The 44,550-nt window shown below is 45.6% G+C and carries 25 protein-coding genes and 1 tRNA gene (1 of these 26 running past the window's edge); 13 read left to right on the forward strand and 13 right to left on the reverse strand.

Going from position 1 to position 44,550, the window contains the following annotated elements; translation table 11 throughout:
* The 7 genes from LU351_RS06100 to LU351_RS06130 all read right to left on the reverse strand — a co-directional run.
* On the reverse strand, positions 1-781 hold the 5' end (the start) of the coding sequence (locus tag LU351_RS06100; protein WP_232593174.1) for a TonB-dependent receptor. The gene continues 1,994 nt to the left of window position 1, outside the view; 781 of the gene's 2,775 nt are visible here — the first part of the coding sequence; the start codon lies at positions 779-781; its stop codon lies off the left edge, out of view.
* 912 nt (positions 782-1,693) lie between these two features.
* The gene (locus LU351_RS06105; protein WP_232593175.1) at positions 1,694-3,457 is read right to left on the reverse strand and encodes a BatD family protein; all 1,764 of its coding nucleotides are present in this window, start codon (positions 3,455-3,457) and stop codon (positions 1,694-1,696) included.
* A 107-nt stretch (positions 3,458-3,564) separates the two neighbouring features.
* Positions 3,565-5,730, reverse strand: a complete 2,166-nt coding sequence (locus LU351_RS06110) for a VWA domain-containing protein (RefSeq protein WP_232593176.1) — start codon at positions 5,728-5,730, stop codon at positions 3,565-3,567.
* Positions 5,658-6,686 carry a vWA domain-containing protein gene (locus LU351_RS06115; RefSeq protein WP_232593177.1) on the reverse strand — a complete coding sequence of 343 codons (1,029 nt, stop codon included), beginning with the start codon at positions 6,684-6,686 and terminating at the stop codon, positions 5,658-5,660. The genes LU351_RS06110 and LU351_RS06115 overlap by 73 nt, the downstream gene beginning before the upstream one ends.
* A complete protein-coding gene (locus tag LU351_RS06120; protein ID WP_232593178.1) occupies positions 6,673-7,476 on the reverse strand; it encodes a DUF4381 domain-containing protein in 804 nt (267 codons plus the stop codon). The genes LU351_RS06115 and LU351_RS06120 overlap by 14 nt, the downstream gene beginning before the upstream one ends.
* On the reverse strand, positions 7,473-8,462 hold the full coding sequence (locus tag LU351_RS06125; RefSeq protein ID WP_232593179.1) for a DUF58 domain-containing protein: 990 nt from the start codon (positions 8,460-8,462) through the stop codon (positions 7,473-7,475). Before LU351_RS06125 ends, LU351_RS06120 begins: the two co-directional genes overlap by 4 nt.
* 90 nt (positions 8,463-8,552) lie before the next feature.
* The gene (locus tag LU351_RS06130; protein WP_232593180.1) at positions 8,553-9,512 is read right to left on the reverse strand and encodes an AAA family ATPase; all 960 of its coding nucleotides are present in this window, start codon (positions 9,510-9,512) and stop codon (positions 8,553-8,555) included.
* Between the two features lie 775 nt (positions 9,513-10,287).
* On the opposite strand from LU351_RS06130, the gene LU351_RS06135 reads away from it, so the two are divergent.
* On the forward strand, positions 10,288-15,234 hold the full coding sequence (locus LU351_RS06135) for an NAD-glutamate dehydrogenase (protein ID WP_232593181.1): 4,947 nt from the start codon (positions 10,288-10,290) through the stop codon (positions 15,232-15,234).
* Between the two features lie 108 nt (positions 15,235-15,342).
* A complete protein-coding gene (locus tag LU351_RS06140) occupies positions 15,343-15,582 on the forward strand; it encodes a DUF2835 domain-containing protein (RefSeq protein WP_232593182.1) in 240 nt (79 codons plus the stop codon).
* A 151-nt stretch (positions 15,583-15,733) separates the two neighbouring features.
* On the opposite strand, the gene LU351_RS06145 is transcribed toward LU351_RS06140, so the two are convergent.
* The gene (locus tag LU351_RS06145) at positions 15,734-17,395 is read right to left on the reverse strand and encodes a methyl-accepting chemotaxis protein (protein ID WP_232593183.1); all 1,662 of its coding nucleotides are present in this window, start codon (positions 17,393-17,395) and stop codon (positions 15,734-15,736) included.
* 274 nt (positions 17,396-17,669) lie between these two features.
* Between LU351_RS06145 and LU351_RS06150 the strand changes: the two genes are divergently transcribed.
* From LU351_RS06150 to LU351_RS06175, 5 genes are all read left to right on the forward strand, one after another.
* Entirely contained in the window at positions 17,670-19,325 is a 1,656-nt protein-coding gene (locus LU351_RS06150; protein ID WP_232593184.1) for a pyridoxal phosphate-dependent decarboxylase family protein, read from the forward strand.
* A gap of 239 nt (positions 19,326-19,564) precedes the next feature.
* Complete coding sequence (locus LU351_RS06155; protein ID WP_232593185.1) at positions 19,565-20,980, forward strand: lysine N(6)-hydroxylase/L-ornithine N(5)-oxygenase family protein; 1,416 nt, start codon at positions 19,565-19,567, stop codon at positions 20,978-20,980.
* A 76-nt stretch (positions 20,981-21,056) separates the two neighbouring features.
* Positions 21,057-23,468 carry a GNAT family N-acetyltransferase gene (locus LU351_RS06165; RefSeq protein ID WP_269783317.1) on the forward strand — a complete coding sequence of 804 codons (2,412 nt, stop codon included), beginning with the start codon at positions 21,057-21,059 and terminating at the stop codon, positions 23,466-23,468.
* Positions 23,465-24,253: a (2Fe-2S)-binding protein gene (locus LU351_RS06170; RefSeq protein ID WP_232593186.1), complete on the forward strand. Its 789-nt coding sequence runs from the start codon at positions 23,465-23,467 to the stop codon at positions 24,251-24,253. Before LU351_RS06165 ends, LU351_RS06170 begins: the two co-directional genes overlap by 4 nt.
* 65 nt (positions 24,254-24,318) lie before the next feature.
* The gene (locus LU351_RS06175) at positions 24,319-25,425 is read left to right on the forward strand and encodes a heparan-alpha-glucosaminide N-acetyltransferase domain-containing protein (RefSeq protein WP_232593187.1); all 1,107 of its coding nucleotides are present in this window, start codon (positions 24,319-24,321) and stop codon (positions 25,423-25,425) included.
* Positions 25,426-25,508: 83 nt separating this feature from the next.
* On the opposite strand, the gene LU351_RS06180 is transcribed toward LU351_RS06175, so the two are convergent.
* Complete coding sequence (locus LU351_RS06180) at positions 25,509-26,399, reverse strand: DMT family transporter (RefSeq protein ID WP_232593188.1); 891 nt, start codon at positions 26,397-26,399, stop codon at positions 25,509-25,511.
* Between the two features lie 266 nt (positions 26,400-26,665).
* Between LU351_RS06180 and LU351_RS06185 the strand changes: the two genes are divergently transcribed.
* The 3 genes from LU351_RS06185 (at position 26,666) to LU351_RS06195 (ending at position 39,798) form a co-directional block, all read left to right on the forward strand.
* Positions 26,666-27,328, forward strand: a complete 663-nt coding sequence (locus LU351_RS06185) for a hypothetical protein (RefSeq protein WP_232593189.1) — start codon at positions 26,666-26,668, stop codon at positions 27,326-27,328.
* A 372-nt stretch (positions 27,329-27,700) separates the two neighbouring features.
* Positions 27,701-28,813 carry a PQQ-binding-like beta-propeller repeat protein gene (locus tag LU351_RS06190; protein ID WP_232593190.1) on the forward strand — a complete coding sequence of 371 codons (1,113 nt, stop codon included), beginning with the start codon at positions 27,701-27,703 and terminating at the stop codon, positions 28,811-28,813.
* On the forward strand, positions 28,813-39,798 hold the full coding sequence (locus LU351_RS06195; RefSeq protein WP_232593191.1) for an RHS repeat-associated core domain-containing protein: 10,986 nt from the start codon (positions 28,813-28,815) through the stop codon (positions 39,796-39,798). Before LU351_RS06190 ends, LU351_RS06195 begins: the two co-directional genes overlap by 1 nt.
* Before the next feature lie 330 nt (positions 39,799-40,128).
* On the opposite strand, the gene LU351_RS06200 is transcribed toward LU351_RS06195, so the two are convergent.
* The 3 genes from LU351_RS06200 to LU351_RS06210 form a co-directional block, all read right to left on the reverse strand.
* Positions 40,129-41,043, reverse strand: coding sequence for an ADP-ribosylglycohydrolase family protein (locus tag LU351_RS06200; protein ID WP_232593192.1), 915 nt, complete (start codon positions 41,041-41,043; stop codon positions 40,129-40,131).
* Between the two features lie 71 nt (positions 41,044-41,114).
* Complete coding sequence (locus tag LU351_RS06205; RefSeq protein WP_232593193.1) at positions 41,115-41,354, reverse strand: SymE family type I addiction module toxin; 240 nt, start codon at positions 41,352-41,354, stop codon at positions 41,115-41,117.
* Positions 41,355-41,432: 78 nt separating this feature from the next.
* Positions 41,433-41,810 carry a helix-turn-helix domain-containing protein gene (locus LU351_RS06210; RefSeq protein ID WP_232593194.1) on the reverse strand — a complete coding sequence of 126 codons (378 nt, stop codon included), beginning with the start codon at positions 41,808-41,810 and terminating at the stop codon, positions 41,433-41,435.
* A 215-nt stretch (positions 41,811-42,025) separates the two neighbouring features.
* Here LU351_RS06210 and LU351_RS06215 point away from each other — a divergent pair, with 215 nt between their 5' ends.
* From LU351_RS06215 to LU351_RS06225, 3 genes are read left to right on the forward strand one after another with little or no spacing between them, the layout of a single operon-like run.
* Positions 42,026-43,021: a transposase gene (locus LU351_RS06215; protein ID WP_232593195.1), complete on the forward strand. Its 996-nt coding sequence runs from the start codon at positions 42,026-42,028 to the stop codon at positions 43,019-43,021.
* A gap of 59 nt (positions 43,022-43,080) precedes the next feature.
* Entirely contained in the window at positions 43,081-43,461 is a 381-nt protein-coding gene (locus tag LU351_RS06220) for a hypothetical protein (protein WP_232593196.1), read from the forward strand.
* Positions 43,436-44,122 carry a hypothetical protein gene (locus LU351_RS06225; RefSeq protein ID WP_232593197.1) on the forward strand — a complete coding sequence of 229 codons (687 nt, stop codon included), beginning with the start codon at positions 43,436-43,438 and terminating at the stop codon, positions 44,120-44,122. Before LU351_RS06220 ends, LU351_RS06225 begins: the two co-directional genes overlap by 26 nt.
* A gap of 156 nt (positions 44,123-44,278) precedes the next feature.
* Here the strand turns inward: LU351_RS06225 and LU351_RS06230 are convergent.
* Positions 44,279-44,354: transfer RNA gene (locus LU351_RS06230), tRNA-Arg, on the reverse strand.
* Between the last annotated feature and the right edge of the window lie 196 nt (positions 44,355-44,550).

Genomic DNA, 44,550 nt, shown 5'->3' on the forward strand with positions numbered 1-44,550 from the left:
GTGCTTGTAAATCGCTATCACTCACATTTTCGCCAATGATGGTGTCACCCAATCCACGGCGAGCGGTGGTTCTCCAGCGATAAGTATTTGGTCCTTGCTCAATAGTGTCACGCTCACTGTAAGCGATAGAACCTAGTGCGCCCCAATTGCCCCAAGTGTTGGAGATTAAAAACGCGGTACGTGGTGCAATGTCATCGGTGTATTCGTTGTCGCCGGCTTGCACAGACAATGCAGAATTAAAGCCTTCTTTATCGAATGGCTTAGCAGTGCGTAAGCTGACGTTACCGGCCATGCCACCTTCGTCATCGCTGGCAGAGTAAGATTTGGCAACATCAATACGATTAAATAATTCAGAGGCGAAGAGGTTAAAATCGAAAGCTCTGTCGCGGCTGCCTTGGTCACGACTGTCCATGGCGGTATCGGTATTGCCCAATACGTCCATGCCATTAAGTTGCACCAAAGAGAAGTTGGAATCCAAACCACGAATGGCAATACGACGACCTTCACCGCCATCACGGGTAATGGTAACACCGGGTACACGTTGTAGTGCTTCAGCCAAGTTTAAATCTGGAAAGTCTGCAATGTCTTCCGCCACAATACTGTCGCGTGTACCAATGGCATCGCGTTTTAAATCTTTACTTTTCAATAATGATGAACGAAAGCCTTCAACCACGATTTCTTCAATGGGCTTTTCTTGTGCGCTGGCTTGGCCCGAGATAATAGTAGCAATACAAGCACCCAAAATACTGTGCTTTGCTAACTGAAAAGAGGTCTTTTGCATGTAAATTCCCTAAGTGTTAAATAAAAAAGTACTGTTAATTTAAAAGATTTGACTAAGTAGAAAGTTTTTAATTATTTTGTAATAAATTAAGTGGATATCAATTTGGCGCAGGTGGTTTTTAAAAAAATCAAGTCTTCGTTATTAAAGTTTTTTTAAAAAATTCCCTGCTGGTTAAATTCGGCGCCATTATAGATTTTTCGATGTTTCGAAAATATTACAGATAATGATTTGTTGGGTGACTGAATAGTTTTGCTTGTGCGGGATGGCTGAAAATATCCTTGTAGCCTATTTTATTTTGCGGTGAAGTCTTGGGTCTTCGTTAATAAAGAGGTTTACCTCTTTATTAAGCGCAAAGAGCGTGAAAAGTGGATGTGTTTAAAATTTAGGTTGTGATGGGTGACTAAAATTTCCGACAGGTGAGCCCATGTCGGAATAGAAAACAGAATAAATACGTGGGATTAATTTTTATTGATCCTATCGCCCACGCATGTTGAAAAGTCATTGTATAAAATTCCCTCCGCCTTTAAGAGCTCTTGTAGGGAGCATTGCGTGTAATTGATACCCGCCGTATCCAAGTCATTTTGAGATGATTTCTCGCTTAAGGGAGCGAGTGTTGTAAGGCAAGCCTTTGAGCTTCGAATCACGTAACCTGAACAGGCGCCAGTGTTGACAATATCCGGCCTGATACAGTTTAAAAATTGTGGGTTGTCTTCGCAAAAATAATTGGCTGAAATCTCTGCTATTTCGGTGGGTTCCATCGCCATGGCGACGGTTGAAAGTAAAAAAGCCAGTGGTGTAAATAGGCGGTGGTTTTTGTGATTGTGAGTTGCAAGGTTAATGATGTGGCCTCCTCAGTGAACAAGATTATTGGTTCAGTTTAGTCCACTGAGGGGAAGGGCAGGTTTATTTCCGTTAGGCAGCATTCAAAGCTTGTAATGAATGTGTGTTTGTATTCTGAGCTTTATGATTGCGAGCCTGCTTGATGGCATCGAGCAGTGCTGAATAATCCACCGCAGGTGTTGAGGAGGGCTCGGATTGGTACAACGTTGCATCGAGTAATTTCAGTATTTCCCAGGCGGAAGCGTTTAACTTGCCTGCCACATCTTCCAATATCCGGTGAGATTCACTCGGCCATTTGGCATTAGCCCAAGTGATTAGTGCCTCGCGTACTGCCTTAGCGTCCCCGGCTTTGCAGTGTTGTTCGAGTGCTTTAAAACATTTCCGTTCGTTGGTTGTGTCTGGGTGTTGAGAAAGGGTTTCTTGATTGACCACTAGGCGTGGTTGTTTAAACCACAAATAGGCAAAAAACAGAGCGATAAGAATCGTGATGACATTACTGGCAATTAACAATAAGACAATGCCAGTAGAAGTAGATGAGCTTCCGACCGACTCAACCGCCTCTGGTGGTGTGATCTCCGATGGTAAGCTGGCGTTGTTCGAGTCGTTATCTGTTGCTGCTTGGGGGAGGTTAGCGGCGTTCGTACCCGACGTATTCGGGGCGGCTAAAACGGTGATCTTTTTGGCCGGTAGAGTGGTGGTTTCCAGTTGGTCAGTTTGGGTATTCCACCACGTAACCGTGAGCGGGGGCAGGGTGTAGTCGCCCGGTTGGGTGGCTACCAGTGCGTGGTTTTGGCTGACGGTGGTCACCATACCCAAGCGACTTTTTTGTTCGTCGGCTTTTTCGGGCTCTGGGTAATGATTAATGGTATTGGGGTATTGAATGGGAAGTTCCGGTAATTGAGATCCAGACAAGCCGTCAGCGGTAAAGACAATCGTACGTGTAATAGGCTCGCCTTGCACAAAATTGGCGCCACCGGGCCATTGCTCTTCCAAGGTAATGGATTTTGCGGGCAACCAATTGGTGTTAGCTGGGTAGGAAGCTGGTTTGGGCAATACGGTAAGCGATTTACGCTCGGTGCGTAGGCGTCTTATGGCATTGCGGCGATTGTTAAACGGGTCGAATAACGAGGTAGAGCGTCGGCCTAGCATGATTTCCCAGGTTAAAGGCGGGATTTCCAATTGGCCAGATTGTTGAGGGTAAATGCCATAGACCCACTCGACAATGGCGTATTCTCGGCCATCGATGGTGTTGCGATAGCGTTGCTCAGACAGTTGCTCTACTTTGGCGTTGGGGATGTTGAGGTCGTCGCTGGAAATCGAGCCGACAGCAACGGACGTATGAAAACGCACGTTAACCAAAATTTGTTCTTGTACGTAGGCCTCTTGGGTATCCAGCAACACCTCGATAAACACATCTTTTGCAGTATTACCGGCATTGGCTTGCCCTTTATTGACCGTAATTTCGATGGCATCACTGAAATGTTGGCCTAACTGAAAAGAAGGAATTAATAACTTCCCGGTTTCTTTAGGGGCGATAATTAAATTCCACTCCGTCCACGACTCGCCTCTGCCATTAAAGCTGCGAAATTGATTGCTGCGACTTTGATTCAACACATCAAAGGCGATATCCAAATCAGAAAAATCCGGGTCGCCATAGTTGGCATTGCCTTTAAAGCGTACGGTCAAATTGAGCGTTTCTTCAATAGACAGTGTGCGGCGATCAACCTCTGCGCTTAACTCATCAGCATAAGCGGGGTTCACCAAAAGAAAGCAGAGCAGGGCAGTGATGTTAATAAACCGAATTGAGGTGATTAACGGGAAAGAAAAACGTTTCATGTTCGTTTGCCTGGTGGTTCCGTGTTGTGCTTGTGTTTTTAGTACTTGTATTTTTAGTACTTGTATTTTCAGTGCTTGCGTTCAATGTGCTGGGTTTATTAGCGAGATTAAAGACGCTCAATCGCATTATTACTGGGGGGTTCCCATTCGCCCGATTGGTACTCCAAGCGTCGTTGACGGTATTGGTGTTTGAATTTCTCACGTAATAATCCGCCGGGATTATCCGGAATTTGTTTCAGCCATTGATTGAGCGCTTGTTCCTGTTCGGCGGTTAGGCCATTGGGATTAGGCGCGGCGGCGGGTATACCATCACTATTGGGTTCACCGTCTTGTGGTTGTTCCTGAGCTCCGGTGACTTGGCCGTCTTCCCCTTGTTCTTGTTCCGTGTCTTGCTCGTTACCTTGGGCGTAGGGGTTTTGCTCATCCTCCAGTGAAGGTGTGTCTTGTTGGGCGCCAGCGTTTTGTTCTTCACCCTCTTCAGTGGAATCGCTATTGCCTTGCTGAGATTGAGCTGGGTCGTTTTGAGACGGCTGATTCTGGGCATTTTCCTGTTGCGATGGGTTTTGTTGATCGCTGCTGTTTTGTTGGCCCTTTTCAGTGTTGGAGTCGTTACTCTGGGAGCCATCCTGGGAGGGTTGGTTCTCAGATTGGCCATTTTGCGATTGCTGGTTTTCGTTGTTTTGTTGAGAGTCTTGTTGCTGATTCTGTTGTTGGTTTTGTTGTTGATTCTGTTGCTGATTTTCTTGTTGATCTAAGGCTGCTTGTACTAAATCGCGGTTATATTGCGCGTCTTCAAAATCGCTTTCTTGAGAAAGGGCTTGGTCGTACGCTTCAATGGCTTCCTTTAAACGGCCACTTTGGGCCAGCGCATTGCCGCGATTGTAGAAATCGCTTGCGGTGTTGCCGGTAAACCCCTTCAGAGCAGAGTCATAATCGCCATTGTGGTAATCGGCAGCGGCTTTCCATTGAGGGTGGTTGAAGGTATTGGCGGCGGCATCGTATTCCCCTTGTTCGTAAAGACGCTGGCCTTGCTGATCTTTGGTTTTCCAGAGATTGGTCCAGGTGCTGGAAGACGATGACGATGAAGCCGGGCTTGGGTCAGGCTCTTGCGCTTTGGTCACGGGAGATTGTGCGGCCATTAACGGCAATAAAAAAAAGAGGCTCAAAATCCAGCCCCGACGAAAGGCGAAGGCGGCAAAGGGCAGTAGTGCCAAGACTAAATAAGGCCCACGTTCTTCCCAGGCATCAAATTCGCGTTCTACTTCACGGCTGTTTTCGTTTTGACTCAGGGCTTTGTCGTTGTGGGCTTTGTCGTTGTGGGCGGGGTCAGCTAAGGCGCTAGGAGGTTCGATAAAGCGTTCAATATCGCGATTGTCTCGGCGCAATGGCGAGAAACGACCGCCATTCTTTAAGGCTAAGGACTTAAGGGTTCGATAATCCACTTTATCGATAATGATATTGCCTCCGCTGTCTTTGGCGAAACTGTCGCCCATGGGCACGGGTGCACCGTCTTCGGTGCCGACGGCCAGTACTGATAAAGTATGGCCGGTATTGTCGAGCTTTTTATGGATAGTCGTGATGGCATCGCTGACGACGCCGTCGGTTACCAACAGGATTTCGCCTCGGTTGATGTTACTTGCCGACAATAAATCGATGGCTTTTTGAATCCCCATTTCTGTGTTGCTGCCGCGAATGGGCATTAACCCTGGTTCTAGGGCCGGGAGTTGGCTGATCAGGGTTTGGGTGTCGTCAGAAAGGGGGGTGACCACGTAGGCTTCGCCGGCGTAAACCACTAGGCCGGTTAGCCCTTCTTTTCGTGCTTGCAGTAAATCGTTGAGTTTGAAACGAGAGCGCACCAAGCGACTAGGGCTGACGTCGGTGGCGAGCATCGAGGGGGACATGTCCCACACGATAACAATGGCCGCTTCGGATTTGATCACCGGTTGTGGCAGTTTTTCCCAGGTGGGGCCAGCCAGTGCCATGGCGCTGATAAGCCATGCAAGGGCGAGGGCACCCAGTGGCCAGCGCTGAGCTTTCACGGTTTTGCCATCCATCAAGTGTGGGAGCAGGTTGGCATCAATGTATTTCTGCCAACTGCCGCCGTCGCCTTGACGTTTAAGCAGCCCCCATATCATGAGCGCTAGCGGCAGAATACTCAGTAGCCACAGTGGGCGAATAAAATGAAAGTCGATCAATTCATTCATAAGTTTGCGTGTGCTTTGTTCGTTCCAAGGCGTCGAAATAGAGGGATAAAGAGGCTCGTCAATGCCCATAAGCCACTCAGTAACAGTGCCACTGCAAGTGGATAGTAATACAGGGCTTTGGTGGGCCGGAACACTTCCGCTTCTTGTTTGATGGGTTCCAGTGCGTCCAGTTCGGCGTAGATGTTCATCAGCTCTTGTGGATTTCGGGCGCGAAAGTATTGCCCACCGGTGGTTTCGGCAATGTTGTAGAGGGTTTCTTCATCCAAATCACTGACTGCACTGCGTCGGGCAAAGGGGTTACTTAACAGCGAGCGGGCCGACACATCCGCCCCAACCCCAATGGTATAAATTTTGACACCGGCTTGCTTGGCAAGGTCCGCCGCTTTCATGGGGGTGACGGCACCGGCGGTATTGGCGCCGTCGGTCAGTAAAATCAGCACCCGGTTGCTCTCTGGGCGATCTTTCAAGCGTTTCACCGCCAAGCCCACTGCTTCCCCAATGGCGGTTTTCTCTCCGGCAAAACGGGTTTGGGCTTCTTGCAACAGAGTGCCAACGGTATCGCGGTCGAAGGTTAACGGCGACTGCAAATAGGCATTGGTGCCGAATAAGATTAATCCTAATCGGTCTTGTGCGCGGCGCTTGACGAATTCACCCACTACATATTTCACCACCGACAGTCGGTCGAGCGCTTGCCCGCTGATGATCATGTCTTGGGTATCCATGCTGCCGGAGATGTCCACAGCGATGAGCAAGTCACGGCCAGAGACGGGTAGTTCGATGGGTTCGCCCACCCAAGTTGGTCGGCTGGCGGACGCTAGCAGGGCTAGCCAAATCAAGGTGAGCAGTAAACCGCCAAGCCAGTGTCGACGGTGTTCACTGCTGCTGCCTTGTGAGAGCGGTTTTATCCCTTGGAAAAACGGCACTTTTAATGCGGATTGTTGGCGTTTTGCGGCGGGCAAGATCAGCCAAAACACCATCGGTAGGGGCAGTAACCACCATACCCAGAGCCATTCAAACGTTAACATGCTGGCTCCTCCTGTTTTCTAGGGCAGAGTGTGGTTTGGCAGACAGCAAACAATCCTGCTGATGTTGCTGAATCCAGCGTTTCACCTGTGTCACGGCTTTTTCCGTGTTGAGAATGTGGTCTGGCTTATCGTTATGCCGATAATGGTGAACAATCGCGTCCAATACCTCTGGTGTGAAAATAGGCTTTTTAGTGGATTGGGTCAGCAGGGTTTTCCAGGGCTCACCACTGGCTTGGGCGGCGGTTTGTCGACCAAAACTGGTGAGAGCAACCCGCTTTAACAGTTGGTTCAGCCGTGCCATTTCAATCTCATTATGAGCGTGCCAAGTGGAAAGCTGGGATATCGCCTCACGACGGTACGCATTTTGTCGACGGTGCCGGCGAATCCAAAGGAACCCAGCTAGGGTGACGGCCACGCTCACGATGATAAGAACCCACCACCCAGCGGCCAGTTGAAACCCTGGCGGCTCGGGCTCCACAATACCGCGTAAAGGCAGGGCTGAGTTGGGCGTGCCCATGGCGGGTATCCCGCCTGATGGTGACTGCCCCATTTGTCCCATCGGCTTTTGTCCTATCGGTAAGGGCAGGGCTTGATGGGGCGGTATGGGTGACGGCTGTGCGGTCATTGCCGGTGCAGTCATCTTTGGTGCAGTCATCGTTGGTGCAGTCATATCTGATGCAGAAGAAGGAAGCTCTTGTGCGACAGGCAAGTGTGAGAGCACAGATAAGCCAGCATACAGACACAAACGAATGAGCACAGAGATGCGCTTCGTGAACAACGTTAATCTCACCGGCGACCTCCCATGCGTCGATCTTGTCGACCATACACGGCACGCAGCAAATCGCTGGGGGATTCATGAGCAGGAGCGTCTACCAACGCAATGGCTAAGCCATCGGCGCACTTTTGCAGTTGCTGGCGACGGTGAGAGAACTGTGCGTCAAAGGCCTGCTGGACGGCTTTGGAGCGGGTATTGAGCACCAATCGCTCAAGGCCGTTGCTGACGGTGAGTTGGTCGTGTGTGGGTAAGTGAGCTTCCATGGCATCGTAGACATGGAAGAGCGTTAGGTCGCAATGGCGCGATAATAAGTGCAACTGTTTTGCGCAATTGTCGGAGAAATCGTGAAAATCACTGATCACCAAAAGCGCGTTTCCTGGGCGCACAATGCGCTGTGCTTCTTTTAAAATCTCTTCGAGAGGTTGGCTTTGCTCGGCAAACGGGGCAGTTAAACCATGGTTGGCCGCGACCAAGCCGTGAAGCAACTCCAGTTGTGCGTGTTTGCTGCGGCGGGGGCGAACGTCGTGGTGTTGCGTATCACTGGCGATGAGTGCGCCGATGCGGTCGTTTTGCCCAATGGCCATCCAGCCGAGCATGGCGGCCAAGTGGGCGGCATACACGGATTTAAAGCACACGCGGCTGCCGAAAAACATACTGGAGCGTTGATCCACCAACACGAAGATGGGGCGTTCGCGTTCTTCTTTGTAAATTTTGGTGTGTGGCACTTGCGTTCGTGCGGTCACACGCCAGTCAATGGTGCGAATATCGTCGCCGGGCTGATACAAACGCACTTCTTCAAATTCCATCCCCCGGCCTTTAAAACGGGTTTTCACCGGCCCGCTGAGCAGGGCTTTGCTGGGTTTAATGGTATTGATGTTCAATTGGCTGCATAAAAATCGGCAGCCAATTAAACGATCTAGCTCCACATAGGCGCCGGCAGGGGCAAAGTGGGAAGCCAAATCTTGAACAGAGTGTCGCGATGATAAATCAGAGGTTGGCATGGTTACGCAAGTGCTCTTTAACAAGTACTCTTTAACAAGTGCTCTTTAACAAGTGCTCTTTAAATCGACAAATTGATTCAGTCTGCCGGGTTAGCCCACAGCTACCCATTCTTGAAGCTTGTCGATGACCGCATCGGCATGGATACCATTGGCCTCTGCTTCAAAGCTTAAGACCAGTCGATGACGGAATACGTCGTGAATGACCGCTTGGACATCATCGGGGCTGACGTAATCGCGCTCTTTGAGCCAAGCGTGAGCACGGGCGCAGCGGTCGAGGGCAATGGTGCCTCGGGGGCTGACGCCAAATTCAATCCACTGGGCCAGTTCTGGACTCACTTGCTCTGGGCGACGAGTGGCGTTAGTGAGGGCGACAATGTAATCCTCCACAGCGTCGGCCATGTGTAAACCCAGAATCTCTTGGCGTGCATTCAGTAAAGAGGCTTCCGAAATGGGGTTGGGTTGAGGCACTTCATCTTTGCGGGCCTCTTTTCGAGCAAGACGCAAAATTTGTCGCTCAGCTTCAGCATCCGGGTAGTCTACGTTCACATGCATAAGGAAACGATCTAACTGTGCTTCGGGCAGTGGGTAGGTGCCTTCTTGTTCGACGGGGTTTTGAGTGGCCATCACGAGGAATAATTCCGGCAGGGCGTAGGTGGTTTTCCCCACGCTCACTTGGCGTTCCGCCATGGCTTCAAGCAGTGATGACTGTACCTTTGCCGGGGCACGGTTGATTTCATCGGCCAACACGAGGTTGTGAAAAATCGGCCCACTTTGGAATTCGAACTCACCGGTTTCTGGGCGATAGATATCCGTTCCGGTCACATCCGAGGGCAATAGGTCTGGCGTAAATTGCACACGGTGGAACGTGGCTTCAATACCATCGGACAGGGTCTTAATGGCCTTGGTTTTTGCCAACCCGGGGGCGCCTTCAACCAACAGGTGACCATCGGCAAGTAAGGCGATGAGAAGGCGATCAATTAAATGGGGTTGGCCAATAATCGTGTGGGCCAACCAATCACGTAAGTGAAGTATCTCAGTTTGTTGCGACATACGGTTTGGTGTGTCCTTGCGTTGAGTCATTGTACAGGCGCTGTACGGTTTCTTTCATGTTCAGTTGGTACGTTGTTGCTTTCCGTTGATACGGTGTAGCTTATTTTGCATTGGGGGGAGTTTTTCCTCACCATGACTTTTCAAGCTTATTGGGGCAAGTGATTGAGTTTCAAGGGGTTTTCTTACCCAAAGAATACGCATTCACTTAGCGCGCTAGTAGACTGGCAGTGTGAGCCAAAGTTCCGCTCATGAGGCGGGCCAATGATTAATAACGTAGATTCTTAATGACTCTATACATTGCATTGATGAGTTTTGCGTAATTTTTGCCCTTATTGTGTGTAAGTTGCTCTAATTACGGTGGCTTAGCAAAAAAGTCTCTTCTTGGTGATGTTTAACGCAAGAAAGCCGGGCAAAATTCACGGAGTTTCGTTATATTCACCCCTCAAGGATGAACGTTCAGTCAGCACTTTAATTTTGCCTATTTATCGACACGTTTTACTACGCTTACCTAAGTTCGTCTTTTTTAATTACTAGCACTAACTTTAACTAGCATTAACGTTACTAGCATTAACTTTACGAGCTCTACCGATGCTGAATCAGCATCACTGACTTTATCGTCGTACTTTTTATGAAGTCGTACTAATTTTATAAAGTCGTACTAATTTTATGAAGTCGTACTAATTTTATAAAAATGCTTCTCGCCAAAAGTGAGAGGTATTTGTCACCCGTTTAACCAACTTGACACCGAATAATAATGAACGAAGAGGCATCAGCAGTGGAAATCAATTGCGTCATGACAGACAACACCGACGCTTTTTTAGAGCGCATGGTCGAGGTGATCGACGAGTATCACCCCAAGGCCGACCGTGAAGCATTAAAGCACTTTGCAGAAATCTATTTTCAACGATTCCCATTGGCTGAGTTTGACGGTCGACAATACAAAGACGTCTATGGCTGCTTAGCGGAACTGTGGCGAAAGTTTCAACTGTTAGAGCCTGGGCACATTGCCGCCCGTGTGTTTAACCCTAACTTGGAAGAAAACGGTTGGTTGTCTAACCACACCATTGTGGATGTGTTAGTGGAAGACATGCCGTTTTTAACCGATTCCATTCGTATTGAATTTAACCGTCGTCATATTCCGGTGCATTTTTTAAAAAGTACCGTGTTGCAAGTTACTCGTGATGCGCAAGGCAAATTGGTTGAAGTCCACGGTCGCAATGAGGCCCCGGCCAAAGCCAAGAAAGGTCAGGTCGTACAAAAAGAGGCGTTGATTTATTTTGAAATTAACCGTCATGCGTCCATGGGTGATTTGCTGTCTATGCGTGATGCGATTGTCTCCGTGCTCGAAGAAATTCGTCAGGTCGTAAAAGACTATGGCCCCATGGTTGACTGCGCGAAACACGTATCGGATAACTTAGAGTTGAGTTTGCAAAAAGAAGGCCGTGAAGCCGCTGGCGATTTGGTGAATGAGTCCAAAGCGTTTTTGCATTGGCTAACTCAGGGGAATTTCACTTTTTTAGGCTATGCTGAGTTTGATCTGATTCGTGACGGTGATGAAGCCACTCTGAAAGAAAGAGAAGAAAAGCGACTGGGTATTTTTAAACCTCGGCAAGGGGTTGTCGCACCGGAATTGTCCTCAGAATTCAGTGAGGGCATGGAGCGTTTTTATCTGTCCTACAACAACATTGCCTTTACCAAATCGGCGGTGCGTTCACGTATTCATCGCAGTGCCTATTCCGATTACGTTGTTGTTAAACGATATAATAAAAGCGGTGACATTATTGGTGAAAGCCGTTTTGTTGGTTTGTATACCTCCATGGTGTACGACAATAAAATTTACGACATTCCGGTTGTGCGTAAAAAAGTGGAAGAGGTAGTCAGTCGTTCAGGCCATGACATGTCCACGTTTGAAGGTAAGTCCTTTGGTCGTATATTAGAAACCTTCCCCCGAGATGAATTATTCCAAGTCAGCACCAGTGAATTGCTGTCGATTACGACGGGTGTGGCGCAAATTAATGAACGCTCCCAGGTGCGTTTATTTATGCGCAAAGACGCTTACGGAAAATTCATCAATTTTTTGGTGTATGTCCCTCGTGATTTGTTCAGCACAAAAATTCGGTTAAAAATTCAAGATCTCATCACCAGCGAAATAAACGCGTTGGAATCCGAGTTTAATACCCACTTCTCTGAATCCATTTTAGCCCGTGCTCACCTTGTTTTTCGGGTAGACCCAGAGTCTGTGATCAATGTGGATGTCGAGGCATTAGAACGCAAAATTATCGATTTAACCCGTGGCTGGGACGATCATTTTTACACGGCATTGCTAGAGGCGTTTGGCGAAGAACGTGCCACAAAATACCGCAGCGAGTACGGTTTGGCGTTCACGGAAGGCTACCGTGAAGCCTACGATGCCCGCACGGCGGTATCGGATATTCAATCTATTGAAACGCTCACCCCAGAACGCCCGGTGGCGATGAGTTTTTATCAGGCTCTGAACTCCGCACCCAATGAAATTCGTTTTAAAGTTTTCCAACGAGATAGCTCGATAGAGTTATCCAGTGTTGTGCCTATTTTGGAGAACCTTGGTCTACGTGTGTTGGGTGAATACCCTTATGCCATCGAAAATGAGCAGGGTCAGAGCGTGTATTTGCACGATTTCTATTTGCTTTATAGCCACAAAAGCAAAGTGGATGTCAGTGCGTCTCGTAAAATTTTCCAAGAAGCGTTTGAAGCTATTTGGTTGGAGCAAGTAGAGAGTGACGCCTTTAATCGTTTGGTGATTGCCTCGCGCATTAGTTGGCGGGAAGTCTCGATGTTACGGGCTTATGCTCGATACATGAAACAAACGGTCATTAATTACAGCCAATCGTACATTGCCGATACCTTATGCAATCACGTTGAAGTGACCCGCAATTTAGTGGCCTTGTTTAAAGGCCGATTTGACCCCCGCGTGAATCAATTCACGAAATTAGATAACGATCGGGTTGAGCGGCTGAATAAAAAAATTCTCGACAGTTTAGAAGAGGTGGATAACCTCAACGAAGACCGTATTTTGCGTCGCTATTTGGAATTGATGAACGGCACCTTACGGACGAATTATTTCCAGAAAGACTATTCCCAAGACGGCAGCGTCGGTCAGACGAAAGATTACATCTCCTTTAAGTTATCGCCACGGGATATTCCGGATATTCCAGAACCTCGACCCATGTTCGAGATTTTTGTGTATTCCCCACGCATTGAAGGAGTGCATTTACGCGGGGGCAAAGTGGCCCGAGGTGGTTTGCGCTGGTCGGATCGTTTACAAGATTACCGTACTGAAGTATTGGGCTTGGTGAAAGCGCAGCAGGTGAAAAATGCGGTGATTGTGCCTAACGGAGCAAAAGGTGGGTTTGTGGTGAAAAAGCCGCCCACCACCGGCGGGCGAAAAGCGTTTATGGAAGAGGGCGTTGCTTGCTATCAGACCTTTATTCAAGGTTTATTGGATGTGACGGATAACATCATTAATGGTGAAGTGGTGCATCCCACTGAGGTTGTCCATCACGATGAAGATGATCCGTATTTGGTGGTGGCCGCCGATAAAGGCACGGCGACTTTTTCCGATATTGCCAATGAGATTTCCATTCGCTACGGCCATTGGTTGGGGGACGCATTTGCGTCTGGCGGCAGCCAGGGGTACGACCATAAAGGCATGGGCATTACGGCTCGAGGCGCTTGGGTATCGGTTCAGCGTCATTTTAAAGAGCAGGGCGTGGATATCCAGAAAGAAGACTTCACGGTGATTGGCGTGGGCGATATGGCCGGGGATGTGTTTGGCAACGGGATGTTGTTGTCAGAGCATATTCGCTTATGCGCCGCGTTTAACCATATGCACATTTTTATTGACCCGGAGCCCAATGCCGCTAAAACTTTTGTTGAGCGCCAGCGCCTGTTCGATAACCCGCAATTAAATTGGGGCGATTACGATAAATCACTCATTTCTAAGGGGGGGGGTATTTTCTCGCGCAGTGCCAAAAGCATCGTGATTACGCCGCAAATGAAAGCCCGTTTTTCCATTATTGAAGATCGGTTAGCCCCAACGGATTTAATTCATCGTTTATTAAAAGCCCCAGTGGATTTAATTTGGAATGGAGGCATTGGTACTTATGTTAAAGGCTCCAACGAAAGCCACAGTGACGTGGGCGATAAAGCCAACGATGCCTTGCGTATTAATGGAAGCCAATTGCGTTGTAAAGTCTTTGGCGAAGGCGGCAATTTGGGCATGACTCAGTTGGGGCGTGTCGAATTTTGTTTAAATGGTGGTGCCTGTAATACCGACTTTATTGACAATGCAGCCGGAGTGGATTGCTCTGACCACGAAGTGAATATCAAGATTTTAATTGATGGTTTGCTCGCGCAAGGGGACATGACCACCAAACAGCGCAATGCGTTATTGGCGGACATGACCGACCAAGTTGCAGAGTTGGTGTTATCCAATAATTATCAGCAAACACAGGCCATCAGTGTTGCATTGTCTGAGTCTGGTGGACGCTTTGCAGAATACCGGCGTTTAATCAGTCGCTTGGAAAGTGAAGGGCGATTAAATCGCCGTCTTGAATATTTGCCGGACGACGACGTGTTACTGGAGCGTCACAGTCAGGGGAAGAATTTAAGTCGTCCAGAATTGTCGGTGCTGATTTCTTACGTCAAAGTCGTGTTAAAAGAAGTCTTGGCGGAGGATCAGATTGCACAGGACGATTACATTGCCAATATTATTGAGGAGGCGTTTCCACCTTTACTGCGGGAAAAATTCCCCAATGAAATTCGTCAACACATTCTGCGTCGTGAAATTATAGCCACCCAGCTGGCCAATGATTTGGTGAATAATGCGGGTATTACCTATTTTCATCGGTTAATGGAATCCACCGGCGCGGCACCGGTAGCGCTTGCGCGTGCTTATGTCACCGCCCGAGATACCTTTCGATATCCTGAATTTCGCCAAGAGGTGGAGGGGTTGGATTTCGCTCAGCCGACGGATATTCAATTTACGTTGTTAAAAGACATGATTCGCCGAGTGCGTCGAGGGACCCGTTGGTTCTTGCGCAATCGTCGTCAAGAATTAAATATTGCTTTCGAGGTTAACCACTTTAAGACGGTGTTAAACGAACTGGCGACGATTTTGCCGCTCGTATTAACCGGTGCAGAATTAGAGCGTTGGCAAAAGAAATACGACAGTTTAAAAGCCTTAGGGCTCAGTGATGACTTTGCCAAAGCCGGCGCGGTGCCGTCCAGTTTGTACTCTGGGTTGGGCCTAGTGGAAGCGGCAAAATCCAGTGGCGCGACAGTGAAGGAAGTGGCGCACATGTTTTTCCATGTGAGCGAACAACTGGGTTTAAATTGGTTTGCTCGACAAATCTCTGAGGTCACCGTAGAGACTTATTGGCAAGCCATGGCGCGAGAGGCCTTTTTGGATGATATGGAAGCTCAAATGCGGTCTATCACCATAGCGTTATTGCGCGTAAAGCCCAGCAATATGGATTTTGTGGCGGTCTTTGAAGCGTGGCGTACTCAGCATAAAGAATTATACGGACGCTGGACGTCGATGATGCTAGAGCTACAAGCCAGTACGACTACCGACTTCGCCATGTTCTCGGTGGCAATGCGTGAGCTTTATGACTTGGCCCATGCTTCTAGCCAATGCGAATCCTTGGACGACAGCAGTGAAGCATGCCGACTTAATGTTTAATGTGTCGGAAGCTTGATTGTATCTGAGAGAGTCGTTTAGAGAGTTGCGTTTTCAATAAAGTTAAGGCTCTGCCGCAGTGTTGCGGCGGAGTTTTCATGTAAAAAAGCCATGTCAAATCCAGGCCCTGCCGTATCCAGCATTGATGTTCGTTTATCTATTCCTGCCCAAGAGTATTTGCGCTTGTATCAATCCGGTGTCGCGAATGTATCGGCGGTGGCGGTGGATGGCCGTCGGGTGCAGTTTCCCAGCCGCGCTTTACGGCCGTTTGTGACCCATCAGGGGGTGGTGGGTATGTTTCGGCTTTATCTCGATGAAGATAATCGATTGGTGAATCTTGTTAGAGTCTAATTTTTTAGATTCAAGGTTTTTAGAGGCTAGGTTTTTAGAGGCTAAGTTTTTAGAGGTTAAGTTTTATGGTGCCACATGATTATTAGTTCACATTACTTTTGTCGTTGAACAAAGGTGTCCACAGCTTTATGCCATGGACATTCAGTGTTGATTAAACAAGTGAGCGGTACCCAATTCGAAACCCACCCCAATGCCGACCCTTGACCATAATGGGTACGGATAAATCGTGCATAACCTCGCCGGTATCTCGTTTATAGGTTTGGAGCAAAAACGTTTGTGTATGACTGCCACAGCGTGACCCGGTTCGATCAGTAAAAATACGTTTGGTACGGTTATTGACTAAATCTTTTTCATAATTCCCTGTGAGAGGTTGACTGTATTTTTTATTATGGGTTGGGAAATACCCATTGATGTCGACGGCACCGGCAAAGGCAAATGATTTATTGGAGGTTAAAATCGGCTCTTGAATGGCGGGCAGAACTTGATCTGTAAAGTCATCGAAGCGAGTAGTGTGTTTAGCGGGGTTGGTATTTGGAATGGGGACGTAGTGTGTATCAAATAAAGCTTCATTGCTGATACGACCGGATTGCAAAGCTTCTTCAAATACTCGGCCAATATCGCTGGCCGCTTTCGTTGCGGCGGCTCTCGCGCTGTCATGGGGTTCTCCTAGGCCTCCTTCAGAAAAAAGCTCATAAATTTTTTCGGCGGTTTCGGATAAATGTTGGCTTCGCTCAGAAATGGATGCAATTTCCTGTTCGTTGGTTTCCAGTCGTTGGCCGGCTTGGGCCACAATGCCTGAAATAGTTTGAATATTCGCGCTACTGCCTTCAACATTTTGGGCAATGGCATTAATACTGCCTTGAACTTCTTCAGAGCGAGCGTAAATGGATGTGAGGTGGTGGCCGATTTGTTGGGTCATGCCCACACCTTTATCAATGGTGTCAATCAATGCTTGGCTGTTATTAACGGCGCCTTGAATTTCATTGTTGATCTCGGTGACAGTGTTGCCTATTTGATTTGTAGCGGAAGAAGTTTTTGCAGCTAGGGCGCGAACTTCATCTGCCACCACGGCAAACCCTCGCCCTTGTTCACCCGCACGAGCCGCTTCAATCGCTGCGTTAAGGGCGAGAAGGTTAGTTTGTTCGGCAATATCGCTAATGACAGATGTAACCGATTGAATGGCACCAGATTTTGCTTCCAGTTGCCCGATAATACTGGCGTTGATATTTACCTCTTCTCGGGTTCCTTCCATTTGAGGGATCGTTTTTTCGACCACCTGCTTACCGGTAAGGTTAATTTTTTTAGTTTCGTCGGCAGACCTCGCAGCGTCTTTTACTTGATTGACAATATCCTCAACACTACGGTGAATGTGTTCCGCTGTTTCGACAATTTCTGCATTGTCAGCAACTTCTTCATGCATTTTTTTCTGTAATTGATCTGCAGCAAAAGACATTTCCGCTGCCGCAATAGCAATCTTGCTGCCCTGCTGGGTAAGGGAGTGTTGCCATATTTTCTGTTGTTCCAGAGTTTCTTCTATGTGTCGTAATTCAGGAATGCTTTCCATTTCTTTTTGTAAGTCCGGTAAAAAGCTATCACGGGTCCCTTGAATGCGCTCTCCGATGGCGGATAACACGCGTTGTTCTCGTTGAATATGACGTAAATAAATAATCAGTAAAGCAGCCGTGCTACTCACAAGCCCAATAAGGTAAGGCTGTAAGGGGTTGGGTGTGGTGAAGAAGCTGATTAGAAAAATAAGTGGTGCGACGATAAGAAAAGAGATCAAACAAGAGATCATGAAGCGGTGGTGTGGCATAACAATTACCGGGTCTTTATTACATAAACATAAACATAAACATAAAGATTAAACCTGATTGAGAGAAAAGACACCAAAAATGCCATGTAATAAATAAAGGTCATAAAGCGATCACTTTGATCGGGTTTTAAGTGGGGCGAGGTTATAAAAGATTCGATCTGTTCATAAAATGTAAAGTTCATGTCGAATTTCGCAAAATGCTCAAATAGTAGTTGAAAAGATAATGATAGTGATTATCATTAGCGAATAATATTTTCTCTATAGGTATTTGGGTATGAATATGGCAGCACGTCATACAATTAATAAAAAAAGTGTAACGATTGATCATTCAGATTTATTGGCTTATGAATCAGATAAGTCTGTTGTTCAATTGGGAGAGCGCTTTCAAGACGTACTGTTCAGTGACAAAAGCCTCTCTATTTTTAATCGCATGGTGATGCGTGGCGCTTCTATTGTGACAAAACACGTTGCAAATGCTCAAGCGCCGTTCAGTGGTATTCGACCTGTTGAGCTGGCAAAGGCTTTCTCTGATATTGATTTAAATGTACCGCAAGACTCCCTTGAACATGCCATGGCAGAGTTGGAGCAATTGTATTTGAAGGATGCGGTGTATTTTCATCATCCGAATTACTTGGCGCACTTAAATCCGCCAATTACCAACGTTTCCATTATGGCGGAATTAATTCAAGCAGCGATGAATACGTCAGTGGATACTTGGGATCAAAGTGGTGGTGGAACGTTAATTGAGCAAAAGATTATTGATTGGACGGCGGAGCGAATTGGGTTTGACCTTGCTCATGCAGATGGCATTTTTACCAGTGGGGGCACACAATCTAATTTAATGGCCATGTTATTGGCGCGTGATCAATTTTGCTTGAACCATCTTAATGGTCATAGTATTCGTGACCAAGGATTACCGAAAGAGTTTTCTCGGTTCCGATTTTTTGTGTCGGAAATGAGCCATTTTAGTTTGCAAAAAGCGTCTGCTATTTTAGGCATGGGTTACGATGCGGTTGTCTCGATAAAAACGGATGCCCATTATCGAATGGATGTAGAGGCGTTAGACGCCGCAGTTCAGGCGTGCCTTAATGAGGGCAATATTCCTATTGCAGTGGTTGCCACCATGGGTACAACGGATTTTGGGAGTATTGATCCTATTGAATCGATGTCTCGTCTTTGTCGTCAGCATGGTCTTTGGTTACATGCGGATGCGGCTTACGGCTGTGGATTATTAGTATCAGAAAAGCATCAGTCATTGATTGCTGCAATTCATCATGCAGACTCAGTTACACTAGATTATCATAAATCGTTTTTACAGCCCGTCGCTTGCGGCGCTTTTTTGGTAAAAGATAAAGCCCATTTGGGGTGTTTAACCTATCATGCGGATTATTTAAACCCGTTAAGTCAGCAAGTTGAGGGAACACCGAATTTGGTGTCAAAAAGCATTCAAACTACACGTCGCTTTGATGCATTAAAATTATGGTTAAGTTTGCGTACTCTGGGTGCTCATACGATTGGCACCGCGTTTGATAAAGCCATACAGTTGGCAAGAAGGGTATATCAGCAGTATCACCGTAATCCAAACATACAGTGTATTCACTCGCCAGAATTGAGTACGTTAGTCTTTCGGTACACGCCAAGGTCGTTATCGCCTCTAAACGAAGCGGATTTAGCTCTGTTGGATGAAATCAATATTACTATTCGTAAACGGTTAGCCAGAAACGCAGAGGCAATGATTGCGTCAACCAAAGTCAAGGGCGCTTTGTATTTGAAATTTACCTTTTTAAATCCAGAAACAACATTGGAAAGTGTGAGTGACGTTGTAGAGCGCATTATTTTTATTGGTGATGAGTTATGGCGTAATTACTTGAAAGTGGCGCAAGCGACACTGAACTCCTTGTCGATACCGCAAGAGAGCGAAGCGGATTAGTAAGCTGCTCTCGAAGGTGTATTCTCAAAATTTAGGTTAAAAATAGACTTCTTTTAAAATTATTTAAAAATAAAAGATTCTGTTTAAATAATATTATTTGAAAGGCGCTCATTTTTTATTGGGTGTTTTTTGGATTTTTATTTTTTCATTTTTAATTTTCAGGAAAGTATTCTTTCAGTGGTGTTGTTGAAACGCCTTTGAGGTGCTTTGTTATTACTATTGGTTGAAGGTCTGGGGATATGATTTACGACGTGATTGGTATTGGTGTTGGGCCATTTAATTTAAGTTTGGCGGCGTTAACCTCTAATCTTTCCGAAGTGAAAACGTTATTTTTGGATCAACGTTCGGGGTTTGATTGGCACCCTGGTTTAATGATTGAAGGCGTGCATTTACAAACCCCATTTATGTCGGATTTGGTGACGTTGGCAGACCCAACGCACCCATTAAGCTTTTTGAATTACAGTAAGCAAAAGGGTCGATTGTATTCTTTTTATATTCGGGAGGATTTTTTCCTATTAAGGCAAGAATATAATGCCTATTGTCAGTGGGCGGTGAAACAAATCCCCAGCATCCAATGGGGCAAACGAGTGGAGGTTTTGCGGTATGTCTCTCAAGAGGCGGGTTTAGATTCTCAAAGTGGACATTATGAAGTCACTATGGTGGATGTGAGCACTGGAAAAACCGAAACCGTTTGTGCTAAAAAAGTCGTATTGGGCACAGGCCCTAAGCCTTTCATCCCAGAGTCTTGTCGACCTTTGTTGGAAAAAAATGAGCCAATCTTGCATTCATCAGATTACTTATATCAAAAGGCTCAATTACAATCTCAGCGCAAAATCACGGTGGTAGGCAGTGGTCAAAGTGCGGCTGAAATTTTCTATGATTTGTTGTCAGAGATTGATCAGTATAATTACGAACTCAATTGGATTACCAGTGCACCTCGTTTTTACCCCTTAGAGTACACCAAACTCACGTTAGAGATGACATCACCGGAGTATGTGGATTATTTTCACGCACTGCCCCGTGAGAAACGGGATCAGTTGGTGGCTTCTCAAAAAAACCTCTATAAAGGTATAAATGGTAGCTTAATTGATGAAATATTCGAAATACTCTATCGCAAGCGATTGAATGCGGATCGAGTGGGTCAAGATTTGCCGGTAACTATTTTGACGAACAGTAAGGTTGTCTCTGTTCAAGAAAATAAACAAAAACACGATAACCATCAACGGAATCCAGAAGTTGTGCTCGACTGTTATCACTCTGAGCAAGAAAAAGATTTTTCTATCACTACCGAAGGATTGGTGTTGGCCACGGGCTTCCATTACCAAGAGCCAGCATTTTTGTCACCCATTAAAGATCGCATTCGTTATGATGGTAAGCAGCGTTTTGATGTGAATCGCAACTACAGCATTGATAAAAGCGGGCAAACATTGTTTGTGCAAAACGCCGAATTGCATACCCATGGTTTTGTATCGCCGGACTTGGGTATGGCGTGTTACCGCAACTCTATTTTAATTAAAGAAATAACCGGTGTAGAACATTACCCCATTGAAGAGCGCATTGCATTTCAACACTTTGGTGTACCCGAGCAGACTTGCGGTGAAAAAAACGAGAATGTATTAAACGCTTCCCACGTTGTGTGTGAATCCATTGAGTAGCCTGTAAGGCAGCGATTGTACGCTGCTTTTTTGAAAAAGAATCCATTTATTAGAACAGGATAGGAATGCGTAAGGTATGAATACCGCCCCTGTATTTGAGCATCATGATGACATTGGCCCGCTTTTTATTCGTGAGCTGAACCCCAAGAAAGACGCGATTTTAATCCATTCTTGGGTCTCGCAACCCTATGCGAAATTTTGGAAAATGACAGACTACACACCACATCAGGTGTGTGACTTTTATGACACCTTAAATGCGAATGCTCATAGCCAATCTTATCTTGGCTATTGGAAAGACTCGCCATGCTTTCTTATTGAGATTTATGACCCTAAGCATGATCCTGTCGGTGAGCACTATTCGGTACAACCGGGTGATAGGGGAGTGCATATATTAGTGGCCCCAAGCGATACGCCTGTGTCAGGTTTTACGAAACGTATTTTCAACAGTGTATTAGCGTTCATGTTTTCTGAGTTGGGCGCCAAGCGTATTGTGGTGGAGCCGGATGTAAATAATCAAAATATTCACGCCATTAACAAAGCGTTTGGTTTTATTCATGAGCGCCGTATTCAATTAGGGGAGAAAGAGGCTTATCTCGGCTTTTGTGATCGAGATCAATATGAGCATTCGTGGGGACGACGTTGGTTGATGCATCAGTGGCCTCAGTATCCTGATATGCAAGATCCTGCTATGCAAAAATCACCGGATCATTTAGATCCTGAAATATGGACTCAGGTAAATCGGCAGCATATTCGTAAATGTCTTGCAGAGCTCAGCCATGAGCGTATTTTACAGCCTCAATGGGTCGCCGATTGTGGAGAAGCCAAGCGTTATCGTTTAACCAGCGATTTGCCTTCAGTGGAATACGAATTTGAGGCTGTGTTGTTGCCCTTAGATCACTGGGTTGTTAATACGGAGACCATCAATAAAAAAGTGGATGGGGAAAATGCCCCATTGGATGCGTTGGCTTTTATCATCGAATTTGCAAATACTCTCGGTATGAGTCAAGCGCAATTGCCGATTTATCTTGAAGAAATTTCGGCCACGCTCAACAGTGCGGCATTTAAAATAAAGAAACCCTATTTAACGGCAGGTCAGCTTATCAATGCGGATTTTCAAGCGGTTGAAACCGGTATGAATGAAGGTCACCCGTCGTTTATTGCGAATAATGGTCGAATTGGTTTTGATGCAGAAGATTTTGCCCGTTATGCCCCTGAGGCAGCCATGCCATTTCGCATTTTATGGTTGGCCGCGCATCATGCCAAAGCGGAGTTTTCCTCTTCCACGATTACCGATTATGAATCGCTGGTTCGACAAGAATTAGATTGCACCACACGCGAACGTTTCGAACGCCTATTATTGGGCCAGCAAGTTAACCCTGCCGATTATATTTTAATACCTGTCCACCCATGGCAATGGCGAAATAAATTGGCTCATGCTTATTCAACGGATTTGGCTCTGAAAAACTTGGTGTTTTTAGGAGAGGGGGATGATTATTATCAACCGCAACAATCCATTCGCACCATGTTCAATGTCACACAACCTCAGAAATATTATGTGAAAACGGCATTGTCTATTTTGAATATGGGGTTTGTACGGGGGTTGTCTGCGGCCTACATGAGTGTGACACCGGCCATTAACGATTGGGTGTTTAGTGTTGTTGATAATGATGACATCTTGAAGGAGTACGGTTTTAAAGTGCTGAGAGAATTGGCCGCCGTTGGGTATCGTAATGATCATTATTGTCATGAGAGCGTAAAAGATAACCCGTATAAAAAAATGCTTGCGGCATTATGGCGAGAGAGTCCGGTGAATTTTATTGAGCCTGGTCAGCAACTGATGACCATGGCTTCATTGCTGCACGTTGACCCACAAGGGGGAGCGGTACTGCCTGAATTAATTAAAGCTTCCAGGCTTTCGCCCACGCAATGGATTGCTCGTTATTTGCAGGCGTATCTTACCCCGTTGCTTCATTGTTTATGCCAGCACAAAATGGTGTTTATGCCCCATGGTGAGAACATCATTATGGTGATGGAAAACCACGTCCCGGTCAGTGTGTTTATGAAAGACATTGGGGAAGAGGTGTGCTTGCTTAATCGTGAGATTGTGTTACCTGAAAAAGTACAACGTATAGCGGTGAATGTGCCGGAAGATCATGAGGTCTTGTCTATTTTTACGGACGTCTTTGATTGTTTTTTCCGCTATGTCACCGGTATTTTGTACGAGCATTTGCAGTTGGACCCGAAAGAATTCTGGCGTTGTGTGGCGATGACGATTTGGGAATACCAAGAGCAGCATCCCGAATTTGCAGAAGCCTATCAGCGCTACAATTTATTTGCAGACGAATTTTTATTGTCCTGTTTAAATCGTTTGCAATTGGCCAATAATCAGCAAATGATTGACCTCACTGATCCGTCAAAGTTATTGCAATTCGCGGGAAATTTGAAAAACCCCATTGCGGCTTTTTCAGAGACACCGGTGATGGCATGAATGCGGCAGGCGTAAACGAAGATCTTCTGCAGAGAAAGTTGGCGTTTGCAACCCGCTCGATGAATTCTGCATTGCAGTGGGAAGTATTGCCAAGGGATCAAACAACATCAGAGTTTACGTCTGAGGAACTTCGCGCTAGTAGGCTCGTTCGTCGAGTGTATTGCGCGTTACAACACGCTTATCCTCAGGCTGGGCCTAAATATTGGTCTACACGCACATGGACATTACTGTGTTGGCAACCCATTTATATTGCCTTGGCAGCGGTGCATGGGGTGGGTAAAGTGCCGAATTTTTCTGGATTGTATCAACACCAGAAATCGACCTCTGTTTATGGATACACTTTTGTGGGAAAGGTGTGGGAGCGTGAGATATCAAGTTGCGTCTCTCGCTCATTGGCCGTGGACATAAATGCCTTAATTACTCGTGCGGGCTCTGCTGTTCGAGAGTGGTGTAATAATTTATACCACATGGCTTTTTCTGAATTGTCATTACCAGAGCGGAAAGCCTTACGTTTATTGGGAATGGTGGCGCTTAATGCATTGGATGCCTTAAGCGCGTCAAAATTAATTTCAAAAAGACGTTTATCGTCCTCAATTGATACTCAATGGCTGCAGGCAATGGGTTTAATAAAGCATGTCGGAAGTCAGGAAAAAAATGCCACTTATCAAGGAGGAGCTTGTCGTTATTATTCGAAAACCTGTTGCCTTCATTATCAAGTCGGTGAGCGAGAAACTTGTGTGGATTGCCCGAAGCTCAAGGGGCAGAAGAGAGTGGTGTTCGTCTAAAAACATTATCTGTTTAGAGTATTTCACGTCTGAGCCATAAACTAAAACCAATATTGGAAATGATTATGAATTCTGGGCATCAGCGTTGTATCACGATTGACATTATTCGTGGTATCGGCGCTTTATTATTAGTGGTTATTCATTCGCTGTGGATGTACGGGGCAGACACGGTTCAATTTGAGTCTTCTTTTGGTGTGGTTATTCATGCTATAGGGCAGGGTACATCGGCATTTCTCATTACCATGGGTTTTTCCTTTGCCGTGACGCCTCATCAAGGTTTTGGGTATGGCCTAAAACGAGCCTTGATGATTTTGGCCATGGGGTATTTGATGAATGCATTGAAATTTATTGTGCCCATTGAGGTATTCGGGACCATGCCAGAAAGCTTTATTAATGCTTACGGTTGGCAATCTCCGTTGTCTGGAAATCAGCTTTTGTATTTACTGCTAACGGGCGATATTTTACAAATGGCAGGCATTTCTTTCTTGCTGCTTGCGTTAATTCGTCATTGGTGCCATAACCGATTTGCGATCTTGGGTTTGGTTATAGTTTTTATTGCGATTGGCCCTTTATTAAGGGGGGCTCGTTTAGGAATACCTGGAGTAGATTATGTATTGGATTTACTTTGGGGAGACCAATGGAACGTCTATTTTCCAGTACTGTTCTGGATGCCCGCGATTCTTATCGGTTCCTATTTAGGCATGACGTATAAAAAATACCACTTGACGGACCCACAGATTTTAAAGCAAATGCTTGTGCTGGGGTTGCCGTGCTTCGTTATAGGAAGTGGCTTAAAGTATTTTGATATTGGTACATTTAATGACTTTTTTCATCCTGGCCCTGCGGATATTGTGTATTCATTGGGCGTGTGTTTGTGCTCATTCTCGGTAGTTTGTTTTAGTGTTCTTTCTTTAATCAAAATAAATCGACGAGTGTATCCTGTCATTCAATATCTAAGCCAACGAACGACCTCTATTTATATTATTCAATGGACGTTAGTGTGTTGGGGAATGGGGGTGATCGGTTATAAAACCTTAAATATTCCCCAGTTGATTGCTTTAATGCCGATCATGATAGTGCTAACGCTACTCATCGACTATCTCGTGATGAAATTTATCCGGGTACTGAAAAATGGTTTATTTGCTCGGCGAGTCGCCTTGGAAAACACTTGATAGTATGTCATCAATCGTATGCCATTAATTGTATGTCATTAGTTGTCTGTATATTCATGATGTGCATATCAATGAAACGAACATCAGCGGGTATTTTTGGCATAGAACACAGCAAAAATACCGCAGAGTATGAATACCGAAGCAACCATTAGATGGGTAGTGAGGGGTTCATCGGCAAACACGACGCCACCTAATGCGGCAATCATCGGCACTAATAATTGTAACGATGCGGCAGATAGGGGGCTTAAGCCTTGTAGTGCCATGTACCAGATGGCATAGCCAATAGCGGAGGTTACCCCTCCAGCGGTGATGGCGAGTATAACCCCGGTGGTGCTTATTGATAGCTGATAAAAAGTGGCTGCCAACAAAAGTAAAACAAAAGGCAGCGTGCGAAAGAATTGCCCATGGGTAATTTTGATGGAATTGAGCACGCTTTTGTCATGGGTTGAATTCGCCAGTGCTTTGCCAATCAGGGTATAACTTGCCCATGCGATGCCGGAGAGCGACATTAATAAAAAACCAATAAAAGACGGTTGTGATACGGTGGGCCATACCAAGTAGGCTAAGCCTACAAAGGCGGTAATCATACCTGCCCATTCCATGCTCGATGGTCGTCGACCCTTGAATACTTCACTGATAATCATCGTTAATTGCACGACACCAAATAAAATCAGCGCACCTGCCCCCGTTTCTAACGAGATGTAAGCGAACGAAAACCCTGCTGCATACACAAATAACGCGATGGCTCCCCACCAGCTTTGCCAACCTTGATTGGTTGAAGGTGGAGCAGTCGTTGGCTTCTTCCGTATCGACATTAACGATACCAAACCCCACAAAACCACGACTCCAGACACCAATCGCAAAAGGGTAAAGCCACTGGCATCGATTGCCTCAGACCCTAATGCCAACCGACAGAGGACAGAGTTTCCCGCGAAGGCAAGTAGGGCGAGTGTCGTTAAGAGTATCGTTTTCATAGGCAAAATAATGAACATTGAAGAGGATGAAGGTGACGATATCGGTCACCTTATCAAAGTTTCTCTAGTTCAGCAGGTCTATTTCGAGTGCATTGATGATAGATTGAACTTTGTTTGTGACTAGAAGCCAAAGATTGGCCTTTCTATAGAATAAGCCATACGGTCTTAAGTTTTTAGCGCTAGGTTTATAAAGAATAGAAGGCCTACGGAACCTTTTCGGGTTATTGAGTGGTGGATCAATTTTGGATAGAAAGTGAGGACAAACAATGCCAACAGTCAGTAGTGCATGTGCTCATCAAAGTTTAACCTCCTTCGGTAAAACGCAGAGCTTGATCGCTTTTTTAGCCGTTATTTTTCTTGCAATAACCTTATCGCTTTCGGCTTATGCTAATGTGACCATCACAACCGCTTCTGATACGGAAAAGGAAAAGTACATTAAAGCGTCTTTGGAGACCTTACTTCGGCAGTACCCGATTCAACAATGGGTCTATATGGAAAAGATAATGGTGGATGAGACGGCGAGAACGCCCCACAGCCACCCGGTTGTAACCATGAGTACACAACAAGAATATTTAAACAGTACTACGAAATTGCTGTCGACATTTTTGCATGAGCAATTTCATTGGCATGTGATTATAAATGGTAAGCCAACAAAAAAAGCTTTTAGAACCAGAATTGAAAGCCAATTCCCCAATCCGCAATGGCAGCGACCCTACGGCAGTGGTGATAAAGGCGGTACATTATCGCATTTGATCGTTTGTTACCTTGAATACAAAGCTTTAAGCAGCCTTATTGGAGAGAAAAAGGCTTACGCTAATTTAGCGTCTAATGAATACTATACATGGGTGTATAAAACCGTATTAGATCCTGCCAATAAAGAGATTTTTGAAGGTCTTTTAGATGAATTTGGTTTGATGATACAGGCCTAGGTACTGTATGAAAGAGTGTAATCTTAAGAAGAGGCACCAATAAATTCTTTGCCACTTCCTTAGTTAATTTTGAATAACCCATCCTGATAAAGCCAATTTCCATAAAGCCAATTTCCATAAAACCAATCACTATAAAATCAGCTCGATAAAAGTCTTATTTGATTCAATTTGGATCACTGTGTTTGATTTTTGTTCTTTTGGGAGTGGCTCTATGAATTTTAATATTAAAAAACCTATTTAATTTGTGTTGCTTAAAAAAATTCAGGTATGATTCCCAGCATTTTTATTTTCCTAAAATTCCCGCCATTTGGGTGTGTTTAAAAAATAATCACTCATAAGGGAGTTCTTTGCTTAAAAACTGTAGGGATAGCCATGCTTCATCGCTTATTGGTTTGTTGTACTGTCGTTTTTTCTATCGTGTCTGTGGCGAGTTCATTTGCGAACGGGGTGTCACAAAATGATGTCTTTCAAAGTGAAAAAACGATACCTGAAATTGTCGCATTTAATGCAAGCTCGTTTTCGTTAGCAGGCCCAAACACGCCCGTGACGTTGAGTTGGCAGGTGGAAAAGGCAACGCGAATTCGATTAATGGATGATGCGTGGGGAACCCTGCAAGATGATTTGTCCAGCGAGGGCAGTACCACTTTTACTCCCGGAGTAGGGCAGCGATATTGGTTGGTGGCTTACGGTGAAGGAGGGCAAGCCTCTCGCGCTGTGGAAATTAAAGTGGCCGTATCAGACAGTAATGCCCATGCATTATGGCCAACTAGCCAATCTATTGATTCGTTACAAAGTCGAGTTTCTACATCGTTAACGACGGCGGAAGATGGCAGCAGTTACCTTGGGGATTTAAGCGGAAATTATTATAAGTTTTCAGCGAACGGCCAGTTACTTTGGAAACATCCTATTGGTGTGGTGATGCAACAAGGATTATTGGTAGGCGACTATCTTATTCTTGGTGTGAGTGATGGCGCTTCAGAAAATTCAGAGCGTGACTCAGGAAGTGATTTTGCACCCTCTTCGGCGAAGGGAAAAGTACTTGTATTGGATACTGAAACCGGTGGTATCAAAGCACAGTATGCTACCCGTGGAGCGGTACTGGCCCAGCCCATCTGGGATGCAAGCCACGAAATTGTTTATGCCGCTGATTTTAATGGTGTCATTTATGGTTTGCAGCTACAGGTGAGTGGCAGTGTTGTTCGTTTAATTCATGCTCGTGAATATCAATTAGAGCAATGGGGTGAGCAAAGTAATGCGATTGTGTCGGCTCCCACATTAATGGATGACATTCTTTATGTAAGCACCCGCGATGGGACATTAATTCCCGTCAGTATGCGCTTTGATGGCGTACGTCATGCAGAGCGTATTGAGGCTGTTTCTCCTTCCTCAAAAGATCAAAATCCATCCCAGAAAGCCACGGATAATGCCCCCTCTAGGGAGTTTGAATTATGGCGTCGCAAGCTCGGTGGTGAGGGAGAAAAATAATGAAGAATAACGGCATAAAACAGTGGATGAAATTGGGTTCTGGTGTGAGTGGATTGGTGAAAACGTTGAATAAAGCGGTATCTTTTTTCTCTTTTAAGCGCGTTTTTTTACTGCATTCTCTTTTTCTCTCATGCGCGCTTTTTGCACAGCCTCACCCATCGGTGACGTTTACAGATGTGAGCTTTACAAATGGTAACAATGGTTTTTCATACGCAGATGAGTTTAAATTTCAAACAAGAACTCTGACCTGTGCAGTGCAAAATACAAACTCACCTGATGATGGTGAAGAATGTGTTCATTCTTGGATTCAGGCTAGAGCTTACCATGTTAATGATTCTTCAAGGCCGTTTTGGGTAAGTCAGAAAATTGAAGCCCCCGAGGTGAGTAGTTATTCTATCCCCTCTATCGACGTTAGTTTTACTGTTCCATTTGAAGGCATAGAAGATGAGCTGATAGAGCTTAAGATTTTTTGGTCCGAAAGAAATGATTATTGGGAGAGCTGCGATGAAGGCGATGAGTATGGATGTCAAGGTGCTGGTTCCTACTCTAATATAACAGCGCCTATTGCGTCCTATTACATTGAGCATCGACATGTGCCGCCACCTTCAAGCGCAACGGCTGCTATATCTTCACAAAATATCAACGTTGCTGATAAAACCTCGTCCTATACTTTGACGTGGGGTAAAAACACCAGCGGTGGCCCAGTTGAAACTTTCTTAATACAAGAAAAAATCGGTACACAAGGTGAGTGGAAGACCATTGGTACCCACACCACCAGCGGCGATAGCTTTACTTATAAGCCGGCCTTCTCGGGAGATACGGCTAATTATCGTTATTCCAATAACAATAATGGTGATAATGGTACGTTAGCTATTACCAAAGATATTGGTAATTCAGGTCAGCAATTCTTTTATCAAGTTCAAGCAAGAAGTGCTGTAGGCAATTCTAGCCCTACGTCCACGAACGTCACCGTCAACGCCAATAGTGAACCCACCATCAGTTTCCGTGCCCCTTCTGATAACCAACGTATTTTATTGCCGGGCGATACCCAATATATCCCCATCAGTGTTGGGGATATATTAACGTTTATTCCTAAAGAGCCTGAACCTGTTGACCTCACCGTAACCGTTGATGTTTACGATGGTGATGGAATTGAATCGGTCACGTTTAAATTAGTGGATGCCAATGGCTCTACAGTGCGTGGCCCAGATACGGTAGCCGGTACCGTTAATGCCAATGGGGGCTACAATACCAGCGGTGAATTTACACACACTTGGTTTAATTTCACAGAAGCCTGTGTCAATTGTAAAGTGATCGTCACAGTGAAAGATGGCTCAGGCTTTACCACGGATTCTTATGGTCAGCGCGTTCGTGTTGGTAAAGACCCCTCAAGCAGTTTGGTTTTTGTGAACGGTGCAGGTCAGTCTCTCGGTACACAGTTAAATGTACAGGAAAATCATACTGTTCGTATTAAAGCGAATGTGACGGCTCATGATGGCACACTCAATAATATCGAATACCTTAATTTCCCCTGCGCAATGGATACCTCGCAAGGTCAGCCGAATGGCACCCGTTTTAATAAAACATTTAGCTGGGAAGCAAAACTCAATAACCCAGGTTGTTCAAGTAATACCGTTCGCTTTTACCCTCAAATCAAAGTCAATGACAGCAATGGCGGTAGTGCTTTAACAGAAGCGTTAACGCTGCATGTGAAACCCAGTGAGCCACCGGCAGCTCCCAATCAATTAAATGCAGTTGAGCACACCTCAAGGCCAAATACGTTAAGCGGTGCGGCACCGGAATTTAATTCGACTTCCAGCCTGTTTAATGTTCGTTGGAACAGCCAGGGGGGGGATGATTATGTATTGTATTGGACAAAAACGCCGTTTGGCGCAGAGCAGCCGGTATTTAATGAGGATGCTTGGCAGTCGATCCCTCGTGGTGGGCGTTTAGAACATGCCTTTGTCGCTCGTGAAAACGTTACTTATTATTTTGCGGTAAAAGCCTGTTGGCGAATTACCCGTGGCGCCGGTTCTGGGAATTATTGTGGTAATGCATCTGAGATTGTGCAGGTGAATGTGCAATCTACCGATTTGGTTCCAGTATTGTCGGTAGATTCGCCCAACAATATGGGGCAATACACGCTAACCATGGGAAGCGTGTCAGTTGCAGGTCAAACCTATGGGCTGCAACAGCGCCGCTTAACCGGCGGTGAAACGCCGTGGGAGTCGGTCAACCCCAATGGCCGTTTAACAAGCCATCGTTACACTCTCTCGTCTCAGCGTCCTGGCCGATATGCTTATCGGTTTAATGTCTGCGAAGGCAATAACTGCACCGCTTTCAGTAACGAAGTGATAGTGGAAGTATTTGCACCGCAACCCTTGAGCGGTCAAGTGGAGGAATCGAATCAAACGCTATCGATATCGGGTTTATGGTTGCCGGCGAATTCAGTGGTTTCAATAGAAGCCCTGAGTGACGCTTCTATTCGTGAAGAATACCGAGCGGGCCAACAAGGGGTTCGCCATATCGTGGTAAATAATACGGGCGAATTTGAATTTACTGGCTTACCGTTGAGCGACGCTTTATTCAGTGCGTATCGTGGTGTGGGCGTGAAAGTGACCGTCACCGCCGAAAATGGTGTTTCGGGCAGTTACCCGTTATTAGCATCCCAATCGCAAACCTTTGTTGAATATAGCGCGTCTGCATCGTCGGTGTATTACGACGCTCTAGGCACACCTAAAGCCATTTATGTGGGGGCAGGAAATTCCCTCTATGCACTCGACCCACAAACCGGTGAGGATTTAGTTGGCTGGCCATTTACCACCTATGGCAACATCGTGGCCAAGCCGGTGATTGACGGAGTGAACGGAAATGTTTTTGTTGGCTCTCGTGATAATACCTTTTATGCCATTAATAGCAGTGGGTTTAGTGTGTGGCGAGTGTTAACCGGCTCCGATATTGTCGCATCTGCTTTATTGGATGGTGACGGTAATGTGTATTTCGGCAATATGGATGGTTTGTTATACAAAGCCGATACTGAAACCGGCACTTTAGATTGGGCCTACAATGCCACCGATGCCATTACAAGTGCGCCACAATTGGCCAACAGTGGCCAGACGATCTTGGTGACCACGAATACAGGTGCTTTGCACGCCATTGGTCGTGGTGTATTAAGTGGCCAGCTTTATACTTGGAGCGATGCGTTTAACCGAACCCTATTGGGTGACGGGGTAGACGCTAACGGTAACCCCAATGAGTGGCAACCAGACCCAGCGTACATTAATTACTTTACGCAAATAGGTCGTTTGTACTATTTATTGCTGAAAAATTACCACATTAATGAAGCAGAGGCAGACAACCCACTGGATCGTACGGTAATGACGTTCTGGACGTACGTTATGTCTAACCGTGGCAATTTGGATGAGGTGTCACAGGCATTTTTATCGTCGAATCTCGATATTACTCGCCGTTTGGCCCGTTTATCTCATGAAGAGTTTTTGAATGCACTGTTTGCGTATGCCTTGCCAAATAGTAATGGCGATGCACGCCAACTGACGTTTACCCATGGTGACAACCAGAATTACAACGCGTTATTGTCGGGCTTAAATAGCGGGCAGTTTACCCGTGCCCACGTTGCGTCACTATTTGCACAAGCCAGCAATTTTGCGGTTTTTGATCGTGAACTCGAAGACGCCTTTGATTTCTTTTACCCACCCGAAAACATCACGTTCAACTTTAGTTGCGAAGTGAATGAGCAAGACTTAACGCGCCGTGAGTTGTATTTATTGGACTGCGACCAAGACCAGTTGCCTGATTATTGGGAGCTTATTTATTTCGGGGATATTGAAACCCAAAGCGGTCAAGATATTTCACCCAATAGCGGCGAGTCGCTTGTTGAGGTGTATTCTGGTCGCAGAGACCCGTGTGCACAGGTGTGTAATCGTGAGGTGAGTACGGAATCGCAAGAGCCGGCTTCGTTGCCGTCATTGAGTTCGTTGGGTTTATCGACAGATGATTTGGCATTAAGTGACCAATTACAACTGACCAGTGGCAGTTTTAGAGTCAGTGAGTCGGGCGCTGCGATGTATAACATTGCTATTGCCGCTCTACCTGGTACTGCGGGTGTTGCGCCTCAAATTGCACTGGGGTATTCCAGTCAGTCTGGTAATGGTTTAGTGGGTCGAGGTTGGAGTATTTCTGGTTTGTCGTCCATTAGTCGCTGTCGTCAAACCCTTGGGCAAGACAATGCGAATTACCCCATTAATTGGACAGAACGAGACCGATACTGTTTGGATGGCCAGCGTCTTGTTGTGGTCAGTGGTGAGTACGGTGCACTAAATGCCGTTTATCGAACAGAAGTGGATAGCCAAGTTGTCGTTACCTCTTATGGTGGTGATGTAGGTTCACCCGACTATTTCGTGGCAGAGAAAAAAGATGGCTCATTAACCTTTTATGGTGATTTGTCTTCGGTGAACAATTCACAGCTTAAAACCGAAGATGACCATATTTTAACGTGGGCACAAAGCCGCTTTGAAGACAGTGTGGGTAATGGCGTTGACTATTTTTACAAAACGGTAGGGGGGCACAGAATAGACCGTATTGATTATGCCTACGGTAATAGCTCTACTCCAGCGGCCTCCACTCAATTTAATTATGAAGGTGATCGTAAAGACCCGATTGTTGGAGCGGTGGGTGGATATACTTTTGAAACCAATCACCTGCTTAAGTCTATTGAAGTCATCAATAATGAAATTGGGCAAACACTGCGTAAGTACCATTTAAATTACATCCCTTTTTCGACCAGTTTCAATCACATTAATAAACTGGAAAGTATTCAAGAAGAGGGTGCAGACGGCACGCTATTAAAACCTTTAGTGTTTGGCTGGAAAAATAATTACAGCAATGATTTCGCTTTTGATCGCTCCTACGAAGTAGCGGATTCTCATGAAAGGCAATCTGTTTCTAGCCAGTTTATGGCAGACATTAATGGCGATGCTTATTCAGATTATGTTTGGGTTGAATCCCGAAGGGAGGATGGTAAGAAAACCATAGGCCGGCAGTACATCAGTTACGTGTACGGTGGAAAAGGCGGCTTCAATTTTGATGATAAACATCACATCCGAATTAGAAGTAATGGTTGGCTTTCTAGACGAGTTCAGCCAATCGACATTAACGCGGATGGCCGCAGTGATATTGCCTTTTTTGAACGTGCTGACGGTGAGCGCGGGACGCATTGGAAAGTTTTAATTTCTGAGCCTCAGGGGGATCAGTGGGGCTTGCCAGAGGGAGTGCTGGATAAGAGAGGTGAACCAACGGATTCAAGAGCCATCATTATTAATGTGGAAGATGAAACCACGAATTTTATCGATGTGAATGGCGACGGCCTTTCTGATGCGGTGAGTTTGAGTGGTTATCGATTATTAGAGAGAAACCCAAACGCCTCAGACTCTGATGCAAATTACTATCGTTACGGTGATGAAATACCGTTTATTCAGCCTGAGCTTGAGCCTTGGGATGGTTATATTGCTGAATTATCTGAGGAGAATGGGGATTATTATTCTCTAGAGGCTCAAAGCACTTATATTGCTCCGGGCGGCGCAGGGGATTTTAATGGCGATGGAGTCATGGACTTCATTGTTATGCATACCGCTGCGGTATCTGGGACGAATACATTTTTTGGAAATGTAGGTCAGCTTACGCGATTTTATGCTGCGACCGTTGTTGATGACAAAATAACCGTCATTGCTAAATTGATGGAATATATGCAGGGTAATAGTCTGGATAATGACCAAGAGTTTCGTTATCAAGAATCCGATTACCGTCGTCATGTTACCCTAGAGCAATCTGTACAGGTGGTGGATTTTAATGGAGACGGCCTATCGGATGCTCTCCTCAAATATGATATGCCTCAAGATGTCCCGGAATCCTTAGGCGCCCCTGACTTTGATCGTAACAAGCAAGATTTGTATACCTATCGATTAAATAATGGTAACGGCTTTGATGAGGAAACCGTTATTGGGGTTTACCACGAAGACGATAGCATTCAACTTGCCGACTTTAACTCGGACGGTAAAGCGGATTTGATTACGGTAAGTGAAGATGAAAGCAGCCCTGATATTTATCTTCGACGTTGGTTGGGCCGTGGTTTTACAGAAAGTTATTACCTAGGCCGCTCACTTACAGGTGATTCGGTTCAGCATACGTTGATGGATATTACTGCTGATGGTCGTTTGGATATTCTCGCACGCAGAAGTCGTATCAGTGGTGGAAGAAATCGAACGTCTTTATCTGTTTTCCACGCCGAGTTTGATGGCGAAGTAATGGATGTGATCGACACGGTAACCAATGGTTTTGGTGCGACCACGAAAATTCATTATGGCTCACTGGTGGATTTAAAGGGTGAAGTATCTGTGCCTGAAAAAACCAATGAGTATTACCAAAGCTTGCGTGACAATTTACCTTATTCCGCTGCCATCGAGGAGCACACGTCTAAAGTTGACCCCCATACTTTGGGTAAATACCGCCCAGTCTTTGACGTGATTAGCCCAATGAATGTCGTGGTCAAGGTGGAATCCAGCGCTCCGGCAGTCAATGATGAAGATGAAGTTGATATTGATGCTATGAGTGCGGTGTCGTATGAATACGGAACCCTGCGTGTTCAGGCTTCTGGGCGGGGTTTGCTTGGGTTCGATAGTTTGACCTCAATTGATGAGCAAACGAAGGTTCGGACGACAACACGTTATCGTCAGGATTTTCCATTTATCGGGTACCCACTATCTACATTAGTTGAAGTGCCTACAGATGGAGGATACAAGCCTATTAGTGCTTCAACCAATGTATGGAAATTACGTGGGTGGAGTGAAAGTGACAATGGCCATAATCGTAATGTCGCCGCCAATGAAGGTACGGCAGCATTGGGCGCTTTGCATATGTATTTGGCAGAAAGTGTCGAGACCAATTTTGACTTAGAAGAAGCCAAGCAAGGAGGTGGGGCGCCACTGGCGACCGTTACCACGATTACCGGTGAGCCCGATGAGCATGGCAATGCAGGTCTTGTCACCGTAACCACAGTGGGCAATGGGGAATCGTTTACTCAAGTTACTCGCAGTGAATACGATTCGAAATCCTTGTCTTTTGACAATGCTCATCACACCCTGAGTTCTTATCGTCAATTAGGTCGACTAAGTCGTGTTGAGGTTCGTCATGAAAGACAAACCCTGACCGGTAATGATACTGCCACTCGTGTTTCGGCTTTTGAGTATTATGATGCCGGTCATGAAGCGGGATTAATGAAAGCCGAAATTATTGAGCCGGATTTATCCGAGTTTAGGGTTCGCACGGAATACCAATACGATGATTTCGGGAACAAGCGAGCGACCACAGTTTCCGGCGCAGAAGTGGCGGTTTCTGAGGTTGAGGGGAATAGCCATCTCGGAGACCTTTCTCGATCATCCACAACCACGTTTGATGAGCGGGGTCGTTATGCCAATCAAACGACCAATGCTCTAGGGCAAGTGACTGAAACCGTTCTCTCTCGCAACCCGTTTGGTCAGCCTTCAGTTGTTGAAGATGTTAATGGTGTGGTTAGCCAAACTCTCTTTACGCCAATGGGCGTGCCCTATTTGAATTACTCCTCCAATGGTGCTTACAGCGTTACATTGCATCGCCCGATTGGCGCCGATTGCCCGAATGGCGGTGCGTTGATTACCCAGCAATGGCAAGCGGGTGGAGGTCAATCTTTCGAGTGTTTGGATACTTTGGGCCGTAGTGTTCGTCAAGCCTCAAAGCGCTTTAATGGGCGCTGGTCTTTTGTGGACACGCAATACGATGCTTTGAACCGCGTATTGAAAACCTCTGAACCTTTTGCTCCAGGTACATCAGATTCCGATTTGCTGTGGAGTCGTGTGACTTATGATGAGCAGGGTCGTGTTATTCGTGCTGAGGCGCCGGGTATTCATGAGCCCATATTAACTCGCTACGATCGCTTCAGTGTGATCGAGACAAACCCTCTGGGCCAGCAAAAACGTAATGAAAACAATGCCATGGGTGAGTTGGTGAAAATCACCAACGGGTTGGGTGCCGGCAGTGATGCCGATACCGAAAGTACCATTGAGTACCACTATGACGCTCAAGGGAATTTAGAAGATACCGTTACCCGCAGTGCGGCAGGGGAAAGTACGGTAACCATTGAGTATGATTTAGTGGGTCGCAAAATGTACATGAACGACCCAGATAAGGGGGAGTGGCGATACACGTTTAATGCCTTAGGTGAGTTGCGCGAACAGATGGACGCCAAAGGCCAAAAAGTCATTATGGCTTACGATGAGTTGGGCCGAGAAGTTCATCGCTGGGATTACATAAATAATGCGGGCTCCTCAGAGTTGGAGAGCCATTCTCAATGGGTTTACAACAATGCTCAAAAAGGCAGCGGTCGCAATGGTCGTGGCGCGCTAGAGCAGGTTATTCAGTCTGATGGCTACCGCGAAGCCTATTTTTACGATGACTTAGGCCGAGCGGTGGAAAGCCACACCTTTATTCCTGAGGTTAATAATTCAGACAATACAGAAGTCTTTAAAAGCTTTACTGCGTACGATGCCATTGGCCGTGTTTGGAAAACCTTTGATGCGGCCAGCACTGAAATTGCAGATTCTGAGTGGGAATACACCGGCGTTCGTAATGTGTATAACAACCACGGTTATTTATGGCAGGTGGTGGATGCCATGGAGCTGGATCGTGCTGCCAAACGCACTTTCCAAACCGTACAGGCAATGGATCTTCGCGGTAACGCTACCTCTATTTTGTATGAAAATGGCTTAACCTCAACGCGGGTTTACGATGATGAAACGGGGCGCTTAAGGGCATTGCGCACCACTACGGCCTTGGGCGACGAGGTGCAATCGCTCAGTTACGACTGGGACGATGTGGGCAACCTTGAATACCGTCACGACCATGTTCAAGGGCTGCGTGAAGACTTCGAATACGATGCTCTCAATCGAATCGAAGAGGCCGCACTGAATAACGGTACTTCACAAACCTTGTCTTACGATGCCTTTGGCAATATTCGTTCTAAATCCGGTGTGGGTACTTATCAGTACGGCAGCGAGTGCAATGCCAATCAAAATGCCGGCCCTCATGCAGTCTGTGCAACCAGTGATGGCGTGCAGTATTTCTACGATGCCAACGGCAATCTCATTCGAGAAACCGCTTCGGGTGAGTGGGGTGGACGTACGTTTGCCTACACCACGTTTGATAAACCCAATCGAATTACCAAAGGCAACCACACGGTGACGTTTGATTATGGCCCAAGCCGCAGTCGTTACCGCCGAGTGGATTCGGGTAATGGGGAAACCACCACCACACTCTACTTGGGCAATGTAGAACGCATTTCTTACCAAGGTGGCGACAAGCACGGCACCACGGAAATGAAACGTTATATCGGTGCGAGTTTGATAACACTGACGGTGGGTGGTAGTGAAGGTTACACCCAAGAAACCGCCCAAGTGATGCTGAAAGATCACCTAGGTTCTACCGATGTTATCACCAATATGGTGGGTGATATTTCTGTGGCCCAGCGCATGAGTTTTGATGTGTGGGGGCAGCGCCGAAATGTTACCGACTGGGATAACTTTGGTTTTAGTGAGTTATCCAACTTTGACCATTCCAATACTACGAAAGGCTTTACCGGCCACGAAATGTTGGATGAGGTTGGGGTGGTTCACATGAATGGTCGTATTTACGATGCGCGCTTAGGGCGTTTTTTACAGGCAGATCCTCATGTAGATGGTGCAACGAATACTCAGGGCTTTAATCGGTATGCCTATGTTCATAATAATCCATTGAACGCTACGGATCCTTCAGGATATTTTAGTTTTAAGGGCCTTTATAAGGCACAAATGAGAATGACAGGCCGTTGGGCTCTTCATAAGTATTTAGCAAATCATTCGCCTGGACTTGCCAGTGTCATTCAGGTGGGTTTAAATTTTATTCCCTATTTTGGGCAACTTGCATCAGCACACTTTTCTTTTGATCAGTCATTTTTTGCAACGAGAAGTTTTAACCAAGCATTTAGGAGTGGAGCTATATCTTATATTTCTTCTGCCGCCTTTAATGCTGTGGGAGAGTATTTTGGTGCTGTAGATTCAACCCGCACTCTTTGGGGGGCCAAAGGCTTGTTTGCGCAAGGTGTAGCTCATGGCGTGGTTGGTGGAGTCATGGCTGAATTGCAAGGTGGTAAATTTGGTCATGGGTTCGCGGCGGCGGGAGTAGGGTTCGCAGCAGGAGCAACAGCGGAAGTTAACAATTGGTCTACAGGGGCCCAGTTTGCAGTTAGTGTTATCGCTGGTGGGACTGCCAGTGAAATAACCGGAGGTAAGTTTGCCAATGGCGCGGTGACGTCGGCATTTGGATTTATTTTTAATCAACTGAATCATCCTGCTGAGCCTGATGCACAAAAGGGAGCTGATCCTGATATTGGTGGATACTCTCCGGTTCCAGGAACTTACCTAAATGAAAATGGCGAAGCCGTTACCGTTGATCTACAGGTTTATGGAAATGGTAATGAGGCGTTGGTTAGTGCAGATGGGACAACAGCATATCAGTTCGATCATAGAACAGGATTGTTGGTTAATCCGTTAGCGACAGGTGTCGCGGGTGAGGCATGTGTTTTGGCTTGTCTTGCCCCAATTGCGCGAGGTTTGCAGTTATTACGTGGGTCTACGGTGACTGTCACTTCATGGGCAGGCGCGGGACAAACAGCAGATTTGGCCGCAGGACGTTGGGTTATGGTTGGTGGTGCAACTCGGTGGAATTATGCCAGAACTTTCCTTTGGGGCCCTCAATCAAGGGGTGGTCAAATTATTTGGCGTGGTTATAGCCGCAACCCTTTCTCAAATTCCATTACGGGTACAGTTCCGCGTTCAAGTGTAGGATGGCCTACAGGCCGGAATTTCTTTAGAGGGTTTTTCGGGCAGAGACAGCTTAAATAGTAGTGATGATATGGTTATCTTTTTTTATTTGTGTGTGTCTTTATTGGTTTTGAAATTACTCTGGAATCTTTGGATACCAATAGAAATTACTTTTTTATGGAACAAAGAATCAAGAAAAAATACAGGGGTGTCTTTAGCCCCTGTTGAAATCTTGCTTCTTCTGATTGTTTCGATTTTATCCTTTTTCCATGATTCATTATCAATATTAGGCTTTTCAGGGTTTACCCTATTTGGTATAGGGTTCGTATTGATATTGTTGTCCTACTTTTTTATGCAGGGTTTCTTAAAGGTGTTTCGGAGTCGGTTTGATTCATAGCTGCAATAGGTGATTTATAGTGAAGCTTGCGACTTTCGGAATAAAAGTTCTGCAAGAGTGATTATTTTTTTACTGTTTTCGATATTTGTAATGTTCGAGTTGTTTATGTGCTTAATGCCGTGAAATGCTCCCCAGATTGCACAGGCCATTGAGCTAATAGTGTCAACGTCTCCACCAAGTGAGAATATTTGGCTAAGCATTGAATCAAATGTTTGGTCTCGGAACTTTAAAGAAAAATAAATGGCGGTAACGCATGATTGTGGGGCCGCTATTCCATTGCCTAGTTTTCTTTTTATCTCTTTGAGTTTTATGTCTGACTGTCTTACGGCCTCAGTGCAAAAAGTAATTTTATCCTTGTAGATTGTTGATTGGCATTGATGGTGTAGTTCCTTCAGGATTGCCTCACTGCTCAAGCCTTGAAATGCCGCTTGAGTTGCCAGTGCTATAAGCTTGGCGCCTTCAATACCTAAAGGATGGGCATGAGTAATTTCAGCGCTTTTATTAACGTTGTCTATCAATGCTTGGGTGTTAGAAGGGAAGCACATGGCTAATATAGGGGCTCTCATTGCTGCGCCATTCCCAAATGATCCTGTTTTAAATTTCTTTTTGTTTACTTCTCTCCAGTTCTTTCCCTTTTTAATGAGCCTTAACAGATGTGAAGTAGAAGGGCCATATCCTCTTGACCACTGATAGCTCTGTGAGAATGTGTGTGCTAAATGGTCTTGGTTTATTGCGTCGTTATGAAGGAATGACTCTGCTAAGTCGATAGCCATTTGAGTGTCGTCGGTGTATCTGAGCTTTCCATCCCGCGTTTTACCTATGGCTTTCCAGAGCAATCTCTCTAATGGGCCTCCTTCGTAAGGTGCTCCGAGTGCATCTCCGATAGCTAGACCTAAGAAACACCCCTTGTATTTATCCAAATTAATCATTTTAAAACCCTGGAAAAATAAAAAAGAAAGAGATTTAAAGCCCTAATTTCAAAACTAGGGCTTTTTAGTTTTTACTGTTCGTTGGTGAGCACCAAACACCCCTCCATAACCCTGACCTTCACAGGCGAATCAATCTCAAATCCTGCTTTGATTAACCAATGGCCTTTAAGGTGAATCTCACCGATGGGTGTGCGTTGGCGGCAACTCTGGCTAAGCTGGTAGGAGTGGTAAGCCTCTCTGACTTTTAGCTGCCGTTGTTGGTTTTTAGTTTTAGCCAAGCGTGAAGCTTGTGTATCATGGTTTGTAGTCATAATCGATAGTCTCATATCGTTTGTGATTAGCTGGCTGTTTGGGTTGCACCCCATTCAGTCAGCGCCTTTGGTTTAACGTTACTTTGTACCTTCACGTAGTTGTGATTGTTTAGCCTGATACTTCAAGATCAGCCCTTCAAGCACAGCCTGAGCAACCTTCTTATCCTCTTCCTCGAATTTACTAACGGTCTCAAATTGAAAACGTAGGCTGTCATCAGGGCCGCGTTCACCCTCATCAAAAATTAGCATATCTGCACTAACCCCTAGCGTAATAGCTAACTTCCGAATGACTTCTAGTGTGGGTTGGCTGTCACCACCTTCATAACGGTTGATCTGAGTGAGATGCACTTGAACGGCATCGGCCAGCGCTTGTTGCGTCAGTCCTCGGTCTTTACGTAAGGCCGTTAGGCGATCAGAAAAGCTCATAGTCAGTAGCTCAATAGTGGATGGAAACATGACTATAAACCCCCTTTGCATATTGGATAGTTGATAATTACAGTATATGCTAATAACATATTAGCGTAAATGCGTATTGACAGGTTTTTGGGGGAATCACCATGGCACGACTGGCTGATGAGGACACAAAATTAAAAGGACACCCAAGATAATTTGACAAAATCTAATCAGTTGTTCAAAATGCAATCATCACTATTCAGATCTGATAAAAACTCATGACAAAAGCCAGAAAGCAACAAATCTCGTTGGAATCAACACCCTATTACCACTGTGTTACTCGCTGTGTACGCCGTGCATTTTTGTGTGGTGAGGATCGACAGACGGGGCAGTCTTTTGAGCATCGTCGTGGGTGGATTGAAGATCGCTTATTAGAGCTGCAAACGGTATTTGCCATTGATATTGCCGCCTATGCTGTGATGAGTAATCACTATCATGTGGTGTTGCATGTGAATAAAGCTCAGGCGGAAAATTGGAGCGAGCTTGAGGTGGCAGAACGTTGGCAACAGTTGTTTAAGGGCACGCTGTTAACCCAAAAATTCGCACGAAAAGAGAAGTTGGAGCCTGCTGAATACGATGCGGTTAGTGAGCTGGTAGCGGTGTGGCGCAAGCGTTTAATGGATATTAGCTGGTTTATTCGCTGTACCAACGAATTTATTGCTCGCAAAGCCAACGAAGAAGATCAGTGTACAGGGCGTTTTTGGGAAGGACGATTTAAATCTCAAGCGCTCCTGGATGAGAAAGCCCTAGCAGCGTGCATGGCTTATGTGGATTTAAATCCGATTCGTGCTGCAATGGCAGAAACACCCGAAACTTCAGAGTATACCTCCGTAAAATCCCGCTGTGAAAAAGCAAAAGCGGCGACGTCTCCTAATCATAAATATCAGCAACCGAATACCTTAATGCCTTTTGTTGGTAATCCACGAGAACCGATGCCGGAAGGCTTGCCGTTTAAACTGACGGAGTATTTGGAGCTGGTGGATTGGACGGGTAGGCATTTAAGAAGCGATAAGCCTGGGGCGATTGATTCGAAGCTGCCATTAATTCTAAATCGCTTGGGAATTGATATAAAGCATTGGTTGTATATGACCCAACATTTTGAGAGTCGATTTAAAGGTTTGGTGGGGAGTGTATATAGTTTGAAAAAAGCTTGTCAATCTTTGGGGATGAAAAGAATATCGGGTTTGTCTGCTTGCAGTGAGTTAATGGAGTAATGTGATCTAACACCAATTCTTAAAGTTAGATTGAAATAATTATTTTTAGAGGAATGTTTATGGATAATAAAAATTTATGGATTATTTCAACTAAGTCTATGCCGTTAGAGAACTCAATGGCAGATGTAGATGGATCTGATTACTATTACTCTGATTGTATTTTGATTTCACATGATTCAGCTTCGGCGGAGAAAAGTATTCCGCATTTACTGCGCGATCATGATATGGAGTTGCTGGAAGTGATTGGGTGTGTGCCTTATGTTGAAGATGATTGGAGCGAATCTGATCAATATCAAGATATAAAGGATGCTGTTGAGCAAGTAAAACAGACAGGGACTCCTTCATTTGCTTTGTTTATTTCTTCCCAAGCCATGGATTTTGAAGATGAAGAAAATAATGAGGTAGAGTGGGTTTTTGGAAAAAAAGAAGAAGGCAAATAGTATGCTTTTTGAAACAGTGGCGACCTCAATGGCAGAAGGAAGTCCAAAATTTAAAATGGATGTGTCGTTGGTTTTTGGTGGTAGAAAAGAGCGCGAAAAAGTATTGAGAACTTGTTTTGATTCTATAGAGGTGTGGTCTAAAAAATATGCCTCTGTAGGTGCTTCTCCCTTCGAATGTGAAATCAATTCTAAAACAAATTTTGCAGCAATTATAGAGGGAGAGGTTTGGGTCTTTGGAGTTGATTCAACTAATTACCTTGATATTGTTGCAGCAGTTACTGTCGCTGCGAAATGGTACAAAGTATCTCCGCAAGCATTTATGCGAAATATATACACTAAAAATTTGAATATGGAGGGAGAACATTTGATGGAAACGGCTGCTTTAATCCAGGCAAACAAAAGTTTGTATACCGGTGTTAGTTTGGCCATTCAAGAAGCGGCAAAATATTTCGGTGTGGTTGGAGAGGTTGATTTTTGGATAATGAGTAACAGCAAAAATCCAAAAATACCTAAACCCGATTTGCATCAAGCTTTGCGTGAAGGTGGTGCGGTTGGCTCGGCGGTGGCTAAGAAAAATTATCGATACACCAGCGGGAGTAATGATGGAAAAGAGCGTAGGCAAATAATTACCCATCTACATTTGGCTAAATTTAATATTTAATGCTGTGCAGGGCGTTTTTGGGAAGGACACTAAAAAAGGGACGACTTCTTCATGGAAAACGAGGGAGGTACAGGTGAAAAGATATAAGTCATTTTTTTAAAAGCCCTTTAAAAACAGGAGCTTAGGTAGGAAGGGAGAAGGGGAGGTATGAGCACTTGGCCTCCCCACCAGGGCTCGAACCTGGATCTAGGGCTTAGGAGGCCCTCGTTCTATCCTGTTGAACTATGGGGAGTAGAAAGCCAATTATAACCAACTACGGCATAAAATAACAAAACTTCTCCTGGCTTTTTAGTGTTTGATGCAGGGCTCCCTAGTAATAAATAACCAAATGCACTAAATTTTCAGCATCTTGATACCCTAAAATGTGATTAGCTGTGAATTTATCCAAAATTACCCTCCATGTGACCGACCCCAGAGATACAAAGAAT

The sequence above is a fragment of the Marinibactrum halimedae genome, from assembly GCF_021234875.1.
Classification (GTDB): Bacteria; Pseudomonadota; Gammaproteobacteria; order Pseudomonadales; family Cellvibrionaceae; genus Marinibactrum; species Marinibactrum halimedae.

Bases quoted from the DNA above. Each gene is read 5' to 3' on its own strand.
- LU351_RS06105 (WP_232593175.1), bottom strand. From the start codon at position 3,457: ATGAAACGTTTTTCTTTCCCGTTAATCACCTCAATTCGGTTTATTAAC.
- LU351_RS06110 (WP_232593176.1), bottom strand. From the start codon at position 5,730: ATGGGCATTGACGAGCCTCTTTATCCCTCTATTTCGACGCCTTGGAAC.
- LU351_RS06115 (WP_232593177.1), bottom strand. From the start codon at position 6,686: ATGTTAACGTTTGAATGGCTCTGGGTATGGTGGTTACTGCCCCTACCG.
- LU351_RS06125 (WP_232593179.1), bottom strand. From the start codon at position 8,462: ATGCCAACCTCTGATTTATCATCGCGACACTCTGTTCAAGATTTGGCT.
- LU351_RS06130 (WP_232593180.1), bottom strand. From the start codon at position 9,512: ATGTCGCAACAAACTGAGATACTTCACTTACGTGATTGGTTGGCCCAC.
- LU351_RS06140 (WP_232593182.1), top strand. From the start codon at position 15,343: ATGTCAAATCCAGGCCCTGCCGTATCCAGCATTGATGTTCGTTTATCT.
- LU351_RS06145 (WP_232593183.1), bottom strand. From the start codon at position 17,395: ATGCCACACCACCGCTTCATGATCTCTTGTTTGATCTCTTTTCTTATC.
- LU351_RS06150 (WP_232593184.1), top strand. From the start codon at position 17,670: ATGAATATGGCAGCACGTCATACAATTAATAAAAAAAGTGTAACGATT.
- LU351_RS06155 (WP_232593185.1), top strand. From the start codon at position 19,565: ATGATTTACGACGTGATTGGTATTGGTGTTGGGCCATTTAATTTAAGT.
- LU351_RS06165 (WP_269783317.1), top strand. From the start codon at position 21,057: ATGAATACCGCCCCTGTATTTGAGCATCATGATGACATTGGCCCGCTT.
- LU351_RS06170 (WP_232593186.1), top strand. From the start codon at position 23,465: ATGAATGCGGCAGGCGTAAACGAAGATCTTCTGCAGAGAAAGTTGGCG.
- LU351_RS06175 (WP_232593187.1), top strand. From the start codon at position 24,319: ATGAATTCTGGGCATCAGCGTTGTATCACGATTGACATTATTCGTGGT.
- LU351_RS06180 (WP_232593188.1), bottom strand. From the start codon at position 26,399: ATGAAAACGATACTCTTAACGACACTCGCCCTACTTGCCTTCGCGGGA.
- LU351_RS06185 (WP_232593189.1), top strand. From the start codon at position 26,666: ATGCCAACAGTCAGTAGTGCATGTGCTCATCAAAGTTTAACCTCCTTC.
- LU351_RS06190 (WP_232593190.1), top strand. From the start codon at position 27,701: ATGCTTCATCGCTTATTGGTTTGTTGTACTGTCGTTTTTTCTATCGTG.
- LU351_RS06195 (WP_232593191.1), top strand. From the start codon at position 28,813: ATGAAGAATAACGGCATAAAACAGTGGATGAAATTGGGTTCTGGTGTG.
- LU351_RS06200 (WP_232593192.1), bottom strand. From the start codon at position 41,043: ATGATTAATTTGGATAAATACAAGGGGTGTTTCTTAGGTCTAGCTATC.
- LU351_RS06205 (WP_232593193.1), bottom strand. From the start codon at position 41,354: ATGACTACAAACCATGATACACAAGCTTCACGCTTGGCTAAAACTAAA.
- LU351_RS06210 (WP_232593194.1), bottom strand. From the start codon at position 41,810: ATGTTTCCATCCACTATTGAGCTACTGACTATGAGCTTTTCTGATCGC.
- LU351_RS06215 (WP_232593195.1), top strand. From the start codon at position 42,026: ATGACAAAAGCCAGAAAGCAACAAATCTCGTTGGAATCAACACCCTAT.
- LU351_RS06220 (WP_232593196.1), top strand. From the start codon at position 43,081: ATGGATAATAAAAATTTATGGATTATTTCAACTAAGTCTATGCCGTTA.